52 protein-coding genes, 2 tRNA genes, 3 rRNA genes and 1 pseudogene (1 of these 58 cut by a window edge) are annotated in these 57671 nt (G+C 57.6%); 35 read left to right on the top strand and 23 right to left on the bottom strand.

The genetic code is table 11. The annotated features are described in order from the left end of the window. The 12 genes from kdsD to rnk form a co-directional block, all read left to right on the top strand. A protein-coding gene (gene kdsD, locus CPA59_RS01580) for an arabinose-5-phosphate isomerase KdsD (RefSeq protein WP_107758559.1) crosses the window boundary here: on the top strand, window positions 1-292 show its 3' portion. It extends 695 nt beyond the left edge of the window; the window shows 292 of its 987 coding nt (coding positions 696-987); its start codon lies off the left edge, out of view; the stop codon is at window positions 290-292. A gap of 49 nt (window positions 293-341) precedes the next feature. Further along, the gene (gene kdsC, locus CPA59_RS01575; protein WP_038663157.1) at window positions 342-908 is read left to right on the top strand and encodes a 3-deoxy-manno-octulosonate-8-phosphatase KdsC; all 567 of its coding nucleotides are present in this window, start codon (window positions 342-344) and stop codon (window positions 906-908) included. Then, window positions 905-1474, top strand: coding sequence for an LPS export ABC transporter periplasmic protein LptC (gene lptC, locus CPA59_RS01570; protein WP_038917560.1), 570 nt, complete (start codon window positions 905-907; stop codon window positions 1472-1474). The genes kdsC and lptC overlap by 4 nt, the downstream gene beginning before the upstream one ends. Beyond that, on the top strand, window positions 1452-2030 hold the full coding sequence (gene lptA / locus CPA59_RS01565; RefSeq protein ID WP_038663163.1) for a lipopolysaccharide ABC transporter substrate-binding protein LptA: 579 nt from the start codon (window positions 1452-1454) through the stop codon (window positions 2028-2030). Before lptC ends, lptA begins: the two co-directional genes overlap by 23 nt. Window positions 2031-2045: 15 nt before the next feature. Beyond that, on the top strand, window positions 2046-2771 hold the full coding sequence (gene lptB / locus CPA59_RS01560; RefSeq protein ID WP_022631820.1) for an LPS export ABC transporter ATP-binding protein: 726 nt from the start codon (window positions 2046-2048) through the stop codon (window positions 2769-2771). Window positions 2772-2820: 49 nt separating this feature from the next. Next, window positions 2821-4254 (top strand): RNA polymerase factor sigma-54, encoded by a 1434-nt coding sequence (gene rpoN, locus CPA59_RS01555; protein ID WP_038917559.1) that lies wholly within the window; start codon window positions 2821-2823, stop codon window positions 4252-4254. Window positions 4255-4278: 24 nt separating this feature from the next. Then, the gene (gene hpf / locus CPA59_RS01550) at window positions 4279-4566 is read left to right on the top strand and encodes a ribosome hibernation promoting factor (RefSeq protein WP_022631818.1); all 288 of its coding nucleotides are present in this window, start codon (window positions 4279-4281) and stop codon (window positions 4564-4566) included. Window positions 4567-4658: 92 nt separating this feature from the next. After that, on the top strand, window positions 4659-5147 hold the full coding sequence (gene ptsN / locus CPA59_RS01545; protein WP_024104239.1) for a PTS IIA-like nitrogen regulatory protein PtsN: 489 nt from the start codon (window positions 4659-4661) through the stop codon (window positions 5145-5147). A 148-nt stretch (window positions 5148-5295) separates the two neighbouring features. Continuing rightward, entirely contained in the window at window positions 5296-6150 is an 855-nt protein-coding gene (gene rapZ / locus CPA59_RS01540; protein ID WP_013316003.1) for an RNase adapter RapZ, read from the top strand. Continuing rightward, window positions 6147-6419 (top strand): PTS phosphocarrier protein NPr, encoded by a 273-nt coding sequence (npr, locus tag CPA59_RS01535; protein ID WP_038917558.1) that lies wholly within the window; start codon window positions 6147-6149, stop codon window positions 6417-6419. Before rapZ ends, npr begins: the two co-directional genes overlap by 4 nt. Window positions 6420-6586: 167 nt before the next feature. Further along, window positions 6587-7842 (top strand): IS3 family transposase gene (locus CPA59_RS01530; protein ID WP_107758483.1). Its coding sequence is split into 2 segments (ribosomal slippage): window positions 6587-6938 and window positions 6938-7842, totalling 1257 coding nucleotides; the frame shifts between segments, so codons are not numbered across the junction. A gap of 115 nt (window positions 7843-7957) precedes the next feature. Next, the gene (gene rnk, locus CPA59_RS01525) at window positions 7958-8368 is read left to right on the top strand and encodes a nucleoside diphosphate kinase regulator (protein WP_038917556.1); all 411 of its coding nucleotides are present in this window, start codon (window positions 7958-7960) and stop codon (window positions 8366-8368) included. A gap of 59 nt (window positions 8369-8427) precedes the next feature. Here rnk and pmbA read toward each other — a convergent pair whose 3' ends face one another. After that, on the bottom strand, window positions 8428-9768 hold the full coding sequence (pmbA, locus tag CPA59_RS01520; protein WP_038917555.1) for a metalloprotease PmbA: 1341 nt from the start codon (window positions 9766-9768) through the stop codon (window positions 8428-8430). 190 nt (window positions 9769-9958) lie between these two features. Between pmbA and yjgA the strand changes: the two genes are divergently transcribed. Next, the gene (gene yjgA, locus CPA59_RS01515) at window positions 9959-10507 is read left to right on the top strand and encodes a ribosome biogenesis factor YjgA (protein WP_038663181.1); all 549 of its coding nucleotides are present in this window, start codon (window positions 9959-9961) and stop codon (window positions 10505-10507) included. Window positions 10508-10538: 31 nt separating this feature from the next. Here the strand turns inward: yjgA and CPA59_RS01510 are convergent, their stop codons facing one another. After that, complete coding sequence (locus CPA59_RS01510) at window positions 10539-11165, bottom strand: LysE family translocator (RefSeq protein ID WP_038917553.1); 627 nt, start codon at window positions 11163-11165, stop codon at window positions 10539-10541. A gap of 115 nt (window positions 11166-11280) precedes the next feature. Between CPA59_RS01510 and CPA59_RS01505 the strand changes: the two genes are divergently transcribed. Further along, window positions 11281-11781, top strand: a complete 501-nt coding sequence (locus CPA59_RS01505; RefSeq protein ID WP_038917552.1) for a DUF1543 domain-containing protein — start codon at window positions 11281-11283, stop codon at window positions 11779-11781. A 12-nt stretch (window positions 11782-11793) separates the two neighbouring features. Here the strand turns inward: CPA59_RS01505 and aaeB are convergent, their stop codons facing one another. The 3 genes from aaeB to aaeX are packed head-to-tail and all read right to left on the bottom strand — an operon-like array spanning window position 11794 to window position 14915. Then, window positions 11794-13743, bottom strand: a complete 1950-nt coding sequence (aaeB, locus tag CPA59_RS01500; protein ID WP_107760754.1) for a p-hydroxybenzoic acid efflux pump subunit AaeB — start codon at window positions 13741-13743, stop codon at window positions 11794-11796. Between the two features lie 13 nt (window positions 13744-13756). After that, window positions 13757-14680, bottom strand: a complete 924-nt coding sequence (aaeA, locus tag CPA59_RS01495; RefSeq protein WP_080762624.1) for a p-hydroxybenzoic acid efflux pump subunit AaeA — start codon at window positions 14678-14680, stop codon at window positions 13757-13759. Between the two features lie 31 nt (window positions 14681-14711). Further along, entirely contained in the window at window positions 14712-14915 is a 204-nt protein-coding gene (aaeX, locus tag CPA59_RS01490) for a p-hydroxybenzoic acid efflux pump operon protein AaeX (RefSeq protein ID WP_022631808.1), read from the bottom strand. Window positions 14916-15252: 337 nt separating this feature from the next. On the opposite strand from aaeX, the gene aaeR reads away from it, so the two are divergent. Beyond that, window positions 15253-16197 carry an HTH-type transcriptional activator AaeR gene (gene aaeR, locus CPA59_RS01485; RefSeq protein ID WP_038663193.1) on the top strand — a complete coding sequence of 315 codons (945 nt, stop codon included), beginning with the start codon at window positions 15253-15255 and terminating at the stop codon, window positions 16195-16197. 46 nt (window positions 16198-16243) lie between these two features. Here the strand turns inward: aaeR and tldD are convergent, their stop codons facing one another. The 8 genes from tldD to csrD form a co-directional block, all read right to left on the bottom strand. After that, complete coding sequence (tldD, locus tag CPA59_RS01480) at window positions 16244-17689, bottom strand: metalloprotease TldD (protein WP_038917549.1); 1446 nt, start codon at window positions 17687-17689, stop codon at window positions 16244-16246. A gap of 46 nt (window positions 17690-17735) precedes the next feature. Continuing rightward, on the bottom strand, window positions 17736-21572 hold the full coding sequence (gene yhdP, locus CPA59_RS01475; protein ID WP_107760753.1) for an AsmA2 domain-containing protein YhdP: 3837 nt from the start codon (window positions 21570-21572) through the stop codon (window positions 17736-17738). Window positions 21573-21681: 109 nt separating this feature from the next. Beyond that, the gene (rng, locus tag CPA59_RS01470) at window positions 21682-23151 is read right to left on the bottom strand and encodes a ribonuclease G (RefSeq protein WP_038663199.1); all 1470 of its coding nucleotides are present in this window, start codon (window positions 23149-23151) and stop codon (window positions 21682-21684) included. Beyond that, window positions 23141-23734 (bottom strand): nucleoside triphosphate pyrophosphatase, encoded by a 594-nt coding sequence (locus CPA59_RS01465; RefSeq protein WP_107758558.1) that lies wholly within the window; start codon window positions 23732-23734, stop codon window positions 23141-23143. Before CPA59_RS01465 ends, rng begins: the two co-directional genes overlap by 11 nt. A 24-nt stretch (window positions 23735-23758) precedes the next feature. After that, on the bottom strand, window positions 23759-24247 hold the full coding sequence (mreD, locus tag CPA59_RS01460; protein WP_033570505.1) for a rod shape-determining protein MreD: 489 nt from the start codon (window positions 24245-24247) through the stop codon (window positions 23759-23761). A gap of 13 nt (window positions 24248-24260) precedes the next feature. Further along, entirely contained in the window at window positions 24261-25400 is a 1140-nt protein-coding gene (mreC, locus tag CPA59_RS01455) for a rod shape-determining protein MreC (RefSeq protein WP_049854032.1), read from the bottom strand. Between the two features lie 103 nt (window positions 25401-25503). Next, window positions 25504-26547: a rod shape-determining protein MreB gene (gene mreB / locus CPA59_RS01450; RefSeq protein ID WP_012883014.1), complete on the bottom strand. Its 1044-nt coding sequence runs from the start codon at window positions 26545-26547 to the stop codon at window positions 25504-25506. A gap of 314 nt (window positions 26548-26861) precedes the next feature. Continuing rightward, window positions 26862-28808: an RNase E specificity factor CsrD gene (csrD, locus tag CPA59_RS01445; RefSeq protein ID WP_038917545.1), complete on the bottom strand. Its 1947-nt coding sequence runs from the start codon at window positions 28806-28808 to the stop codon at window positions 26862-26864. 152 nt (window positions 28809-28960) lie between these two features. Here csrD and CPA59_RS01440 point away from each other — a divergent pair, with 152 nt between their 5' ends. The 11 genes from CPA59_RS01440 (at window position 28961) to fis (ending at window position 38795) form a co-directional block, all read left to right on the top strand. After that, window positions 28961-29947, top strand: a complete 987-nt coding sequence (locus CPA59_RS01440; protein ID WP_107758557.1) for an MDR family oxidoreductase — start codon at window positions 28961-28963, stop codon at window positions 29945-29947. 259 nt (window positions 29948-30206) lie between these two features. Next, on the top strand, window positions 30207-31208 hold the full coding sequence (gene msrP / locus CPA59_RS01435) for a protein-methionine-sulfoxide reductase catalytic subunit MsrP (protein WP_107758556.1): 1002 nt from the start codon (window positions 30207-30209) through the stop codon (window positions 31206-31208). A gap of 68 nt (window positions 31209-31276) precedes the next feature. After that, window positions 31277-31876 (top strand): protein-methionine-sulfoxide reductase heme-binding subunit MsrQ, encoded by a 600-nt coding sequence (gene msrQ, locus CPA59_RS01430; protein ID WP_107758555.1) that lies wholly within the window; start codon window positions 31277-31279, stop codon window positions 31874-31876. 238 nt (window positions 31877-32114) lie between these two features. Beyond that, window positions 32115-32567 carry a type II 3-dehydroquinate dehydratase gene (gene aroQ, locus CPA59_RS01425; protein WP_029456545.1) on the top strand — a complete coding sequence of 151 codons (453 nt, stop codon included), beginning with the start codon at window positions 32115-32117 and terminating at the stop codon, window positions 32565-32567. A gap of 35 nt (window positions 32568-32602) precedes the next feature. Continuing rightward, window positions 32603-33064 carry an acetyl-CoA carboxylase biotin carboxyl carrier protein gene (accB, locus tag CPA59_RS01420; RefSeq protein WP_038917541.1) on the top strand — a complete coding sequence of 154 codons (462 nt, stop codon included), beginning with the start codon at window positions 32603-32605 and terminating at the stop codon, window positions 33062-33064. A gap of 11 nt (window positions 33065-33075) precedes the next feature. Further along, entirely contained in the window at window positions 33076-34419 is a 1344-nt protein-coding gene (gene accC / locus CPA59_RS01415; RefSeq protein WP_038917540.1) for an acetyl-CoA carboxylase biotin carboxylase subunit, read from the top strand. A 172-nt stretch (window positions 34420-34591) separates the two neighbouring features. After that, window positions 34592-34834, top strand: coding sequence for a YhdT family protein (locus CPA59_RS01410; protein WP_049854036.1), 243 nt, complete (start codon window positions 34592-34594; stop codon window positions 34832-34834). Next, window positions 34824-36275 carry a sodium/pantothenate symporter gene (gene panF / locus CPA59_RS01405; protein ID WP_038917539.1) on the top strand — a complete coding sequence of 484 codons (1452 nt, stop codon included), beginning with the start codon at window positions 34824-34826 and terminating at the stop codon, window positions 36273-36275. Before CPA59_RS01410 ends, panF begins: the two co-directional genes overlap by 11 nt. Before the next feature lie 14 nt (window positions 36276-36289). Then, window positions 36290-37177 (top strand): 50S ribosomal protein L11 methyltransferase, encoded by an 888-nt coding sequence (gene prmA / locus CPA59_RS01400; RefSeq protein WP_038917538.1) that lies wholly within the window; start codon window positions 36290-36292, stop codon window positions 37175-37177. A 332-nt stretch (window positions 37178-37509) separates the two neighbouring features. Then, complete coding sequence (dusB, locus tag CPA59_RS01395; protein ID WP_038663237.1) at window positions 37510-38475, top strand: tRNA dihydrouridine synthase DusB; 966 nt, start codon at window positions 37510-37512, stop codon at window positions 38473-38475. Between the two features lie 23 nt (window positions 38476-38498). Next, window positions 38499-38795, top strand: a complete 297-nt coding sequence (gene fis / locus CPA59_RS01390; protein WP_012883002.1) for a DNA-binding transcriptional regulator Fis — start codon at window positions 38499-38501, stop codon at window positions 38793-38795. A 144-nt stretch (window positions 38796-38939) separates the two neighbouring features. Here fis and CPA59_RS01385 read toward each other — a convergent pair whose 3' ends face one another. From CPA59_RS01385 to CPA59_RS01375, 3 genes and pseudogenes are all read right to left on the bottom strand, one after another. After that, a complete protein-coding gene (locus tag CPA59_RS01385; RefSeq protein ID WP_107758554.1) occupies window positions 38940-39992 on the bottom strand; it encodes an NAD(P)-dependent alcohol dehydrogenase in 1053 nt (350 codons plus the stop codon). A gap of 30 nt (window positions 39993-40022) precedes the next feature. After that, a pseudogene (locus CPA59_RS01380) lies at window positions 40023-40798 on the bottom strand (SDR family oxidoreductase). After that, the gene (locus CPA59_RS01375; protein ID WP_049854039.1) at window positions 40779-41174 is read right to left on the bottom strand and encodes a cupin domain-containing protein; all 396 of its coding nucleotides are present in this window, start codon (window positions 41172-41174) and stop codon (window positions 40779-40781) included. The pseudogene CPA59_RS01380 and the gene CPA59_RS01375 overlap by 20 nt, the downstream one beginning before the upstream one ends. A 349-nt stretch (window positions 41175-41523) precedes the next feature. Between CPA59_RS01375 and CPA59_RS01370 the strand changes: the two genes are divergently transcribed. Further along, window positions 41524-42417: a LysR family transcriptional regulator gene (locus CPA59_RS01370; protein WP_107758553.1), complete on the top strand. Its 894-nt coding sequence runs from the start codon at window positions 41524-41526 to the stop codon at window positions 42415-42417. Window positions 42418-42470: 53 nt separating this feature from the next. Here the strand turns inward: CPA59_RS01370 and CPA59_RS01365 are convergent, their stop codons facing one another. Together CPA59_RS01365 and CPA59_RS01360 are read right to left on the bottom strand one after the other, a co-directional pair. Continuing rightward, window positions 42471-43316, bottom strand: a complete 846-nt coding sequence (locus CPA59_RS01365) for an SDR family oxidoreductase (RefSeq protein WP_082170943.1) — start codon at window positions 43314-43316, stop codon at window positions 42471-42473. 246 nt (window positions 43317-43562) lie between these two features. Next, a complete protein-coding gene (locus CPA59_RS01360; RefSeq protein WP_107758552.1) occupies window positions 43563-44705 on the bottom strand; it encodes an endonuclease/exonuclease/phosphatase family protein in 1143 nt (380 codons plus the stop codon). Window positions 44706-44950: 245 nt separating this feature from the next. On the opposite strand from CPA59_RS01360, the gene CPA59_RS01355 reads away from it, so the two are divergent. The 8 genes from CPA59_RS01355 (at window position 44951) to CPA59_RS01320 (ending at window position 51957) form a co-directional block, all read left to right on the top strand. After that, window positions 44951-45721, top strand: coding sequence for an amino acid ABC transporter substrate-binding protein (locus CPA59_RS01355; RefSeq protein ID WP_038663259.1), 771 nt, complete (start codon window positions 44951-44953; stop codon window positions 45719-45721). A gap of 25 nt (window positions 45722-45746) precedes the next feature. Next, window positions 45747-46412 carry an amino acid ABC transporter permease gene (locus CPA59_RS01350; RefSeq protein ID WP_038917530.1) on the top strand — a complete coding sequence of 222 codons (666 nt, stop codon included), beginning with the start codon at window positions 45747-45749 and terminating at the stop codon, window positions 46410-46412. A 114-nt stretch (window positions 46413-46526) separates the two neighbouring features. Further along, window positions 46527-47222: a CTP synthase gene (locus CPA59_RS01345; protein ID WP_107758551.1), complete on the top strand. Its 696-nt coding sequence runs from the start codon at window positions 46527-46529 to the stop codon at window positions 47220-47222. A 297-nt stretch (window positions 47223-47519) separates the two neighbouring features. Continuing rightward, window positions 47520-48545 (top strand): amino acid ABC transporter substrate-binding protein, encoded by a 1026-nt coding sequence (locus tag CPA59_RS01340; protein ID WP_038669033.1) that lies wholly within the window; start codon window positions 47520-47522, stop codon window positions 48543-48545. 72 nt (window positions 48546-48617) lie between these two features. Further along, the gene (locus tag CPA59_RS01335; protein WP_049854043.1) at window positions 48618-49796 is read left to right on the top strand and encodes an amino acid ABC transporter permease; all 1179 of its coding nucleotides are present in this window, start codon (window positions 48618-48620) and stop codon (window positions 49794-49796) included. A 9-nt stretch (window positions 49797-49805) separates the two neighbouring features. Beyond that, the gene (locus CPA59_RS01330) at window positions 49806-50900 is read left to right on the top strand and encodes an amino acid ABC transporter permease (RefSeq protein WP_038917525.1); all 1095 of its coding nucleotides are present in this window, start codon (window positions 49806-49808) and stop codon (window positions 50898-50900) included. An 8-nt stretch (window positions 50901-50908) separates the two neighbouring features. Continuing rightward, window positions 50909-51670 carry an amino acid ABC transporter ATP-binding protein gene (locus CPA59_RS01325; protein ID WP_038663273.1) on the top strand — a complete coding sequence of 254 codons (762 nt, stop codon included), beginning with the start codon at window positions 50909-50911 and terminating at the stop codon, window positions 51668-51670. 65 nt (window positions 51671-51735) lie between these two features. Then, window positions 51736-51957, top strand: a complete 222-nt coding sequence (locus CPA59_RS01320) for a hypothetical protein (RefSeq protein ID WP_231348832.1) — start codon at window positions 51736-51738, stop codon at window positions 51955-51957. Between the two features lie 180 nt (window positions 51958-52137). Here CPA59_RS01320 and rrf read toward each other — a convergent pair. The 5 genes from rrf to CPA59_RS01295 all read right to left on the bottom strand — a co-directional run bounded on the left by rrf (window position 52138) and on the right by CPA59_RS01295 (window position 57322). Beyond that, window positions 52138-52253: ribosomal RNA gene (rrf, locus tag CPA59_RS01315) — 5S ribosomal RNA — on the bottom strand. 120 nt (window positions 52254-52373) lie between these two features. Next, a 23S ribosomal RNA gene (locus tag CPA59_RS01310) occupies window positions 52374-55279 on the bottom strand. 167 nt (window positions 55280-55446) lie between these two features. Continuing rightward, window positions 55447-55522 (bottom strand) — tRNA-Ala (locus CPA59_RS01305). Window positions 55523-55634: 112 nt separating this feature from the next. Further along, window positions 55635-55711: transfer RNA gene (locus tag CPA59_RS01300), tRNA-Ile, on the bottom strand. A 69-nt stretch (window positions 55712-55780) separates the two neighbouring features. Further along, window positions 55781-57322: ribosomal RNA gene (locus CPA59_RS01295) — 16S ribosomal RNA — on the bottom strand. The 16S, 23S and 5S rRNA genes sit together here with 2 tRNA genes alongside, the layout of an rRNA operon. Window positions 57323-57671 lie beyond the last annotated feature (349 nt).

The following is a 57671-nucleotide window of genomic DNA, read 5'->3' as shown; positions in this document are numbered from 1 at the left end:
AACCCGCAAGAATCTGGGGATGACGGTGATTTGCGGCCCCGACGATCGTATCGAAGGCATCTTTACCGACGGTGACCTGCGCCGGGTGTTCGACATGAATATCGACCTGAACAGCGCCGGTATCGCCGATGTGATGACCCGCGGCGGTATCCGGGTTACACCGCAAACGCTGGCGGTGGATGCGCTGAACCTGATGCAATCCCGCCATATCACCTCGCTGCTGGTGGCGGAGGACGACCGCCTGCTGGGGATCGTCCACATGCACGATATGCTGCGCGCCGGCGTGGTGTGAACCGGCGGCGTGCGTACAACGCAGAATGAAAAACCAAGGATATGTGTGAATGAGTGAAATCCGGCCGCAAACCGATACCTGTTACGGGCCTGTCGATACCCAGGTGATGCAACGCGCTCGTGATATACGTCTGTTAATCTGCGATGTCGACGGGGTACTTTCCGACGGCCTGATCTACATGGGGAATCAGGGCGAAGAACTCAAAGCCTTCAACGTACGCGACGGCTACGGTATTCGCTGCCTGCTGACGTCCGACATCGACGTGGCGATTATCACCGGCCGTTCGTCGCAGCTGCTGGTCGACCGCTGCCAGACGCTGGGTATCCGCCATCTTTATCAGGGACAATCGGATAAGCTTTTGGCCTTCCGCGAGCTGTTGGATACACTGTCGCTCACCGCCAGCCAGGTTGCCTACATCGGCGATGATCTGATCGACTGGCCGGTGATGGCCGAGACAGGGCTGAGCGTCGCGGTAGCCGACGCCCATCCGTTGCTGCTGCCCAACGCGCACTATGTGACGCGCATTGCCGGCGGCCGCGGCGCGGTCAGAGAGATTTGCGATCTTATTTTGCTGGCGCAGGGTAAACTGGATTTCGCCAAAGGGCTGTCGATATGAGTAAAACAAAACGCTGGCTAACGCTGTTGCTGGCATTGATTGCGTTGGTGCTGATCGGGTTAAATCTGACAAACCAGCGTGCGGGAAACGGGCCGACGGAAGTGCAGAATAACGATCCGGCCTATACCATGCAGAAAAACATTACCGTGGTGTATGACCCGACCGGAAAGCTGAGCTACAAGCTGGTGGCCGAAAAAGCGGAGCACTACAACGCCGACCAGGTAAGCTGGTTTACCCAGCCGGTGGCGACCATGTTCAATGAACAAGCCGTCGCCACCTGGTCGGTACGGGCCGATCGCGCCAAACTGACGAAAGATCGCATGCTGTATCTGTACGGTCATGTCGAAGTCAACAGCCTGACCAACGACTCGCAACTGGAGCGGATTAAAACGGATAATGCGCAGATAAATCTGGTTACGCAGGACGTGACGTCGGATGACGAAGTCACCCTGTACGGTGTCAACTTTACTTCTAACGGATTGAAAATGCGCGGAAATCTGCGCAGCAAAACCGCTGAGCTGATCGATAAGGTAAAATCCTATTATGAAATCCAACCAAAAAATTAATGTCTTACACAGCATCCTGATCGCCAGCTCGCTTTTTGCCGTCAGTATTCCGGCACTGGCGCTGACCGGCGACACCGATCAACCCATCCACATCACCTCCGATCAGCAGGCGTTGGACATGCAGGGCAACGTGGTGACGTTCACCGGCAACGTTATCGTCACGCAGGGATCGATAAAAGCGCAGGCCGACAAGGTCGTGGTCACCCGTCCTAACGGCCAACAGGGCCATGAAGTGATCGAAGGCTACGGCAACCCGGCCACCTTTTATCAGATGCAGGACAACGGCAAGCCGGTCAAAGGCCATTCTCAGAAGATGCGTTACGAAATGGACAAGCAGCTGGTTATTCTGACCGGCGACGCCTATCTGGAACAGCTGGACAGCAACGTTAAGGGCGACCGCATCACCTATCTGGTGCAACAGCAGCAGATGGAAGCGTTCAGCGACAAAGGCAAACGAGTCACCACCGTGCTGGTCCCGACGCAGTTGCAGGACAAAGGCACCCAGAACGGCGCCAAGCCCAGCGGCAACACCGGCAAGCCCACCAAACAACAGTGAGTAACGCGCTAACCCATGGCAACACTAATCGCCGAAAATCTGGCCAAGGCGTATAAAGGCCGCAAAGTGGTGGAAAACGTCAGCCTGAATGTGAATTCAGGCGAAATCGTCGGGCTGCTCGGGCCCAACGGGGCCGGCAAGACCACCACCTTTTATATGGTTGTCGGTATCGTCCCGCGCGACGAAGGCCGCATCGTGATCGACGATGAGGACATCAGCCTGCTGCCGCTGCACGATCGCGCCCGCCGCGGCATCGGTTACCTGCCGCAGGAAGCCTCGATTTTCCGGCGTCTGAGCGTCTACGACAACCTGATGGCGGTGCTGGAAATCAGAAAAGATCTGACCCGTGAACAGCAGCAGGATCGCGCCAACGAACTGATGGAAGAGTTTCATATTGTTCACCTGCGCGATAGTTTGGGACAATCGCTGTCCGGTGGTGAGCGCCGCCGGGTGGAAATCGCCCGGGCGCTGGCCGCCAACCCCAAATTCATCCTGCTGGACGAACCCTTTGCAGGGGTAGACCCGATTTCGGTCATCGATATCAAGAAAATCATTGAGCATCTGCGCGATAGCGGGCTGGGCGTGTTGATTACCGACCATAACGTTCGCGAAACGCTCGATGTCTGTGAACGCGCTTATATCGTTAGTCAGGGCCAGCTTATTGCCCACGGCTCACCGATGGATATACTGGCGAATGAGCAGGTAAAACGAGTCTATCTGGGCGAAGGCTTCCGACTCTGATAACGTCATGTTTTAGGTTGATCATTCAAAAAGGAAGTTAGCGCGCGTTATGAAGCAAGGTTTGCAACTCAGGCTCAGCCAGCAACTGGCTATGACACCGCAGTTACAGCAGGCCATCCGCCTGCTGCAGTTGTCCACGCTTGAACTCCAGCAGGAAATCCAACAGGCGCTGGAAAGCAACCCGTTGCTGGAGCAAGCCGATATTCATGACGAAGTGGAAACCCAGGAAAGCAGCGACAGCGAAACGCTGGATACCCGCGAGGCGCTGGAACAGAAGGAGATGCCCGACGAGTTGCCGCTCGACGCCGCCTGGGATGAAATCTACACCGCCGGCACGCCGTCCGGCACCAGTACTGACTACCGCGACGAAGAGCTGCCTGTCTATCAGGGCGAAACCACCCAGACGCTACAGGATTACCTGATGTGGCAGGTGGAACTGACGCCGTTTTCCGACACCGATTCCGCCATCGCCACGTCTATCGTGGACGCGGTGGACAATACCGGCTATCTGACGGTGTCGCTGGACGACATCCGCGACAGCATCGGTAATGACGATGTGACGATGGAAGAAGTGGAAGCGGTGCTCAAGCGCGTACAGCGTTTTGACCCTGTCGGCGTAGCCGCCCGCGATTTGCGCGAATGCCTGCTAGTGCAGCTATCGCAGTTCGACAATGACATTCCCCGTCTGGCCGAAGCCAGGCTCATCGTCAGCGAATACCTCGACCTGCTCGCCAACCATGACTTCCGCACCCTGATCCGTACCAGCCGTCTCAAGGAAGAAGTGCTGAAAGAAGCGCTGGCGTTGATCCAGTCGCTGGATCCGCGCCCAGGGCAGTCGATCAACACCGGCGAATCCGAGTATGTCATTCCGGATGTGCTGGTGCGCAAGATGCAAGGCCACTGGACGGTGGAACTCAACACCGACAGCGTGCCGCGGCTGCAGATCAACCAGCAGTACGCCGCGCTCGGCAGCAGCGCGCGCAACGACAGCGACGGCCAGTTCATCCGCAGTCATCTGCAGGAAGCCCGCTGGCTCATCAAGAGCCTGGAAAGCCGTAACGATACCCTGTTGAAGGTGACCCGCTGTATTGTGGAACAGCAGCAGGCGTTCTTCGAACACGGCGAAGAATTCATGAAACCCATGGTGCTGGCGGATATCGCCCAGGCCGTGGACATGCACGAGTCCACCATTTCCCGCGTAACGACCCAGAAATTTCTGCACAGTCCGCGCGGTATTTTTGAGCTGAAGTATTTCTTTTCCAGCCACGTCAACACCGACAGCGGAGGCGAGGCGTCATCCACCGCTATCCGTGCGCTGGTCAGGAAACTCATTGCAGCGGAAAACCCCGCTAAACCGCTGAGCGACAGCAAGCTGACCACACTGCTTTCCGAACAGGGAATCATTGTGGCCCGCCGTACTGTCGCCAAGTATCGAGAGTCTTTATCTATCCCGCCGTCAAACCAGCGTAAACAGCTGGTTTGACCCCTACATGAGAAGGAAGACGATATGCAGCTTAACATTACCGGACACCACGTCGAAATTACGGATGCTCTGCGCGAATTCGTGACCTTAAAATTCGCCAAACTTGAGCAATACTTTGATCGTATCAATCAGGTGTACGTGGTATTGAAAGTGGAAAAGATCCTGCACATTGCGGATGCCACCATCCACGTCAACGGAGGTGAGCTGCATGCCACATCGGAAGCGGATGATATGTATGCCGCCATCGATCTGTTGATCGACAAGCTGGCAAGACAGTTAAACAAACATAAGGATAAACTGAAACAGCACTGATTTTGCCGTTTCAGGTGCAGGGACAGCAACCGGCCTGCTGTATGATGGCGGGCCGGTAACCGAAGGCAACAGTGTCGTTAAGTGAACGTATCATGAACAACGAGCCCGTTATGCAACTTAGCGCCGTTCTCCGTAAGGAGTGCACGCGTAGCGCCGTCCACTGTCAGAGCAAAAAGCGCGCACTGGAAATCATCAGTGAACTGGCCGCCAGACAGCTCAACCTGCCGCCGCAGATGGTGTTTGAAGCGATTCTGACCCGGGAACGCATGGGCAGCACCGGTATCGGCAATGGCATCGCCATTCCGCACGGCAAGCTGGAAGACGAGAATACGCTGGGCGCGGTCGGCGTCTTTATCCAGTTGGAGCAGCCGATCGCTTTTGACGCCATCGACAACCAGCCGGTCGATCTGCTTTTTGCCTTGCTGGTTCCCACTGAACAATGTAAAACCCATTTACATACTTTGTCGCTCGTCGCCAAACGGCTGGCGGATAAAACCGTGTGTAAGCGGCTGCGCGCCGCTCAAAGCGATGAAGAGCTGTATCAGATCATGACGGAAGCGGATCTGTCCGACCAGCCCTGACGGCTGGCGGCGCCGGTTTCGGTTGCTATCCACAACGCACGTAACAGCAGGCGCGAGCCTGACAGGATGCCGGCCCGGCCGGGAAAACGAAGTTAGCTAACTGTGGCGGTGGACATTCACCATCCCGCTGCCAGGGGGGAGTCGTCAGATGGTGCTGATGATTGTCAGTGGTCGTTCAGGTTCGGGGAAATCCGTAGCCCTGCGCGCGCTGGAAGACATGGGTTTCTATTGTGTGGATAACCTGCCGGTGGTGTTGTTGCCCGAGCTGGCGCACACGCTGGCCGAACGGAATATCTCCGCGGCGGTCAGCATTGACGTGCGCAACCTGCCGGAAACGCCGGAAGTGCTGGAACATGCCCTGACCCGCCTGCCCCAGAGCTTCTCTCCCCAACTGCTGTTTTTGGACGCCGATCGCAATACGCTGATTCGGCGTTACAGCGATACCCGCCGCCTGCATCCGCTATCCAGCAAAAACCTGTCGCTGGAAAGCGCTATCGATGAAGAAAACGATCTGCTGGAACCGCTGCGCTCGCGCGCCGATCTGATCATCGATACCTCGGAGATGTCGGTGCACGAGCTGGCGGAAATGCTGCGTACCCGTTTACTGGGTAAACGCGAGCGCGAGCTGACTATGGTATTCGAGTCATTCGGCTACAAACACGGCATCCCGATTGATGCGGATTACGTGTTTGACGTGCGTTTCCTGCCTAACCCGCACTGGGACCCGAAACTGCGCCCGATGACGGGTCTGGATAAACCGGTGGCCGCGTTTCTCGACAGGCACACCGAAGTCCACAACTTCATCTACCAGACCCGCAGCTACCTGGAACTGTGGCTGCCGATGCTGGAAACCAACAACCGCAGCTATCTTACCGTCGCGATCGGTTGTACCGGCGGGAAACACCGCTCGGTCTACATCGCCGAGCAACTGGCGGATTACTTTCGCTCCCGTGGCAAAAACGTGCAGTCACGCCACCGTACGCTGGAAAAACGCAAATCATGACCGTCAGGCAAACCGTTGAAGTGACAAACCGTCTGGGGATGCACGCCCGCCCGGCCATGAAACTGTTCGAGCTGGTGCAAAGCTTTGACGCCGCGGTGTTGCTACGCAACGAAAGCGGCACCGAAGCCGACGCCAGCAGCGTCATCGCCATGCTGATGCTGGATTCGGCCAAAGGGCGCCATATCGAAGTGGAAGTCACCGGCCCGGATGAAGAACAGGCGCTGGCGGCGGTCATTCAGCTGTTTGAAGCCGGGTTTGACGAGGATTAATCTGCCGGGGCGGCTCCTGCTGACGCAAGTCGCCTCGTGATCCCGCGCTCTTCCTTTTTCTGCGTTCAGTTTTTCTGTAGTAGGTTTTTCTGTAGTAGGCTTTTATGCGGCGAGTGATCCGTCCTGAATAGCGTTGACACGTTCCTGACTTAAATCTGGAGAACGTGATGATGACTGAGTTCAAACGTACCCAACGTGATTATCCTCTATCCTTTAAAATAGCCGTCGTTGAGCAAGTCGAAAAAGGCGAAATGACCTACAAACAGGCTCAGCAACGATACGGTATTCAGGGGCGCTCCACTGTCCTTGTCTGGCTGCGTAAATACGGCCGGCTTGACTGGAGCCCCGGACTTCCGAATTTGGTGAAGAGGAAATTGCTTGTGGCTCAGACAAATACCCCACTCACCCCCGAGCAAAGAATCAAAGAGCTTGAAGAACAGCTTGAGCTGGCGAACCAGAAGGCTGAGTTTTTTGAGTCGGTTATCAATGTCCTGAAAAATGATTACGGGGTGAGTGTCGTAAAAAAGCGGCCCGGCAAGTCCTTGCTCAAGGTCAGACCTCAAAAATAACCGTTACGCGCGCCTGCCAATTTCTGGGTCACAGCAGACAGGCATGGTATCAGTACAATGCCCGCTGCAATCAACGACATGCACACCATAGTAAGGTCCTTGATGTTATTGCCCGGATCCGGTGCCGCCAGCCGAGGATCGGCACACGTAAACTGCACCATCTATTGAACAGTCACCCGGACAAGACACTGAATATCGGTCGGGATAGCCTGTTCAGCCTGCTGGGTGAGCACCGGCTTCTGGTGCCCGTAAAACGGGGATACCACAAAACCACCAACAGCCACCATCGTTTTTACCGGCACCCGAACCTGCTGAAACCGGGTCCTGGACAGGTTACCGCTCTTGAGCCGGAACAGGTATGGGTGGCAGATATTACTTACCTGCCGATACGCAACGGCACGGTTTATCTGAGTCTGGTCACTGATGCCTGCTCAAGAAAAATCATGGGTTATCATGTGGATGAAAACCTGCACACTGAAAATGTAGTAAAAGCGTTCAAACAGGCACTGCGGCAAAGGCAAACAGAAGGCCCTCTGATACATCACTCAGACAGGGGGATACAATACTGTTCAGCACTTTATCAGTCAGTGCATAAAGAATACGGAATAACCTGTTCGATGACAGATGGTTACGACTGCTACCAGAATGCACTGGCGGAACGAATAAACGGGATCCTGAAGAGTGAATTTTTACTCTCACGTCCGGCCGATCTGGCACAGGCAAGGAAAATGGTGAAAGAGTCTGTAGCAATTTATAACCATGAACGGCCACATCTGGCCCTGAAATACAAAACGCCTGATGAAATTCATCAGGCGTTTTGCGGGCAAACAACTGTCAACCTATATCAGGACTAGTCAGAGTTTTTATGCGGTAAGTTCCCGACATCCCTGCTACCATCAGATTAACTTATGCCCCTGCCCTTCGCGGCGGGGGTGTTGTTATCTGCTATTGCAAAAACTGGAGAGACATATGGATAAACCGCACCTGACGATTAGCGAGCTGGATGCCGAACGCCTGGATGCGCTGCTGGAGCAACCCGCTTTTGCCGATACAGAGGTGGCTCAGGCCCTGAGCGAAGAACTGGATCGGGCGGATATCGTCCAGCCGGTCGAGATTCCGGCCGATGTAGTCACCATGAACAGCCGGGTTCGGTTCCGCGACCTGCTCACGACGGAAGAACATATCCGCACGCTGGTCTATCCGGCCAGCCTTAAAGACAGCCGGGAGCAGATTTCGGTCATGGCGCCGCTGGGCGCCGCGCTGCTCGGCATGCACGTCGGCAACAGCATTGCCTGGCCGTTGCCGAATGGCGAAGAAACGCGGATTGAAGTGATGGAACTGCTCTACCAGCCGGAAGCGGCGGGTGAATACCACCGCTGATAACGGCGACATGCGACTGCCCTGAAGATCCGGGCAGTCAATGTCATTGAAAATAAACCTTATACCCCGGCAATCTTCATCGACGGCAACAAGACCGAGCCGCACTGGATGTTGCTGCGCGTTTCGATATCATCACCGATGGTCACCATGTTGCGCAGCATATCTTTCAGGTTGCCGGCGATGGTGATTTCGCTCACCGGATACTGAATTTCGCCGTTCTCCACCCAGAATCCGGCCGCGCCGCGGGAATAATCCCCGGTTACCGCGCTCACGCCTTGCCCCATCAGGCTGGTGACCAGCAAGCCGGTGCCCATTTCCTTCAGCATGCCGTCAAAATCCAGCCCGCGCCCGGCAATACGCCAGTTATGAATCCCGCCGGCATGGCCGGTGCTCTTCATGCCCAGTTTACGACCGGCATACGTGGTCAACAGCCAGGTTTGCAATACGCCGTCTTTGACGATATCGCGCTGCTCGGTGCGAACGCCTTCGCTGTCGAACGGGGTGGACGCCAGCCCTTTGCGCAAATGCGGCAGTTCCTGAATGGTCAGCCATTCCGGCAGAATCTGTTTGCCGAGGCTATCCAGCAGGAAGGTGGATTTACGGTAGACGCTGCTGCCGCTGATGGCACCGACCAGATGACCGAACAACCCGGTCGCCACTTCGGCGGAGAACATCACCGGCGCTTCCATGGTGGCCAGTTTACGCGGCGACAGGCGCGCCAGCGTACGGCGGGCGCACTCTTCCCCAACCCACGCCGGCGAGCTCAGATCGCCCAGCGCGCGGCCGATGGTGTAGGCGTAATCGCGCTCCATCTCGCCGTTGTGCTCGGCAATCACGCTGACCGACATGGAGTGGCGGCTGGAGCAGTAGCTTTGCAGCATACCGTGGCTGTTGCCGAACACCTTGATGCCATAGTGGCTGTTGAAACTGCCGCCTTCGGTATTGGTAATGCGTTTGTCGGCTTTCAGCGCCGCCTGCTCAGCGGCGGCGGCCAGTTCGATGCCGCGATCGGCGTCCAGCTCCGCCGGGTGGAACAAGTCCAGATCCGGCGCCTCAAACGCCAGCAGATCCTTGTCCGCCGGGCCAGAGCATGGGTCAACCGAGGTGTAACGGGCAATATCCAGCGCCGCCTGCACCGTGCGGGCAATGGCGTCCGGGCTCATATCGGTGGACGACGCGCTGCCCTTGCGCTGTTGATAGTAGACGGTAATACCGAGCGCACCGTCACTATTGAATTCGACGTTTTCAACTTCACCATACCGGGAGCTGACGCTGATCCCCGTTGTTTTCGTGACGGCAACTTCCGCCGCATCAGAACCGGCACGGGCCAATTCCAGCGCCTGCGATACCGCCTGTTCCAGCACTTTACGCTGTTCTGCAACCTGAGTGATTATTGTCATCGATTTGCCATAATGAGTGAGAAAACATTCAGATAATCCATGATGCAACGAATGCTGTCCGCCTGCTATTCGTCACCTTACCTCAGACGTAAAATGAGGTAGCCTGTGATTGAGTCTAACAGGATCGGCGGACAATTTCGCACAAAGCCCATAACCTGATAGGATCAGCCTCTTTTATTGGGGAGCCACGATGAACAAACATCCCGAAGACTGGCAGGATGACGTCCCGGACGCCAGCCAGGACGATGAAGACGAAGAGATAATTTGGGTCAGCAAAAGCGAAATCAAACGCGATGCTGAAGCCCTGAAAGCGCTGGGCACCGAGCTGGTTGAGCTGGGTAAGAACGCGCTGGAGCGCATCCCGCTGGATGAAGACCTGCGCGCCGCGATTGAACTGGCGCAGCGCATCACCAAGGAAGGCCGCCGCCGTCAGTTGCAGCTGATTGGCAAGATGCTGCGCGCCCGCGACCCGGAGCCAATCCAGACCGCGCTGGACAAGCTGCGCAACCGCCACAACCAGCAGGTATCGCTGTTCCACAAACTGGAGCAGTTGCGCGACCGGTTGGTGACCGAAGGCGACGGCGCGATTCCAGACATCCTCGCACTTTATCCGCAGGCCGATCGCCAGCAGCTGCGCTCGCTGGTGCGTAACGCCCAGAAAGAAAAAGCCGCCAACAAGCCGTCCAAGTCGGCCCGGCAGATTTTCCAGTATCTGCGCGAACTGGCGGAAGCCGAGTAATGTCAGGCAGGCACCTTACGGTGCCTATTTTTTATTTGGTTGACGCCACCAGCGCGGAGCCGGCGAAAATGAACAGGGTGCCGGTGGCGCGGTTGAACAACCGCAGGCGGCGCGGATGGGCAAACAGCGCCGATACCCGGTGGCCCATGCAGGCGTAAGTAAACATGATGCTGAAATCCAGCACTACCCAGGTGAGCGCCAGCAGCGCGAACTGCATGGCTTGCGGCGCGCTGGTATCGATAAAATTGGGAAACAGGGCGGCAAAGAACAGGATGTCTTTGGGATTGCTGACCCCCACCATAAAGCCGTGACGATAGAGACCCAGCGCGCCCGGCGCCGCTTCATCCACCTCAGTTGACGGCGTCAGGGTGCTTTCCCGTGTCCGCCAGGCGGAAATGCCGAGCCAGATCAGGTAGAGCGCGCCCACCACTTTCAGCGCCAGAAACGCCGTCGCCGACGCGGCCAGAATCGCGCCCAGCCCCAGCGCGGACGCCGTCATCAGCACCAGCGAGCCGGTCGCGCCGCCCAGAATGGTCGCCAGCGCGCGCCGTTGCCCGTACCGCAGGCCATGCGCCATACTGAGCAAAGCCGACGGACCCGGTACGGCAATCAGCACGGCGATCACACCGAGGTAAACCAGCCAAAGATGCAAAGTCATTATTCTGTCTTCCGTTGATGTCAATTTATCTAACAAGCGGTTAAGGTAACGCTTTCGTTATGTAATTTAAAACACAACGAAATGGCAGACCACAACCCTAAGAGACTGATCCCACATGACAACGCTATTTCTGTATTACGTGGGCGGACGCGCCCAGGGCGCCAACATCGAACTGCATGACGTCCAGTTCGCCGCAGTGGAACGCCCCGAAGACGGATTTCCTCTGCTGAAGGCCAGCTGGTTCGGCGATAAAAGCCAGGTCCACGTCGATAGCTACACCCCCTGTCAGTGGGCGGACGGCTATGATATCACGCTCAGCCGTCAGCCGTTTCATGGGCGGGAAAAACTCTGGTTCATCAATATGGGCGGATATCTGCCGCACGACCCGGCGGAAGTGCATCAGTTCGGGCTGTTCGTGGCGCCGGATGCGGAACAGGCCAAACAACGCGCCAAAGCGGTGTTGCTGACCGAGGTGTTCCAGCAGCACAAGGACGATCTGCGCGATGTGGACGACTGCCTGCCGCTAACCCTGCTGGACCGCTGGCATATCCACCTGACCGCCAACCTGACCGGTCGCGTATCGCCGCCGCAGTGGCAGGGGTATCACCCGCTGTAATCGCTTCCCGGCTTAATCGCCGAGCGCGTGTTTATGACGGTGCAGCAGCGCCGTCAGGCGGCCGACCGCATTAATTGCGTCATCCGATACCTGATGGTCGCGCAACAGGTGCTGATATTCATCCATCTGCGCCAACAGCCGGGAAAAATGGTGACTGCGGTCGCGGGTAGCGGCAATCACTTGTTCCGCCGTCGCCCGCATCTGGCGGTGAAAAGCGGACAGGCTGGGGCTGACCGGCAACTCCAGCGTCCGCAGGCGCTGATGCATCATGATCAGCGACAGCGCCAGCCGGTATTTGCCGATTTCCCCCGGAAACAGGTTCAGCAGCAAAAACAGGTGCTGATACAACGCGGGCAGGTGGTTCTCCTGCCGCCGTGCCGGACGGGTCGACAGCGCCGACACCGCGCCGAACACAAACCGGTTAAGTAGCGTGCGCTCGGTGCGGTCGCGGGTATTATCCCGAATCAGCAGAATAACGATCAACGCCAGAAAACAACCGATAATCTGCCCGATAGCGTTATCAAGGAACTGGGACAGGTTGAACTTCATCGGATTGCTGAGTACCAGAATGTTGATGGTGCTGGCCAGCGCACCCAACGATCCCAGCCGCCGCTTCTGCACCTCAATGCCGATCACAAACGCCATGCCGCCCAGACTCAGGCACAACAGCAGCAGGCTTTGCTGGGTGGACGGCAGCACCAGCATGAACATCAACGCCCCCAGCGGCAGCGCCACCAGAGAACCAATCAGAAAGTCCTTGGCCGCCATCAATGGATTAGGCAGCCGCATCGCCAGCGAGGTCACCACCGCGATGATCACCATACATGAACTGCCCGATGTCCAGCCGGTCCACAACCAGAACAAACACCCCAGGCCGGTGGCGACAGCGGTGCGTATGCCGTTGATCATGGCGTGATGCGTTTCCGCCGAGCTGGCCTTCACCGGCACGTCGGCATCCAGCAACGCCGCTTCGCTCTGACTGATGCGCACATTGGTTTTTACGCCTTTCGACAGCAGTTGGTAGCGGGCCGCCGCCGACAGCCAGCTCACCAGCGTCGGCGGCAGGCTGCGGCTATGCGCGGCAGCCAGATGACGAAACTGTCGTAAACGCCGCTGCACGTCCGCCGGCGTATCCGCCGGTTGTTCCAGCATCATGGCGATCGCCCCTTTAACTGCATCGGGGTGATCCTGCAGCGTCAATCGGGTTTCGCACGCCTGGGTAATCATGACCCAGGATTGGGTCAACAGCGTTTTTATCCGGCGACTAGCCCCCTGCCAGCGGGATGACTCCATCATCAGCACGCTGCGCATACCGTTGATGGCGTGTGTTTTACGCACCAGCCCGTTCCACGCGGCGTCCAGCTCCTCTTTCGACATGCCATTCACGCAGCGTTGCAGCAATTGATATTGCCCCACCAGCAGTTCATCCACCGCCCGGTCGATATCCTGTTTGATAGAACGGGGTGAAAACAACAGGTCGGCCAAAATGGCGCAGACAATCCCCAGCACGATTTCACTGCAACGTTCAACGGCGAATTGCGGAATACGCAGCGGCGCGCTCTGGCTGGTAACGATGATGATCAACGTCGTGTAGCCCGCCAGCGCAAACACATAGGCGTTCTCTACTTTCACCAGCGACGAAATCCAGACGCAGACGCCCGCCCACAGGCAGCACAGCATCAGCATCACCACCGGCGCCCGCACCGTGGCGATGATAATAACCAGCGCGCCGATACAACCGATAAAGGTGCCGATCACCCTGAGCATACCGCGGTGACGAATGGCGCCGGAGAACGGATCGCCGCCGGCGGCGAAAGCCGGACCTGCCGCTACAATCGCGGCAGTCAGCGCCGCCCAGCGCGGAGTTTCCAGTTGCAGATGAAACCCCAGCACCAGCGACAGCACGATAGCCGTGCTGAGTTTGAAGGCAAACCGCAGGCGCAAAAACGCGGGACTGTTCATCATAGGCGCTCGCTTAGCCAAACTCGCGCAGACGATGCAGCAGTTGCAATAACGGCGACATCGACTTGGTGTTGCGGGTATGCTCGCCGGTCACTACCACCGTGGCGGTGGTCCCGGCCGGGTACAGGTCGCCCCATTGCTGATCGAGACGAATCCTGACCGGCACCCGCTGTGCCAGCCGTACCCATTCCAGATTGGAATCCACCGTCGCCAGCCCTTTGGTGTCGGCGGAACTGCTGCTGTTGGTTACTCCGGCGGCGATGCTATCCACCGCGCCGAACAGAATCTGATTGCTGCCCAGCGGGGTGATTTCCACCCGATAGCCGGGGCGCACGCCCGCCAGTTTGGTTTCTTCCATGTAGGCCAGCAGATAGAACGAATCCTTTTTCACCAGCGCCACCGCGGTGGAGCCGCGGGTAATGTATTCGCCGGCGTGCACGTGCAGGTTGGTTATCCAGCCATCGGCCGGGGCTCGCACCACCGTACGCGCCAGATCGAGCTTCGCCAGTTCCAGCTCCGCCTGCGCCTTCGCCAGCTGATGCAGCGTGGTTTGCAGCGCATTGCCGGACTGTTCAATCTCTTCACGCGACATCGCCTGCACGCCGAGACGCTGGCGGCGCGCCGACTCCCGCTTTTTCTCATCAGCCAGCGCCTGATAGTAGGCCACGTCCGCCTGCGCCTGTTCCAGCGCCTGCTGGTAACGCGGCTGATCAATCACGAACAGCACATCGCCCTGCTTCACCGGCTGGTTATCCTGCACTTTCACATCGGTCAGCAGGCCGCTGACATCGGGGGCGATCGCCACCACATCGGCGCTGAAACGAGCGTCGCGGGTCCAGGGAGATTCGGTGTAAAACGACCACACGCGCACCAGCGCCACCGCGGCCAGCAACACCAGCACTAGCGTGATGGCCATGCGGCTGAATTTTTTGATCATCACTTTCACAACAGATGCTTTCACAACAACCTCAAAGACCGAAACGAAACAGCAGATAGAACAGGCAGACAAACAACGCGGTATTAAACAGAGCCGGGTGCCAGACCCGGTCGTAAATGCCCGTGGGATGCAGCAGTCGGATACAGATAAAAAACAGCGCCAGCGTCACCAGCAGCACAAAAAACACCGGCGGGAACGACAGGCCGAACAGCACCATGACCGGGAGTGAATTCATCCTCTTTTCCTTTTTTTCACCATCACGCCGCCCGTCGCTCGCATCAGCAACCGTATGTGTCGGGGTCGGGGAAGATGAGGTAAACACCCATTCCCGTCGGCATCGCTGCCAGCGGGTGAAAGACACAGCTTTAACTGAATAATCACGATGGCGGGCGCTGATTTAATGCAGATCGCTTGCGGCGTTAAATCAGCGTTTTAAACCCTTCAGAACGACCACGGCAGCAAAGACGAGTAATCAGGACCGCTATTCGTGGTCAAACAGGCTATATTATGAAACGTTATTATTATGTTATCTACGCAGTGTGATCTAAATCACTTTTAAGCCAGGATTAACAATGGAACGATTAAAGAGCATGTCGGTCTTCGCCAGAGTAGTGGAGTTCGGCTCGTTCACCGCCGCCGCCCGTCAGCTGGAAATGAGCGTATCCGCCGTCAGCCAGACGGTTACCCGGCTGGAAGATGAACTGCAGGTGAAACTGCTCAACCGCAGCACCCGCAGCATCGGGCTGACGGAAGCCGGCAGGATCTACTACCACGGCTGCCGCCGCATGTTGCACGAAGCGCAGGAAGTGCATGAGCAGTTATATGCGTTCAACAACACCCCGATCGGTACGCTGCGCATCGGCAGCTCCTCCACCATGGCGCAAAACGTGCTGGCGAATATGACCACCGACATGCTGAAGGAGTACCCGGGGCTGTCGGTCAATCTGGTGTGCGGCATTCCGGCGCCGGACCTGATTGCCGACGGATTGGACATCGTCATCCGGGTCGGCGCGCTGCAGGACTCCAGCCTGTACAGCACCCGTCTCGGCTCCATGCCGATGGTGGTCTGCGCCGCCAGAAGCTATCTGGCGCAGCACGGCACGCCGGAAAAACCCGCCGACGTGAGCAACGTATCCTGGCTGGAGTACAGCGTCCGCCCGGACAGCGAATTTGAGCTGATAGCGCCGGAAGGCATCACCACCCGGCTGACGCCGCAAGGACGCTTCGTCACCAACGACCCGGTCACGCTGATTCGCTGGCTGAAAAACGGCGCCGGCATCGCCTATATGCCGCTAATGTGGGTATTTGAAGAGATCAAACGCGGCGAAATAGAGATCCTATTCCCGCGTTATCATTCGGACCCGCGCCCGGTGTACGCGCTCTACACCCGCCGCGACAATCTGCCGCTGAAGGTGCAGGTGTGCATTAATTACCTGACCGAGTATTTCAACAAGGTGGCGCTGATTTATCAGGGATACCGGCAGGAACACCCGCAGAGCGAGCCGCCGCAGAAATAAATCAGGCCGCATCGGCGGCCTGATTTAACAACCAACGTATCAACGCTTAGGCGGTGCCGCCCACCGTAATGTTGTCGAGCTTCAGGGTCGGCTGACCGACGCCGACCGGCAAGCTTTGCCCTTCCTTGCCGCACACCCCGACGCCTCTATCCAGCGTCAGATCGTTGCCGACCATCGAAATCTGCTGCATGGCTTCAATGCCGGAGCCAATCAGCGTCGCGCCTTTCACCGGTTTGGTGACGCGGCCGTTCTCGATCAGGTACGCCTCGGACGTGGAGAACACGAACTTGCCGGAGGTGATATCCACCTGACCGCCGCCAAAGTTCGGCGCGTACAGACCGTAATCCACGCTGGCGATGATCTCTTCCGGAGTGGATTTGCCCGCCAGCATGTAGGTGTTGGTCATACGCGGCATCGGCAGATGGGCGTATGACTCGCGGCGGCCGTTGCCGGTCGGCGCGACGCCCATCAGACGGGCGTTCAGTTTGTCCTGCATGTAACCTTTGAGAATGCCGTTCTCAATCAGCACGTTGTACTGGCCGGGCACGCCTTCGTCATCCATCGCCAGCGAACCGCGGCGCCCTTCCAGTGTACCGTCATCCACCACCGTACACAGCTCGGATGCTACCAGCTTGCCGACCTGACCGCTGAACACCGAAGTGCCGCGACGGTTGAAGTCGCCTTCCAGACCGTGCCCGACCGCCTCGTGCAACAGCACGCCCGGCCAGCCTGAGCCCAGCACCACCGGCATCGACCCAGCCGGCGCCGCCACGGCGGACAAATTGACCAGCGCCATGCGCACCGCCTCTTTGGCCCAGGCTTCCGCCCGCACTTCGCCATCCGCCTGCTGCCAGAAATAGTCGTAGCCGGTACGCGCGCCGCCGCCGCTGGAGCCGCGTTCACGACGGCCGTTTTCTTCCACCAGCACGCTGACGGACAACCGCACCAGCGGGCGCACGTCCGCCGCCAGAGTGCCGTCGGTGGCGGCCACCAGAATCAGCTCATACACGCCGGTCAGGCTGGCGGTGACTTCCTGCACGCGCGCATCCGCCGCGCGGGCGGTGGCGTCAACCCGTTGCAACAGCGCGATCTTCTCTTCACGAGTCAGGCTGTCCAGCGGATTGGCCTGCGGGTACAGGCCGCGATGCGGCACTTCGCCCAGCGTTTTAACCGCGCCGTTGCCCTGCTCACGCACAATGCTGCGCGCGGCCTGCGCGCTTTGCTGCAGCGCGTTGAGCGTAATCTGGTCGGCGTAGGCAAAACCGGTCTTCTCGCCGTTAATGGCCCGGATCCCCACGCCCTGATCGATATGATAAGAACCGTCCTTGATAATGCGATCTTCCAGCACCCAGGACTCATGGTAGCTTGACTGAAAATACAGGTCGGCGTAGTCGATACGCCGTTCACTCAACGTGCCTAAAATAGACTGTAAATCCTGATGGCTCAGTTTATTGGCCGTGAGTAATTGCTCACTGACAAATGTCAGACTCATAGAATGTCACTCTTATTGTCAATGTCATCAGATAACCAGACCGCAGTTACTGGCCCGCCGCCTCGGCGGCTTTGGCTTTTTGCGGTTCACGCACTACTTCCTGAATCTTTGGTTGATCCACACTACCGGAAATGTGGTAACGAATCAGGGAAATTTTACTCCACAACGGCGCCAGCACCTTGCTGGCGGCAAACACCGCCGCCCCGATTACCGGGTTGACCGCAAAGGCGGTCGCCACGCCGACGGTGGCGGAAATCTCCGGCGCCACCACCGCTTCCATCGACAGTTCGCGCTTCACCAGGTCGATGTCGCCTTTCATGGCGATATCCGCCTCAAGGCCGTCCACCAGCAGATTATCGGTGTGCAGCACCCCGTCTTTTATCCACGCCGTGCTGCGAACCGAGTCAAAGTAAAAGCCTTTGCCGAAGGTGTCGCTGAAATCAAACTGTAGCTTACGCAGCAGCGCATCGAAACTCACCAGCCGTAATAATTGCCCGGCCTGACCGGTGCCGACGTTGACGATTTCGCCTTTGCCGATATCGGTTTTCAGGATCCCGCTCAGGCTCGGAATATGCGGCGCCCACGGCGAACCGTGCCAGTATAGGTCGTAGTCGATCTTGAACGCGCCGGCGCGCAACGGCGTCGCCAGCCCCAGCCAGTCGGCGTTGTCGCTCAGGCTGCCGCCGGACAATTGCCCTTTGATCGCGGTGCGGGTGCCTTCGCCGCTTTCCTGCCAGCTGCCGTCCAGCGTCAGCCTGGCCTTACCGTTGTCGACCAGCCCGTTAGCCAGCACCAGCTTGTTGGGTTCCGGTTGCAGCGTGCCTTTCATCTGCCCGACGTTTTGCCCCATCAGCCAGCATTCACGGCATTCAAACTGCAGCGCCGGCCAGTCTTCAAAGCGAATGCTGGGATCGTTGAGCGGCGATTTTTTCTCCGCCAGCGCCGCCGGGTTGGTCGCATCGTCCCCTTGCCACTGCGGATTATAATAAAGATAGCGCACATCGCCGCGCCACAGCCCGGAAGCTGGGATCAGCAGGCGACCGTCGATTTCTCTGCCGGCGGCGGTAATTTCGCTGCCGCCGTTCTGGCTGCGGCTGGTAAACATCAGGTCATGCCATTGCTGACCGAGTATTTTCAGTTCCGGCGTGGTCAGCGTCACCCGCTCCGGCCACTGAAAGCGGCTGGCTCCGGCCTGCGCCGTAACGGCGTTGCGCACGCCGGGCAGCAGCGCCAGCCAGCGCTCGCCATCCAGCGGCGGCAGCGCCAGCGTCAGCGACGAATCATCCGGCAGCGGCGGGGGTTTCACCCCTTCCTGCCAGGCGGCTCGCGTCAGCATGACTTTGTTATCTTTAAGCAGCCACTGACTGTTGAAAGACTGGTTTTTTCCCAATGAACCGGTGAGCGAGAAACCGCGAACGTCCCCTTTGGCGCTGACCTGCAGCCCCAGCGCCGTTCCTCCGGCTTTATTCAGCGGAGAAGGTAAGCGACTGCTCACTTCCTTAAGATCGCCCTGAACCGTCACTTCATAACTGGATGGCCCCTGATGCGGCAGCGTTACCTGTACCGCGCTCTGCCAGCCGGCATTGCCATTAAGCGCCATCGTTACCGGTTTGGGCAGCCCCGGCAAACGGGACACCGCCCAGCTTCCCTGCAATCCGACATTGACCAGAAACGCTTTTTCCTGTTCCTGAGTCGAAAAGTTGAAGGTCAGCGGTTGTTCGAGCCAGCGCGCCTGTAGCGTCTGGCTGGAGAGGTTGCCGTTATCGTAATGGAACGTCCCGCTGACCGACTGGAGCGGCACGTCCAGCGGCTTGATAAACAGATGGTTATTGTTGAGCGCTACGTCGCCGCTGGCCTTCACCAGCCCGCCATTGAGCGGGATGTCGAGATGCAGGTTGCCCTGCACGTCTCCGCCAATCTGGAGCTGCGTCAGCGCGCTGCCCAGCGTGGGTTTCATCGGCGTCTGCGCGAAGTAATCGCTCACTTTCTTACCGCTTCCGCTGATGTCGCCGTCAATCAGCAGCTTTTCCTTGCTGTAGTCCGGGATCACCGCATTGATGTTGCGCCCTTCGGCCTCGCCCAGCATCACATGCGGCGCCGACATCCACAGGCCGTTGTTAAGGAAATTCAGGGTAATATTCAGATTGTCCAGCGCGGGCCAGCCGGGCTGGAACTCGAAACGCGATTTTTCCAGCGGCACCCAGACCTGGAATTGCCCTTCCTGATGCTCGAACGGGAACTGCGCCGGATTGCCGGCGAACACCAGCGTGGCGTTATCCACCTGACCCGATTTGATGGCGCCGGTCAGGTAATTCACCAGATCCTTGCCCATAAACGGCTCGGGATAATAGCGCCAGGCATCGGCGGCATCGCCGAGCCGAATCCCGGCCAGAATATCCAGCCGTGGTTCTCCCTGCGCGGGATGGCGATAGCGGAAATCACCGTTGGCCCACAACGAACGGGAGCGAACGTCCAGCCCTTGTCCCCACAACTCCCAGCCCTGAGGATCGTTGCGCCAGTCCAGCGTGGCGTCCGCCTGCCGGATATCCAGCGGCGCGCGGAACATGTCCTGATACGGCAAGGTACTCTGCGCCAGATTCACCCGCACCCGCCCGCGCGCCAGACTGCCTGCCGCCTCGCCGGAAACATGATTGGCACCCGGCAGCAGTCGCCAGTTTTTCCAGCCGACATCCTGCCAGCTCGCCTGAAAGCGGGTCTGTTCGGGTTGCTGCAAGGGGATATCCAGCGCCAGCGTGGTCAGTTGCCCTTCCGGCTGCAATGCCTGCCAGCGGGTTTTCAATTCCGGCGTAGTGGTGCTTAGCAGCGGCAGCAACGGCCCCAGACGATCCAGCGCCAGATGACGACCGCGGATGCGTAACTCGGCCGGGCGGTCCGGCCCCAGCAACTGCGTATCCGACGGCAGCCACAGGGCGGACAGTTGCCCTTTCGGCCAGTCGACGCCATCGGTGGACAGGTTCAGCGCCGGCACATCCAACTGCCAGCCGTTCTGGTAGCGGCTGGCGTGCAGCGTCATGCCGTTAATGCCCAGTTGGTGCAGCGTGGTACCGTCGCGCCAGCTGGCATCGCCCTGACTGAGCAACAGATCGCCGCCGTACATGTCGCCTTCCCGCACCTGCAACCAGGCGGCGAGGCTGAAATTGGCGCTCTCCAGCCCGGTGTTGTTGCGAATCCAGCGGCCCAGCCACGGTTTCATGTCGATGTTGTCGGCCTGCAGATAGACCACGCCGTTATTCAGCCAGCCCTGCTCGTCGCGCAAATCCATGCGCAGCTGCACCATGCCGTGCGGGCCGTTAAGGCTGGACAGGCTAATTTGCCCTTCCGCCCGGTGCCGGTTTTTACCGTTCAGCCAGGTCAGTTGGGGAATTTGCAGTTCGGCCTGGGTACCCGCCGGGGTCAGGAAACGAATGCGGCTATTGCGCAGATCGAAATGATCGAACTGTCGCAGGAACAGCGAGCCAAGTTGATCCGGTTCCCAGGTGCGGGCACGCTGTCGATCGGGATCGATCGGCGTTTTGATGTCTACTTGCAGGTGATAAAACGTGAGATCGCGGAATTTCCACTTCAGATGCAGCAGCGACTGCCAGACATCCAGCGCCACCGAAATGCGTTCCGATTGCCACTCGGCATCCGGATGATGAATACGTAGATTGGTGATATCCAGCGTGGGGCCGAAGGTTTCCCAACTGCCGCTAAGGCTCTCCACCTCCATCGGCAAACCGGTGACGGACTGCGCCCAGGCCACGACCTGTGGCCGGAAAGTATCCAGCGTCGGCAGCACCATTCTCAGGCCGCTGACCAGCAGCGCGACCAGTACAATCAGAATGGCCCCCGTGGCTGCTGCTATTCCGGGCAATCGTTTTATGCCGGCCAGTCGCCTCACACATGTCTCCTCGTTGTTCGTCACCGGCGACGAGCGAAAACCTTAACAGAGAAAAACCCGCCAGCCGGCCTTGGCGGCGGGCGGCATGACCTTACATCATGACCACATCAAACTGTTCCTGGCTGTACAGGGGTTCGATCTGAACCTTGACCTGTTTGCCGACGAAAATCTCCACTTCCGCCAGTGCATGCGACTCGTCGCTTTTCAATGCTTCGCCCACCGCCGGCGAGGCGTAAACCAGGAAGCGGTCGGAATCATAAGCATGGTGTACACGCACGATTTCGCGCATGATTTCATAGCACACGGTTTCCACGGTTTTTACCGACCCGCGGCCGTGACAGGTAGGACACTCGCTGCACAACACATGTTCTATGCTCTCACGGGTGCGCTTGCGCGTCATCTCCACCAGTCCCAATTGAGAGAAGCCGCTGATGCCGGTTTTGACCCGATCCTTGCTTAGCGCCTGTTCCAGCGAATGCAGCACGCGACGGCGGTGATCCTCATTCCCCATGTCGATGAAATCGATGATGATGATCCCGCCCAGATTACGCAGCCGCAGCTGACGGGCAATCGCCTGCGTCGCTTCGATATTGGTATTGAAAATGGTTTCGTCCAGATTGCGGTGACCGACAAACGCGCCGGTGTTGATGTCGATGGTGGTCATCGCTTCCGTCTGGTCGATAATCAGGTAGCCGCCGGATTTCAGTTCTACCTTGCGATCCAGCGCCCGCTGAATCTCGTTTTCCACGTCGTACAGGTCGAAAATCGGCTGTTTGCCGCTGTAATGCTCCAGCTTGCTGGTCATTTCCGGGATGTATTCGGCGGTGAATTCCAGCAGCGAGTCGTAGGTCAGCTTTGAATCAACACGGATGCGATCCAGCGACGCGCCGGCGAAATCACGCAGGATGCGATGGGCCAGCGCCAGCTCGCCATACAGTTTGCATTTGGTCTGGTTGCGCTTTTTGCGTTCCATCACCTTGGTCCACAAGCGCTTGAGAAAGGCGGCATCTTGCGCCAGCTCTTCTTCGCCCACGCCCTCGGCGGCGGTACGGATGATAAAGCCGCCCTGCTCGTCGCAGTAATCAGCCACCGTCTTTTTCAGGCGCTCGCGCTCGGCTTCGCTTTCAATACGCTGAGATACCCCGACGTGCGACGCGCCCGGCATGAACACCAGATAACGCGACGGCAGCGTAATATCGGTAGTCAGGCGCGCGCCCTTGGTGCCGAGCGGGTCTTTCACCACCTGGACCATCAGGTCCTGCCCCTGACGCACCAGTTCGGCGATGTCGCGCACATGAAAATTTTTCTGCTCGTCGCCAGCCACGCACTCGGTATGCGGCATGATATCGGACGCGTGCAGAAACGCCGCTTTATCCAGCCCGATATCGACGAACGCCGCCTGCATGCCCGGCAGCACACGGCTGACCCGGCCTTTGTAGATATTGCCGACAATTCCACGCCGGGCTTCCCGCTCGATATGGATTTCCTGCAAAATACCGCCGTCGATATAAGCGACACGCGTCTCTGAAGGGGTAATGTTTACCAGCAACTCAGCGGTCATGGGTTCCTCGTTCTTTACGCCGTGCAGAAAAATGTGTGAACAATTCAAGAGTTTCCACCAATGGCAACCCTACCACGGCGTGATAGCTCCCGAAAATCGATTTAACGAAACATCCGCCCTTTCCCTGAATGCCGTAAGCGCCGGCTTTATCCATCGGCTCGCCGCTGGCGATATATTGCGTAATTTCGTCGTCGGACAGCGTGCGGAATTGCACCTCGGTCACGACCCGCGCCGACACGCTCTCACGACGGTCCGCCAGCGCCAGCGCGGTCATCACCTGATGACGCTGGCCGGACAACGCGCGCAGGATGCGGGCGGCATCTTCTTCATCGCGGGGTTTTTCCAGCACCTGACCGTTCAGCACCACAATGGTATCGGCGCCCAGCACCGGCAAATCCACCGGCGCCGTCGCCACGCCGGCGCCGGCTTTGTCGCACGCCAGACGGCTGACATACTGTTCCGGCGTTTCATCCGGCTGGCGTTGCTCGGCGACATCGATCTTCAAAATATCGAACGAGAGGTCCAGCAACGTCAGCAGTTCGCGGCGACGAGGCGACGCGGACGCCAGATACAGATCGGTCATCTCTTTCCTCTTATCATTTGCTTGTTATTGAACGGCAAACTGGCGGCGAATCTTGCGCATCAGCAGGAACAGCCACGGCCACAATATGCCGTCGACGACACTATTCCAGAAAATTTCCGGCCGTAAAGAGACATTGATCACCAGGAACTCCGCCCAGAACACCAGTAAATCCAGCACCAGCGACAGCAGCATGACGATCAGCGCCTGCTGCCACAGCGCCATGTTGCGGAACAACTGGAATTTGAACGCCACCAGATAAGCGATGATGCTCAGCCCCAGCGCCCGTACTCCCAACGTGGAGCCGAGGATCAGGTCGGTGATCATCCCCAGCACAAACCCGGTGCCGACATTGACCCGGTGCGGCAACGCCATCACCCAATAAATCAGGATCAACGTCAACCAGGAAGGGCGATACATGTAGAGGTCATCCGGCCAGGGCATGATCTGCAGCACCATTGCCACCAGAAAAGAGAGCCAGATGATCCAGTGCCCGTGCCGGCGGTAACTATTCATGGGTTACCTCCCGTCATTGGTTACCTCCCGACGCGCCGGGCGCGGGCGTGGTCCTTTGCTGCGACGGCGCAGCCGGATTGGCGGCTGGCGTCGTGGTATGCCGGGTCGATGTGGCGTTCGCCGGTTTGGACGGCGCCGCATTATTGGTTTTGGCCGGCGCCGTTTTAGCAGGCGGCGCGGGCGGGCCGACAAAGTCAGCCGCCGGCGTGTTTGACGACGGCGCAGGCGGCCCCATTTCCTCTGGCGACGGCAGCACGTGCGGCATCATCTGCATCAGGCGCTCGTTCGCTACCCGGTGCACGTCGTCCGGCGGCAGCGCGGTGCGGGAATTGCTGTCGACGCCCCACATCAGCAACAGATAACGCAGACGTTGCAGCTCAGCGGTAGGACGCGCCTGAATAACGGTGTAAGCGCGCTGAGTGTCCACTTTCACGGACGACACCACCGCCACCGGATACCCTTCCGGGAAACGCCCACCCAGACCGGAGGTGACCAGCACATCGCCGACCCGAATATCGGTATTGTTGGGCAGATGTTCCAGTTGTAAATCTTCGGTGCAGCCGTTGCCGGCGGCGATAACGCGGATGTCGTTACGCAGCACCTGAATCGGCAGCGCATGAGACGCATCGCAAATCAACAGCACGCGGCTGGTAAACTGCCCCACCGCGACAACCTGGCCGACCACGCCTTTATCGCTGATGACCGGTTGCCCTTCATACACGCCATTGACGTTGCCTTTGTCGATCACCACCTGATCGCTATAGGGATCGGAACCGGAGGACAGCACCTGCGTGACCATCTTCTGCTCTTCCTGACGCAGCGGCGACCCCAGCAGTTCGCGCAGACGGGCGTTCTCCTGACGAAATTGCCCCAGCAGCAGCAGATCGCTGTTTTTCAGCAGCAGTTCCTGACGCAGGGCGGTATTTTCCCGCTCCAGCTGTTCACGGGAGGTCAGATTGGCGGACAGGTTATCCAGCATGGCGCGCGGGCCATTCGCCAGAAAATAGAACGGGCTGACGGCGGTATCCATGTACGTTCTGATTTTGACAAACGTACCGAGCCGACTGTCAGCAAAAATAATGACAATTGCGGTAATAACTGCAAGAAAAAGGCGCAGTTGCAGGGAAGGGCCCCGGCTAAAAATCGGCTTCATAAAATTGCGTATTCCTCGACAATAAAAAAGGGGGCTACCACGCGGGATGAATACGGCAGGCTTTCATCCATGCGATCGGTCCCCCTTCTTTGTTCTGGCCGGATTATTCTTCGCTGAACAAATCGCCGCCATGCATGTCGATCATTTCCAACGCCTTACCACCGCCACGCGCTACGCAGGTCAGCGGATCCTCCGCCACCACGACCGGAATGCCGGTTTCTTCCATCAGCAGGCGATCGAGGTTGCGCAACAGCGCGCCGCCGCCGGTCAATACCATGCCGCGTTCAGAAATATCGGACGCCAGTTCCGGCGGGCACTGCTCCAGTGCGACCATCACGGCGCTGACGATACCGGTCAGCGGTTCCTGCAGCGCTTCCAGGATTTCATTGGAGTTGAGGTTGAAACCGCGCGGCACGCCCTCAGCCAGGTTACGACCGCGCACTTCGATTTCGCGCACTTCGTCGCCCGGATAGGCGGAACCGATTTCGTGTTTGATACGCTCAGCGGTCGCTTCACCAATCAGGGAGCCGTAGTTACGACGAACATAGTTGATGATGGCTTCGTCGAAACGGTCGCCGCCGATACGTACCGAGGAGGAGTACACCACGCCGTTCAGGGAGATCACCGCCACTTCCGTGGTACCGCCGCCGATATCCACTACCATGGAGCCGGTCGCTTCGGATACCGGCAAACCGGCGCCGATCGCAGCCGCCATCGGCTCTTCGATCAGGAACACTTCACGGGCGCCTGCGCCCTGAGCGGATTCGCGGATCGCACGGCGTTCAACCTGGGTAGCGCCGACCGGCACACACACCAGCACGCGCGGACTCGGACGCATGAAGCTGTTGCTGTGCACCTGCTTGATGAAGTGCTGCAGCATTTTTTCGGTGACGAAGAAGTCGGCGATCACGCCGTCCTTCATCGGACGAATGGCGGCGATATTACCCGGCGTACGGCCCAACATCTGTTTGGCCTCGTGACCGACGGCGGCCACGCTTTTCGGGGAACCGGCACGATCCTGGCGAATAGCCACCACGGAAGGCTCATTCAGTACAATGCCTTGTCCTTTTACGTAAATCAGGGTATTGGCGGTACCCAGGTCGATGGACAAGTCGTTGGAAAACATGCCACGAAATTTCTTAAACATAACTAAAGGATAATCCTGCAAGCTGGGGGCGGAAATGAAATCCGCTTACTGTACCAACCACACGCAACAGCGACAAGGCGCTAACCGGCTCTGCTACGGTGAAAAAATGATGTTTGCGCAAATTGCCATGATAATAAATGCCTGCAGAACAGCGATCCTTCTGGCAGCGGCTGGGATTGTCGCGAGCTGTCCCCGAAAATTGCGCGAACCACCGACATAAAATCTAACATTTTCGTGCGCGCCGCCCCGTTCAGCAAACCGGTCAGCTACGCTATGGCGCCGATATTCTACGCTAATTTGTTCGGATTTTGACATCAAACATACGTGCGCGGTGAATATTTTTTCAGCGTGTTGCCGACGGGCTCGGAAGCGGCGAACAGATCGCCCTGACCGCCGCAAACGCCTTTATCCAGCAACGTCTGCCACTCTTCGCGCGTACGCACGCCGGCGGCGAACACCTGGGCGTGCGTCCCCTTACAGGCCTCGGTCAGACTACTGACGAACAGCTGGTTCTCCGGTCGCTTATCCAGGCTGCGCACCAGCCCCGGGTGCAGCTTGATCACCTCCACCCTCAGCGACTTGATATAGGCGGTGCTGACCAGCGTCAGCCCGGCCTGCGTCACCGCCAGCCGGCAGCCCAGACCGGTGATCATGGCAAGTATCGGTCGCAAACGGCCGATATATTGACACACATCCGCTTCAGCAAGTTCAAACAATAATCGCTCGCGCTGCCTTTTCGGACACTGGAGCAACGTTTCGCGCAGCCAGCGCAGGAACGGCCGCTGCAACAGCGAATCCACCGTAATCGGTAAAGCCAGCACCGAATCCTGCCAACTGACCGTCAGGGCAATCACCCGGTTGATCAACTGACGGTCATAACCGGAAGTCAGGCCAAGCTGACGCACCAGCGGCATGTACTCCGCCTCCAGCAATTCCTGGGTGCCATCATAAATTCGGCTAAACATTTCCCGGTGATGCAACTCGCCGTCGCGGGTAATCGCCGGTTTCTGATACAAACGCGGCCCGCCGCGCAACAGGGTATGTTCCAGCAGCGTGCGCCACTTCACGCTGCCGCGGCCTTTTTCCGGCACCCGCCGGTCATAAACGCACCAGCCGTTGCCGCCCTGCAATACGGCGTTGCGGGTGGCATCTTCCACGCTTTCCATCACCTGTTCGGTGGTCTGCCCGCCGTGATAGGCGCTGATGCCGATGTGCAAAATGTCTTCCCGATCGATCAGCGGCGTAACCGGCAGAATATCGATCGCTTTCACCAGTTGGCTGGCGATGCTGTCCGCTTCTTTCAGGGTGCGGTGCGGCAACAGCACCGTAAAATCACTGTGGTAGTAACGCGCCAGCAGCGCGGAGGGGTAGCGTAAGACAAACGTGGACAGCAGGTTGATCAGGGTATTGCGATACTCTTCGAGCACGCCGCCGTAGCCATGCGTTTCCTGCAGGGTGTCAAAATCCGGCAGGCGGATCATCATCACCACGCCGTGCGTGCCGACGTCTTCCGGGTCTTCCAGTTGCGTGGCGAGCTGATTTTCAAAAAACAGCCGGTTATTCAGGCCGGTTTGCGCATCCTGCGCCGCGAACGAGCGGATCAGCGTATCCACCCGACTGCGCGCTTCGCGCGCCTCCGCCAGATCCAGCAGCAACTGGTCCAGCGCGCCGCTGGCCGTCGCCGGCCATTCGTGTACCGAACCGTGCATCACGGTGTCGCGCTCGCCCGCCAGAATGCGTCGGGCGCGCTTCTCCAACTGTTCCTGTCCGGCCATTTGACGTCGTAGCCAGCGCACGCCATGAAACACGGTCACCGCGATCAGCAAAATCACCAGCACGATGGACAAGGCGGATTTGAGATAACGCGGTATGCCGAACAGCGGGTCGACGTAGGTTACGTTTACCCGCACGTCAGTATGGTGCAGCAGCGATAAACGGGTGTGACGATAGAGCAGCGCCCGATCCTCGCCGTCAGACAACATTTCCGGCAAACGTAATAAATAGAGGCTTTCGTGACCGTCGCGAATCTCCAGTTCCACGATTCCGGCCGCTTTCATCACCGCCGGCAACCAGAACTGGATACTGCCGGGCGGCTGCACCAGCAGCGCCTGATCAATACTCGCCGCCACCGCCCTGAGCTGGTGCTCCATCCGTTGCTGGCTATAACACACAAAACTGAAAATGCTGCTGGCCAACATTAGCACTACGGCCAATGTCGTTAGCATCGTCATCAATATCGATATTCTGGCAGTCAACCCCATCCCTGCGCCTAACTCCGTATCAAAGAATTGAAAAGTGCTTTCATGAGATACTTTGTGTGTTCTTTGCGATTTATCAGTTCGCATACTACCCGTTACAAATATAGTCCTTAAATGATTTACCTCTATTTTTGTCCCCGATAAGGAGGATTTTTATGCGCGCTTTAGTGCTCAGGCAACAAGACGGTCTGACTTTGGCCGATGTCAGCACCATCGAACCGTCACAATTACCTGATGGCGATGTCACCGTCGACGTCGACTGGTCCGGCATCAACTATAAGGATGCGCTGGCTATCACCGGTAAAGGGAAGATCATTCGTCAATTCCCGATGGTGCCGGGTATCGATTTTGCCGGAACCGTTCACCACAGCGACCATCCCGACTTCCAGGCCGGGCAGCCCGTAGTACTGACCGGATGGGGCGTGGGAGAAAATCACTGGGGCGGGCTGGCGGAACAGGCGCGGGTGCGGGCCGACTGGCTGGTGCCGTTGCCGCAGGGACTCACGCCGCGTCAGGCGATGATCCTCGGCACCGCCGGTTTCACCGCCATGCTGTGCGTCATGGCGCTGGAAGAAGGCGGGGTAACCCCGGCGAGCGGCGAGGTGGTGGTCAGCGGCGCCAGCGGCGGCGTCGGCAGTACCGCCGTCGCGCTGTTGCACGCGCTGGGTTATCAGGTTACGGCGATCAGCGGCCGGGCGGACAACAGCGCCTATCTGCAGCAACTTGGCGCTCATCAGGTGTTGGATCGCAAGGCGTTCGCCACTGCCGGTCGTCCGCTGGAAAAACAACGCTGGGCAGGCGCCATCGACACGGTGGGCGATCAGGTGCTGGCGACGCTGCTGACCCAAATGCATTACGGCGCGACCGTCGCGGCATGCGGGCTGGCGGGCGGCGTATCGCTGCCCGCCACGGTGATGCCGTTTATTCTGCGCAATGTGCGCCTGCAAGGGGTCGACTCGGTGATGACGCCACGCGCGCGGCGTCAGGAAGCCTGGCGTCGTCTGGCCACGCTGCTGCCGGCGTCCTTCTATGAACAGGTTACGCAGGAAATTACGCTGGAGCAGGTTCCCGCCACCGCCGCTGCACTGCTGGAAAACCGGGTTACCGGCCGTACGCTGGTGCGCGTCGGCGCTGCGGATTAGCCCTGTTTCAGGACGGGCCGGCAACGGCCTGTCCTCTTCTCCTTTTGCAACAACTGCCAGAATGAACAACTGGAACACCCAGCAGAATGTAACATCCGGTATAATGTAACATCCGGTATAATGTAACACTCGGTAAAAAAAGAACGTTTCCCCGGCACATTATTTCACCGCATACTGACCACATCGCCATCACGTTCAGGGCGAGCATTTAACCCGAATCCCCCAGCCAGACATCAATAATCAAAAGCGGGAGTTCACCATGCCCAGACATCGCAAACTGACCGACGCCGATGTGACGCCGGAATCCCTGTTCCACCAACGCCGAACCGTCCTCAAGGCGCTGGGTCTTACCGCCGCCACGCTGAGCCTGTCGTCCGGCGCGCGCGCCGACCTGCTCAACTGGTTCCAGGGCAAGCAGGCGCCTGTCGCCCCGCCCGGTAAGCCGCTAACGTTCAGTCAGCCGCCGCAGTGGCACCCGGACCTGGCGTTAACGCCGGAAGACAAAGTAACCGGCTACAACAACTTCTACGAATTCGGTCTGGACAAGGCCGACCCTGCCGCCAACGCGGGCGGTCTCAAGACCGAGGGCTGGAAAGTCCGGATTGACGGCGAAGTCGCCAAACCCATGACGCTGGATATCGACGACATTCGTCGCCGTTTCGCGCAGGAAGAACGCATCTACCGTTTTCGCTGCGTCGAAGCCTGGTCGATGGTGATCCCGTGGGTCGGCGTTGAACTGTCGCAATTGATAAAACTGGCCGAACCCACCAGCGACGCCCGTTATGTCGCCTTTCAGACGCTCTATGACCCGGCGCAGATGCCCGGTCAGAAAGACAGTTTCGTGGGCGGCGGCCTGGACTATCCCTACGTCGAAGGGTTACGTATGGACGAAGCCATGCACCCGCTGACGTTGCTGGCGGTCGGCGTATACGGCAAAACGCTACCGCCGCAAAACGGCGCGCCGATCCGGCTGGTTACGCCGTGGAAATACGGCTTCAAGAACATCAAATCCATCGTGCATATCCGGCTGACCCGACAGCAACCGCCGTCCACCTGGAATCTGTCCGCGCCCAACGAGTACGGGTTTTACGCCAACGTCAATCCGAACGTCGACCATCCGCGCTGGTCACAGGCCAGCGAACGGGTGATCGGCTCCGGCGGATTGTTGAACGTTCAGCGCCAGCCGACGCTGATGTTCAACGGTTATGCCGACCAGGTCGCCTCGCTGTATCAGGGGCTGGATTTACGGGCGAATTACTGATCGCCGCAGGGTTTACTCCATATGGCCCGGGACTCACAGGAATGCTCAATACACAGGAAAACGTCCGCATGCGTTTAACCGCCCGACACATCACAGCCCTGAAAGTGGTGCTGCATCTGGCGGCGTTCCTGCCGCTGGCATGGCTGGTATTCGCCGTCAATCAGGGCGCGTTCAGCGCCGATCCGGCAAAAGATATCCAGCATTTTACCGGCCGAATGGCGCTTAAACTGCTGCTGGCGACGCTGATGGTGACGCCGCTGGCGCGCTACGGCAAACAGCCATTGCTGATCCGTTGTCGCCGCCTGCTGGGGCTGTGGTGTTTTGCCTGGGCCAGCCTGCACCTGCTCAGCTACACCTTGCTGGAGTTGGGGGCCAATCATCTCGATCTGTTGGGAAAAGAGATTTTCCTGCGACCTTACCTGACGCTCGGTATGGCGAGCTGGCTAATCCTGCTGGCGCTGACGGCGACCTCCACCCAATCGGCGCAGCGAAAACTGGGAGCTCGCTGGCAAAAGCTGCATAATCTCATTTATCTGGTCGCGATCCTCGCCCCGGTTCATTATCTTTGGTCGGTCAAATCGCTGTCGCCATTGCCAGTCATTTACGCGTCAGTTGCCGTCATCTTGCTGCTTTTTCGCTACAAGAAATTGCGTCAGTGGCGTCGTTAATCGCGAATATCGGCGTAAATCAGGCGACGTTCTCCGTGAAATTTCGTAAAAATTTGTCAATGACGACGTGGCAACTCCGGAGATAAGACCAGTATTTCGCTGCCAACTGCTACGATATGGCTATAATGTTCAAACCTTGCGGGTGAAAACGGATATTTTCGCCCGGCAAAGGGTGACAAACGGATAGCTTCGCGTTATGTTGTGCGCCACTGAGCCAATCGAGGGAGATAGCAGCACAATGGCAGACAAGTTTCACATTTTGCTCCTTAACGGTCCAAACCTGAATCTGCTGGGCACCCGTGAGCCGGACAAATACGGCCATACGACGCTGGCGGAGATTGTGAGCCGACTGGAGCAGGATGCGGCAGCGCTGAACGTGCAGCTTTCCCACCTGCAGTCGAATGCGGAACATGAGCTGATTGACCGTATCCATCAGGCCAGAGGAAACACCGATTTCATTCTGATTAACCCGGCAGCCTTTACCCACACTAGTGTGGCGCTGCGGGATGCCCTGTTGGCGGTCGCCATCCCGTTTATCGAGATCCATCTGACCAACGTGTACGCGCGTGAACCCTTCCGCCATCACTCCTACCTGTCCGACGTGTCGGCCGGGGTGATCTGCGGTCTGGGGGCAGACGGATACCATTATGGTTTACAGACGGCGGTCAAACGCCTGTCAACGTCCAATTAACCGTTTCCAATAAACAAGAGTACGGAACCACATTCATGGATATTCGTAAAATCAAGAAGCTGATCGAACTGGTTGAAGAATCCGGCATCGCCGAACTGGAAATCTCCGAAGGCGAAGAGTCAGTACGCATCAGTCGCGCTCCGGCGCCGGGTAGCTACCCCATTATGCAACAGGCCTACGCACCGATGCCGCAGGTCGCTCCGGCCGCCGCCCCGGTTGCTGCGCCCGCCGCCGCTGCAGAAGCCGCGCCGGCCGCCATCAGCGGTCACGTCGTGCGCTCACCGATGGTCGGCACCTTCTACCGTACGCCGAGCCCGGACGCCAAAGCCTTCGTGGAAGTCGGTCAGCAGGTAAAAGTGGGCGATACCCTGTGCATCGTTGAAGCAATGAAAATGATGAACCAGATCGAAGCGGACAAAGCAGGCGTGGTGAAAGCCATTCTGGTTGAAAGCGGCCAGCCGGTTGAATTTGACGAGCCACTGGTTGTCATCGAATAACGAGGCTTACCATGCTAGATAAAATTGTCATCGCCAACCGCGGTGAGATTGCTCTGCGCATTTTGCGTGCCTGTAAAGAACTGGGCATCAAAACCGTCGCCGTGCACTCCACAGCGGACCGCGACCTGAAACACGTATTGCTGGCGGACGAAACCGTGTGCATCGGCCCGGCGCAGTCTGCGAAAAGCTACCTGAATATTCCGGCGATCATTTCTGCGGCGGAAATCACCGGCGCGGTGGCGATCCACCCCGGTTACGGTTTCCTGTCCGAAAACGCCGACTTCGCCGAGCAGGTTGAGCGCTCCGGCTTCATTTTCATCGGTCCGCGCGCCGACACCATTCGCCTGATGGGCGACAAAGTGTCCGCCATCAGCGCCATGAAAAAAGCCGGTGTTCCCTGTGTGCCGGGCTCTGACGGCCCGTTGGGCGACGACATGGATAAGAACCGCGCTATCGGTAAGCGCATCGGTTATCCGGTCATTATCAAAGCCTCCGGCGGCGGCGGCGGTCGCGGTATGCGTGTGGTACGCAGCGAGAAAGAGCTGGAGCAATCCATCGCCATGACCCGCGCGGAAGCAAAAGCGGCGTTCAACAACGACATGGTCTACATGGAAAAATACCTGGAAAATCCGCGTCACGTGGAGATCCAGGTATTGGCAGACGGCCAGGGCAACGCCATCTATCTGGCTGAGCGCGACTGCTCCATGCAGCGCCGCCACCAGAAAGTGGTCGAAGAAGCGCCGGCGCCGGGCATCACCGCCGATCTGCGCCGTTATATCGGCGATCGCTGCGCCAAAGCCTGTGTGGACATCGGCTACCGTGGCGCCGGTACGTTTGAGTTCCTGTTCGAAAACGGCGAGTTCTACTTTATCGAGATGAACACCCGTATTCAGGTAGAACACCCGGTGACGGAAATGATTACCGGCGTCGACCTGATCAAAGAACAGCTGCGCATCGCCGCTGGTCAGCCGTTGTCCATCAAGCAGAGCGAAGTGCAGGTGCGCGGCCATGCGGTGGAATGCCGTATCAACGCGGAAGACCCGAACACCTTCCTGCCGAGCCCTGGCAAGATCACCCGCTTCCACGCGCCGGGCGGTTTTGGCGTGCGCTGGGAATCGCACATTTACGCGGGCTACACCGTGCCGCCGCACTACGATTCCATGATCGGCAAGCTGATCACCTACGGTGAAAGCCGCGACATCGCTATTTCCCGTATGAAGAACGCACTGGCGGAACTGATCATTGATGGCATCAAGACCAATGTGGAATTGCAGATGCGCATCATGTCCGACGAAAACTTCCAGCATGGTGGCACCAACATCCACTATCTGGAAAAGAAACTCGGCCTGCAGTAATCTCCCGCACCGATGAAACGGGCCGGCCATGCCGGCCCGTTTTTATTTCCGCGCCGCCCGCCTCTTTCTGGCTCGATGCATCGATTTTTCGCTGGGCAATTGGCTGGCATGCCGTAAAATCCCCTGTTTTGTGTCACCTATACACTGATTCCTGCCGGATTAAGGGGAAATCATGGATAAACGCTTTCTCCAGGCTCACCGCGAAGCCCGCTGGTCACTGATACTGACGCTGGCTTATCTGATAGCCTGGGTGCTCTTTGCTTATCTGCCCGACAACCGTCCCGGCCTGACGGGTCTGCCGCACTGGTTCGAACTGGCTTGTCTGGCGTTGCCGTTGCTGTTCATCGGCCTGTGTTGGCTGATGGTGCGCGTGGTGTTCCGCGATGTTTCACTGGAGGATCACGATGCAAAGTGATGTCATCCTGCCGCTGATTGCTTATCTGCTGCTGGTGTTCGGCCTGTCGATATATGCCTGGCGGCGTCGCCAGCAGGGCAACTTTCTCACCGAATACTTTATCGGCAACCGCTCGATGGGCGGCTTCGTACTGGCGATGACGCTGATCGGTACCTATGTCAGCGCCAGTTCGTTCATCGGCGGCCCTGGCGCGGCTTACAAATACGGGCTGGGCTGGGTACTGCTGTCGATGATTCAGGTGCCGACCATGCTGTTGTCGCTAAGCATTCTCGGCAAGAAGTTCGCGATTCTGGCGCGCCGTTACAACGCCATCACCCTCAATGACATGCTATACGCCCGCTACGGCAGCCGTTTGCTGGTCTGGTTCGCCAGTCTGAGCCTGCTGGTGGCGTTTATCGGCGCGATGGCGGTACAGTTTATCGGCGGCGCCCGGCTGCTGGAAACGGTAGCGCACGTGCCTTATAACGTCGGGCTGCTGATTTTCGGCATTACCATCGCGCTCTACACCGCGTTCGGCGGCTTTCGCGCCAGCGTGCTGAACGACGCGTTGCAGGGGATTGTGATGCTGATCGGCACCCTGCTGTTGCTGGCAGGCGTGATCTACGCAGCGGGCGGTTTGCCGGCCGCCGTCGGCAAACTGGCGCAGATCAACCCGGCGCTGGTCGATCCGCACGGCAGCAACCAGATCCTGTCCGCGCCGTTCATGGCGTCGTTCTGGGTGCTGGTGTGTTTCGGCGTCATCGGCCTGCCCAACACCGCCGTGCGCTGCATTTCCTACCGCGACAGCAAGGCGCTGCACCGCGGCATCCTGATCGGCACCCTCGTCATCAGCGTACTGATGCTGGGTATGCATCTGGCCGGCGCGCTGGGACGCGCTATCCTGCCCAACCTGACGATTCCCGATCAGGTGCTGCCGGAGCTCATGCTGACCGTGCTGCCGCCGCTGGCCGCCGGGATCTTTCTGGCTGCGCCGACCGCCGCCATCATGTCGAACATTAACGCCCATTTGCTGCAGGCTTCCGCGACGATCGTGAAAGATCTTTACCTGAGCGTCTATCCTCAGAAGATAAGCAACGAGCGTTATATCCGCCATCTGTCCAGTTTCACCACCTTGCTGCTCGGCCTGCTGGTATTGCTGGCGTCATGGCGGCCGCCGGAAATGATCATCTGGCTGAACCTGCTGGCGTTCGGCGGACTGGAAGCGGTGTTCCTGTGGCCGCTGGTGCTGGGCCTGTACTGGGAACGCGCCAACGCCTCCGGCGCGCTGTGTTCAATGTTCAGCGGCGCAGCCAGCTACACCCTGCTCGCCAGCTTCAACATCCAGCTGGCCGGTTTTCATCCGATCGTGCCATCGCTGCTGTTAAGCCTGGTGGCGTTTATTCTGGGCAACCGCTTTGGGCGCCAGCCCGCGCCTGCGGTTGCCGCATCTTCATCACTTTGAGGTCAGAGGCTGCTATGCCGTGGATTCAACTGAAAATCAATACGTCCGGCGCACACGCGGAACAACTGGGCGACGCGCTGTCTGAAAGCGGCGCCGTCTCGGTCACGTTTCAGGACACCCATGACACGCCGGTGTTCGAACCGCTGCCGGGTGAAACCCGTTTATGGGGCGATACCGACGTCATCGGTCTGTACGACGCCGAAACCGACATGGCCGAGGTCGTCGCCATGCTGGAGCAGGAACCGCTGCTTGGCGCCGGTTTTCGGCACAAAATCGAACAGTTGGAAGACAAGGACTGGGAGCGGGAATGGATGGAAAACTTCCACCCGATGCAGTTCGGCAAGCGGCTGTGGATTTGCCCGAGCTGGCGCGACGTGCCGGACCCGAACGCGGTCAACGTGATGCTGGACCCCGGCCTGGCGTTTGGCACCGGCACCCATCCCACCACCTCGCTATGTCTGCAATGGCTCGACGGGTTGGATCTGGACGGCAAGACCATCATCGATTTCGGCTGCGGTTCCGGCATTCTGGCGATTGCCGCGCTGAAACTCGGCGCCGCCCACGCCATCGGTATCGATATCGATCCGCAGGCGATTCAGGCCAGCCGCGACAACGCACAGCGTAACGGCGTGTCCGAGCGTCTGGAGCTGTATCTGCCGAAGGATCAGCCAAAAGACCTGTCCGCCGACGTGGTGGTCGCCAACATTCTGGCCGGCCCGCTGCGTGAACTGGCGCCGCTGATCGGCGTGCTGCCCAAGAGCGGTGGCCACCTCGGCCTGTCCGGAATTCTGGCTTCGCAAGCGCAAAGCGTGGCGGAAGCCTATGAAGACCGATTCCAGCTCGACCCGGTGGCGGAAAAAGAAGAGTGGTGCCGCATTACCGGCGTTCGTAAACCGGTCTGACCTGTTGCGATTGCCTGCCGGAACATCGCGGTTCCGGCAGGCGTCTCCTGTGGACATTTCGCTGGACAAATGTACTGCCGCTGCCATCAATCACTGTTTCTATGCGGTGAAACAGCATATTCAGGCAGATGTTTTATTTCCCCAGCCTGTTTACAAAATCAGCGACATGAAAATAACATTCTGTAAATAAAGGAAAAATAAAAACAGCGTGGAAGCAATGCGGCATTTCCTTGATCTGTTCCGCTCAATTGCTCAAAGTTTGGCCTTTCCTATCGCGTAAAAAATGCGTAATATACGCGCCCTTGCAGGCACAGTATGGTCACTCTTTGTCTATGCGCATTGGACAATTTCAGCTTCCCAATCGTTTGATTGCCGCCCCGATGGCGGGCGTAAGCGATCGCCCGTTCCGGGCACTCTGTCACGCGATGGGCGCTGGAATGACGGTCTCCGAAATGCTTTCTTCCAATCCGGAAGTGTGGCGTTCGGACAAGTCGCGACTGCGCATGGTACACAGCGATGAGCCCGGTATCCGGGCGGTGCAGATCGCCGGCGGCGATCCGGACGAGATGGCGGCGGCCGCCAGAATCAATGCGGAGAACGGCGCGCAGGTAATCGACATCAACATGGGATGCCCGGCCAAGAAGGTCAACCGCAAGATGGCCGGATCGGCGTTGTTGCAGTATCCGGAACTGGTCAAACAGATCCTGACTGCGGTAGTGAAAGCGGTAGACGTACCGGTAACACTGAAAATCCGCACCGGCTGGGCGCCAGAGCACCGTAACTGTGCAGAGATTGCCAAATTGGCTGAAGACTGTGGTATTCAGGCGCTAACCGTTCATGGACGCACGCGCGCGTGTCTGTTCAATGGCGAAGCGGAATACGACAGTATTCGGACAGTTAAGCAGAGCGTTTCCATTCCCATCATTGCGAATGGCGACATTACTGACCCGCGCAAAGCCAGAGCGGTTCTTGATTACACCGGGGCAGACGCCCTGATGATAGGACGAGCCGCTCAGGGAAGACCCTGGATCTTTCGGGAAATCCAGCATTATCTGGACACAGGGGAGCTGCTGCCCCCGCTGCCACTGGCAGAGGTCAAGCGCTTGTTGATCGGGCATATACGGGAATTGCACGACTTTTATGGTCCAGGCAAGGGATTTCGTATAGCGCGTAAGCACGTGTCCTGGTATCTCCAGGAGCACGCCCCAAACGACCAGTTTAGGCGCACATTCAACGCCATAGAGGACGCCAGCGAACAGCTGGAGGCGTTGAAGGCATATTTTGAAAATCTTGCGTAAACAGAAAAAGAGCTGACAGAACTATGTTCGAACAACGCGTGAATTCTGACGTACTGACCGTTTCCACTGTAAACTCTCAGGCTCAGGTAACCCAAAAACCCCTGCGCGACTCGGTTAAACAGGCACTGAAGAACTATTTCGCTCAACTGAATGGTCAGGACGTGAATGACCTGTATGAGCTGGTACTGGCTGAAGTAGAACAGCCGCTGTTGGACATGGTGATGCAATACACCCGCGGCAACCAGACCCGCGCTGCTCTGATGATGGGTATCAACCGCGGCACGCTGCGTAAGAAACTGAAAAAATACGGCATGAACTGATAACCATCAGTCATCCACTGAATACAAAAGGCGCGATACCGGATAGGAATCGCGCCTTTTTACTTATTACCGTGTCACAGTTTCACTATCTCACCTTCGCGTTTTCCGCTTAATCAGACTGTCCTGAACCAGCATGCCGGAAGTTTATGCCAGCGATGCCATATCGATGACAAACCGGTATTTCACGTCGCTTTTCAACATACGTTCATAGGCCGCGTTGATGTTCTGAATATCGATCATTTCCACGTCGGACGTGATGCCATGCTCGCCGCAGAAGTCGAGCATTTCCTGCGTCTCGGCAATCCCGCCGATGCAGGAGCCCGCCACCGAGCGCCGCCCCAGAATCATCGAAACGGTACTGAGCATCGGGTTGATATCGCCCAGCAGGCCCACAAACACCAGGGTGCCGTCTACCGTCAACGTCGGCATGTAAGGGTTGATATCATGTTCGTAGGGTACGGTATCGATAATCAGCTCAAACTGCCCTTTGACGGTTTCCATCTGCGATGCCGAAGTAGAAAGCACAACACGATCGGCGCCTAAACGCCGGGCGTCGGCCTCTTTGCCGGGAGAACGAGTGAATAGCGTCACTTCCGCGCCGAGAGCGTGAGCCAGTTTGATCGCCATATGACCCAGACCGCCCAATCCAACCACCGCCACTTTGCTGCCTTTACCTACGTTCCAGTGACGCAGCGGCGACCAGGTGGTAATCCCGGCGCACAGCAGCGGCGCCGCCGATTTCAGGTCCATCGATGCGGGAATCCGCAGCACAAAATCCTGCGAGGCGACGATTTGCTGAGAATAGCCGCCATAGGTCGGCTGGTGATCATGACGGTCGACCCCGTTATAGGTCTGCACGTTTCCTTCATCGCAGTATTGTTCCAGGCCCTGCTTACAGGGCTGACATTCACGACACGAATCCACCATGCAGCCGATGCCCACCAGATCGTCAGGTTTGAATTTGGTGACGCCGGCGCCAACGGCGGTCACACGCCCGATGATTTCATGGCCGGGAACCAGCGGGTAATGGCTAAAGCCCCAGTCATTGCGCGCCTGATGCAGATCGGAGTGGCAAACGCCGCAATAGAGCACCTCCACCGCCACATCATCAGGGCGCGGCGTACGGCGGGTGAAGTGAAACGGCGCTAACGGCGCGGTTGACGACTGCGCAGCATAACCCAGTACTTTCATGGTCATAGTTGACTCCTTGCCTTATTCAAAGCGTGATTACAATTCCTGCCGGGTCGGACGGAACAGAATTTCGTTAATATCCACGTCTTCAGGCTGGCGGATGGCGAAGGCCACGACCCGGGCGAACGACTCTGCAGAAATAGCATAGTCGTCATAGAACGACTTGACGCCCGCTGCCATGTCAGGATCGGTAACACTTTGCACCAGTTCGCTTTCCACCGCGCCGGGCGAGATAACGGTGGTGCGAATATTGTAGGGTTTGACCTCCTGACGCAGCCCTTCCGAAATCACCCGGACCGCGGTCTTGGTGGCCGCATAAACCGCGCTGCCGGGGCGGACTTTGTGTCCGGCCACCGAATGTGCCCGCGCTGTTGCTGCTTCATATAAGGAAGCGCAGCAGCGATGCCGTACAGCACGCCTTTCAGATTGACATCGATCATGGCGTCCCAGTCCTCAATCCGGCGCCGTTCCAGCAGGGAATGCGGCATTAACCCGGCGTTGTTGACCATCACGTCAATGCGGCCGTACAGCGCAACGGCACGGTCGACCAGCGCCTGAACCTGTTCCGGACGGGTCACATCGGTGCCGACTACCGCAGCCTCCGGCAGCCCCAGCGAGCGGGCAAGCGCCTGTAACCGCTCTAACCGGCGTGCGCCCAATACCAACCGGGCGCCCTGCGCGGCCAGATGGCGAGCCAGCGCTTCGCCAAGCCCGCTGCTGGCTCCGGCAATCACCACCACCTTATTACCTTGGTTCTCAGTCAAAATATCTGCCTTCTCGTGATCCCCCAGGTTATTTCGGGTATTGCTCATCACTGACGTGCTCCATCCATTCCACCACGCTGCCGTCAAGCGACTCGGCAATCGCAATGTGCGTCATCGCCGTTTCCGCCGCCGCGCCGTGCCAGTGCTTGACCCCTTCGGGGATCCATACGATATCTCCCGGATTGATTGCCTGAACCGCCTGTCCCCATTCCTGAACCCAGCCCTGCCCGTGAGTGACAATCAACGTTTGCCCCAGCGGATGGGTGTGCCAGGCGGTGCGTGCGCCGGGCTCAAACGTCACGGTCGCACCGCCCACGCGGGCGGGTTCAGTCGCCTGAAACGGCGCGTCAATGCGCACCTGACCGGTAAACCATGCTTCCGGGCCTTGCCGGGAAGGCTGTGAGCCATTACGAATAATCTTCATTTTTTCCTCTACTCCCGGCCAGATTGCCGGCGTTAACATCAACAGGGCGACGGGGCATGACATCAAGGCTGTGCGCCATACGTCGCTATCAGTATGGTTGGCGCCAGCCAATATCGACGTCGCGCCCGACAAGGCGTTGCCGTCGTCAACCACGTCGTTCTCGTCTGAAACGCCGCTTTCGCCTTAAACGCCACGTCCGCCCAAGCTCAATCGCTGATGAAAACGTATCGCGCCTGATAACCGGCGACTAGACGGGGAAATCCGCATGGAGCTATGAGTTAAATTCATATATTTATTCAGTATAGTGTCAGGCGACGACACGCGCGCTGCGCCACAGGAGGCAAATCAATTGCTTAAAGAAAACTTCAGCGATCTCATTTCGTTTCGCATGGTCGCGCAGGAAAAGAGCTTCACCCGCGCCGCGGCGAAGCTGGGCATATCCCAGTCGGCGCTAAGCCATGCCATGCGCAGCCTGGAAGAACGGTTAGGCATCCGCCTGCTGACGCGTACCACGCGCAGCGTGTCATTGACCGAAGCCGGCGAGCGCCTGCTCGGGAATATTTCGCCATCGCTCAGTGAACTCGAATACGCGCTGGAAGATCTGGGAGAAATGCGCGACAAACCGGCGGGCAATATCCGTTTGACGGCCGGCGAACATGCGGTGAATTTTGTCCTCTGGCCGGTATTGAAACCGTTCCTCAGCCAGTACCCGGATATCCATCTGGAAATTACCGTCGACAACGCGCTGACGGACATCGTTAACGAGCGTTTTGACGCCGGAGTCCGGCTGGGCGAGCAGGTCGCCAAAGACATGGTGGCTGTTCGCATCGGCCCGGATATGCGCATGGCGGTAGTCGGTTCGCCGGCGTATTTCGCCCGTCACACCATGCCCGAAACCCCACAGTCGCTACAGCAACACAGTTGCATCAACATGCGTCTTCCAACATTAGGGGGATTGTTCGCCTGGGAGTTTTCCAGAGACGGGCGCGAAATCCGCGTCCGGGTCGACGGCCAGCTGACATTCAACAACCTGCAGCACCGCATCGACGCCGCGCTGTCCGGTCTGGGGCTGGCTTACGTTCCGGAAGACACCATTCGGCAAGCGGTCGCAGAAGGGCGTCTTATTCAGGTACTGGAGTCATGGTGCGAACCGTTTCCCGGCTATTACCTGTACTATCCCAGCCGTAAGCAGCACACAGCCGCCTTTTCACTGTTTATCGACGCGCTGCGCTATCGCGGCTGATTACGGATGCGCGCGGCGCACGCGCCCTGCGGTAAAAGGCAATCGATAATGCATTACGCTCCCGGCGGGAAGTCGGTGGACGCGGCCAAATCGACCTGCTGTTCAAAATCCTGCAGCCGTTTGCGCAGTACGTCGATCGTGCCTTGCAACGCCTGAGAACCCAGCACCATGCGCAACGGCGCCGGTTGTTGATCAACGCTTTCGATAATGCGCGCCGCCATTCTGACCGGATCGCCCGGCGCCAGCCCATTCGCAGGATCAAGCATACGCAAAAAAGCATGAGCGGGCGTCGCGTCATAAACCGGCGTCAATGTGGCGACCTGCGCGCTGCCGTAGCGGAATTCGGTGCGGGCGCCGCCGGGTTCAACCAGTGTCATGCCAATGCCAAAGGGCGCGACTTCCTGCGCGACCGATTCGACAAAGCCTTCAATCCCCCATTTGGTGGCGTGATAGAGAGAATTGCCGGGGAAAGCCACCTGCCCGCCATAAGACGAGATCTGGATAATGCGCCCTCCGCCCTGCTGGCGCATGATGGGAATTACGCTGCGGATAAATTGAATGGACCCCAGCAGATTGGTGGCGATCATCTGCTCGATCTGACGATCGGAAAGTTCCTCCGCCGCGCCAAACAGCCCATAACCGGCGTTGCTGATCGCCACGTCGATACGGCCGAACTGTTTGAATGTCCGCTCGACCACACCGGTTATCGCTGCGGTATCCGTGACATCCAGTATTTCCGGGCGGAACGTCTGCGGCCATTGATCTATAAGGGGCTGCGCGCTGGCCAGATGTCTTACCGTGCCCACCACGCGGTCGCCCTTTGCCAACAGTTGCTGCGTCAGTTCACGACCAAAGCCGGTGCTGACCCCGGTAATCAGCCAGATTCGCTGTGACATCATCTCTTCTCCATCATTGTCTTGATGGTCGATAATTTAAGCAGCCGCCGGGATGAATACTATAGATAGAAAATGCTTGTACTTATGAATAGGAATCATGAGTTCACAGGCAGACTCCGCTGCCGCGCCTTTCTTCCTGCGCCGAGAGGCACATTAAGACGAGGCGGATGACCCGAAAACGAGGCGGATAACCCGCCCCGTTCACAACGGTGCAATCTCCTCACTGTCGCCGCCCCATGCCGGACGAATTCAGGAGATATTCAGCTCGACCCACACGGCGGCGTGATCCGACGCCGCGGTATCCCAGGAGGTGACGGTCGGGAACGGCTTCACCGGTTCCGCGCCTTCTTTGGCGGTGATCTTGTCAATGTTATAGATACCGCGCCGTTCAATGCCGCAGGTGACCTTCGCCTGATGCAACGGCGTGGAAATGAAAATATAGTCCAGTTGGTTCAGCCGTTCCCCGGCCTTACCGCCAGAAAAGTAATAGGTATAACGCGCCGTTTCCGGCAGGGAAGGATCGATCGCCGGGTGCAAATCCGGCACGGAAAACAGCGGCGCCAGGCTATGCCAGGGATTGGCGACATCCTCGTTCAGGTCGCCCATCACCACCACATACTCCTGCTGCAGATTGTACCCGCGGACAATGTCGGCAACCCGCTCCGCCTGCGCGCGCCGCCGTTTGGCCGCGCGTTCGCGTTCGTCATCGTTACGGCCGTTCTGGCTTTTGAAGTGATTACACAGCACATGTACCGGCTTCGACAGGCCGACATCTATCGTCACCTCCAGACAATCGCGGCTGAACAGCGGGGTAAACGACTCGCCGGCGTCAAAAATATGGGTACGCAACTGGATAATACGATGACGCGTCAGGCAGGCGACATCGATGCCGCGCGGATCGTTCGGGCTGTCGATCAAGACATACTGAGCGAACGCCTGATCCGCCAGAATTTGCCGGTTGAAATCGCGCAACACCGCCATGTTTTCCACTTCCGCCGCACACAGGATATCGGCATTCAGCGCCTTGATGACCAGCCCGGTATTTTTCCGCTGTTGATCGCCGAACGCTTCGGCGCGAAAAATCAGCTCGCCCAGCCAGTCGCCTCGCCCCTGGCAACTCTTGTTAATCCGGAATCCGGTCTTGCCCGCCTCGCTTTTCCAACTGCCGAGCGAGCCGCCGTCGACGCGAAGGTCAATGTAGGGTTGGAGATTGCTGGTCAGGGTAAAAATTCGGTCTTTCAAGGCATCGTCATACTTATCGGCATCCAGCAGCGTTTGCAACTGGCGTACTTTCTCCAGTAACTCACTGCTTTGCTGCGGGTCGGGCAGGTTGAGAATAGCGGTGCGGTGAAACAGGTTTTCAACGTTATAGCTGGCAAGTCTGAGCTTCATAACTCCTCCTCAGGCAACAGACTACGGCGGGAAAGTACAAGTCTGGCAACCGATTGTTACCACCGTATATCACGCCTTCCCGCGATGCTAACCCGCGGCCCTCAGTGGTAAAAAACACCGGCGCTCACTATATTCATAGCAGATATAAGCCATGTCTTTATGTACTTGGCAAACATCATGACATCACGTAAATTCGCAGCATTTCTGACTTACAACGGCAATAGCCATACCTGGCAGGAACTATGATGAAAAAATCTCGCTTAGCATTACTTACCGGCGCTTTACTGGTTACCAGCGCGCTGGCACAGGCTCAGGACGATCTCAGCGCCATCAAGGCCGCGGGTGTGATTAAATTCGGTACCGAAGGCACGTACGCGCCTTACACCTACCATGATGCCTCCGGCAAACTGGTCGGTTTCGATGTGGATGTCGGCCGTGCCGTGGCGGAAAAACTGGGCGTAAAAGCGGAGTTCGTCGAAGGCCGCTGGGACGGGCTGATTGCCGGCGTGGACGCCAAACGCTACGACGCCGTTATTAACCAGGTGGGCGTAACCAAAGAGCGTCAGGCGAAGTATGACTTTACCAAGCCATATATCGACGCCAAATCGGTGCTGATCGTACGTGGCGATAACACCAGCATCAAATCGTTCAACGATCTGAAAGGCCACAAATCCGCCCAGAGCCTGACCAGCAACTACTCCAAGCTGGCGACCAGCTACGGTGCGGAAATCGTGCCGACCGACGGCTTCAACCAGTCGCTGGAACTGGTGCTGAGCGGTCGCGCCGAAGCCACCCTGAACGATAACCTGTCGTTCCTGGACTTCAAAAAACACAAGCCGGACGCCAATGTGAAAGTGGTTGCCACCGCTGAAAGCGGCGACCCGTCCGCCATTCTGGTACGTAAAAACCAGCCGCAACTGGTGGATGCGCTGAACAACGCGCTGGATCAAATCAAAGCGGACGGCACCTATAAGACGATTTCTGTGCGATACTTTGGACAAGACGTTTCCAAATAATGCATTGATATCGGAGTTATTTTAGATGCCATCATGGCTACAACTCATGGCAGACTCCTTCTGGAGTCTGCTTTCCGCTGGGCTGACATTTACCGTTCCTCTCGCGATTCTTTCCTTTATCCTCGGTTTGATGATCGGTGTGCTGGTCGCCTTGCTGCGCCTGTACGGCCCGAAATCGCTCAAGCGAATTTGCGACTTTTATGTGTGGGTGATTCGCGGTACGCCGCTGCTGGTCCAGCTGTTCCTGATTTTTTATGGCTTGCCCAACGCCGGCATCACGCTGGACGCATTCCCGGCGGCCCTGATCGGCTTCAGCCTTAACGTCGGCGCTTACAGCTCGGAAATCGTGCGCGGCGCCATTCTGTCCGTACCGCGGGGGCAGTGGAACGCCGCCTATTCGCTCGGCATGAGCGGCGCACAGGCCATCCGCTGGGTGATCGTGCCGCAGTCGGTATTCGTATCGCTGCCGCCGCTGGCGAATACCTTTATTTCGCTGGTCAAGGACACGTCGCTGGCCGCCGTAATCACGGTGCCGGAAATGTTTCTGGCGGCGCAGCGTATCGTGTCGGTGACCTACGAGCCGCTGATTCTCTATGTCGAAGCCGCATTAATCTACCTGCTGTTCAGCACCGTGCTGAGCAAACTGCAGACCTGGCTGGAAAAATACTACCAGCGCCACATCGTGCATTGATAACCGGCAGGCAGGCCGTCTGGCCTGCCTTTCCCCTCTCTCACAATCAGACTGACCACCTCGACATTACCTCCGATTTACCGTAGCCTTCTGTTTTACCAGCCGGAGAATGTCATGAAACAGACTGTCAGAATCGCGCTGATAGGTGACTACAACCCTGCCGTCACCGCCCATCAGGCTATCCCGCCCGCTCTCGACCTTGCCGCCCACCAGCTTAATCTCAACCTTCAGTACCAATGGATAGACAGCGAACAGTTGTCGCCCGCGGCTCAGCTCGACGCCTTCGACGCCGTCTGGTGCGTGCCCGCCAGCCCGTACCGCCACGACGACAATATCCTGCAGGCCATTCGGTTTGCCCGCGAAACACAGCTCCCTTTTCTGGGCACCTGCGGAGGCTGCCAGTACGCCCTGCTGGAATACGCCCGTCATGTGTTGGGCTGGCATGACGCCAACAATGCGGAAGTCACTCAGGAAGGCCGGGCGGTGATTGCTCCATTACAATGCGAGATGGTGGAAAAACAGGGCGATATTCGCCTGTCGCCCGACTCACGCATCGGCCGCGCTTACGGCCGCGACGCGATCACCGAAGGCTATCGCTGCCGCTACGGCATCAACGAAGCGTTTCGGGATGCGTTCACCGCCGCCGGCGTCCGGGTGTCTGGCGTGGATGACAACGGCGATATTCGCGCGGTCGAACTCACCGATCACCCGTTCTTTGTCGGCACCCTGTTTCAGCCGGAACGCGCTGCACTAAAACAGATAGCGCCGCCGCTGGCAGTTGCCCTCCTTGAGGCAGCCTCAACGCATTAATTCCCGGTTTTTACGTAAGTTGCACCAAAATGGATCGAGCACAGCCTGCTTCCTCCATTTTGGTGCATCCTATGCCTTTCCTTTATCCCCCCATACCTCTGATTTATCACGGCGTACCACTGATACGATTTAGTTTCTTGCCCGTAGCACGATGATTACAAGCTGGCATTGTTTTTGCTTTCTGATAACGACGGCTCCCGAATCCGGGGCACAACGCCGACAGACAGAGCAGGTGCAGCCATGACTGCGCCAAAACACAACAGCACATTACTATTACATTAGGCACATACGATGATTATGAAGAAAGTGATTATGTCCACGCTGGTCGCCAGCGCTTCACTGTTTGCCTTCATCAACCAGGCACACGCAGGCGCAACTCTGGATGCGATTCAAAAGAAAGGGTTCGTGCAGTGCGGTATCAGTGATGGACTTCCTGGTTTCTCGTATGCCGATGCCAACGGCAAATACTCCGGTATCGACGTTGACGTCTGCCGCGGTGTCGCTGCGGCCATTTTTGGCGATGCCAATAAAGTCAAATTCACCCCGCTGACCGCCAAAGAGCGCTTCACCGCCCTGCAGTCCGGCGAAGTGGATTTGCTGTCCCGCAATACCACCTGGACTTCCTCCCGTGACGGCGGCATGGGCCTGCTGTTCACCGGCGTAACCTACTACGACGGTATCGGCTTCCTGACCCATAACAAAGCCGGACTGAAAAGCGCTAAAGAGCTGGACGGCGCAACCGTTTGTATCCAGGCCGGCACCGACACCGAGCTGAACGTGGCCGACTACTTCAAAACCCACAACATGAAATACACCCCGGTGACCTTCGACCGCTCTGATGAAAGCGCCAAAGCGCTGGATTCCGGCCGCTGCGATACGCTGGCTTCCGACCAGTCTCAGCTGTACGCCCTGCGCATCAAACTGGGCAAACCGGCCGACTTCGTAGTACTGCCGGAAGTGATCTCCAAAGAACCGCTGGGACCGGTAGTACGCCGCGGCGACGAAGACTGGTACGCGATTGTCCGCTGGACGCTGTTCGCTATGCTGAATGCCGAAGAGATGGGCATTACCTCTCAGAACGTCGACCAGATGGCCGCCAAACCGACCACCCCGGACATGTCGCACCTGCTGGGCAAAGAAGGCAACTACGGCAAAGACCTGAAACTGCCGGCCGACTGGGCCTACAAAATCGTCAAACAAGTGGGTAACTACGGCGAAGTGTTTGAGCGCAACGTGGGTCAGGGCAGTGAGCTGAAAATCAAACGTGGCCTGAACGAACTGTGGAACAAAGGCGGCATCCAGTACGCCCCTGCCGTTCGCTGATTCCTGATGTAAAACCGGGCACGTGCTGCGAACCAGCCGTGCCCTTGCTTTATCTGTCACTGAGGCTCCAACATGCTGCAACGCCCAACCGTGAAAGGTGATTTATCACTGACTAATCCAGCGGTGCGCGCCTGGTTGTATCAAATCCTGGCGGTCGTCATCGTCGTGGTTACCGTCGGTTATCTGCTGCACAACACGGTAACCAATCTGGCGCAGCGCGGGATTACGTCAGGTTTTGCCTTTCTGAACAACAGCGCCGGCTTTGGTATTGTTCAGCACCTGATTGACTATGAACAAGGCGATACTTACGCCCGCGTCTTTGTCGTCGGTCTGCTGAATACGCTGCTGGTCTCGGCTATTTGTATTGTCTGCGCCTCGCTGCTGGGGTTTATCGTCGGTCTGGCTCGTCTGTCCGACAACTGGCTGTTACGTAAACTGTCCACTATCTATATCGAGACATTCCGCAATATTCCGCCACTGCTGCAGATTTTCTTCTGGTATTTCGCGGTACTGCGCAACCTGCCGGGCCCACGTCAGGCGGTCAACGCGCTCGATACCTTTTTCCTGAGCAACCGCGGATTGTATATTCCGGCCGCCGAATTTGGCCCGGGGGCGCTTCCTTCGATACTGGCGCTGATCATTACGCTGGTCGTCGCCGCCATGATTTTCCGCCGCAATAAGCGCTACCATGCCCTTACCGGTCAGCAACGCAGGTCCTGGCCGATTCCGCTGGTGATGCTCGTGGTGTTGCTGGGCTTATCGCACCTGATTTTCGGCCGGGCGCTGCATTGGGATTTCCCGGTACTGAAAGGATTCAACTTCAGCGGCGGGCTGGTGCTGATTCCTGAACTGGCGGCGCTGGCGCTGGCATTGTCGGTGTATACCTCCTCCTTTATCGCCGAGATCATCCGCTCCGGGATCCAGTCCGTCTCTTATGGGCAACACGAAGCGGCGTTGTCGCTGGGCCTTCCCAAACCGGTCACCCTGCGTAAGGTTATTCTGCCGCAGGCGCTGCGCGTGATTATTCCGCCATTGACCAGCCAATATCTGAACGTGGTGAAAAACTCGTCGTTGGCTGCCGCCATCGGTTATCCGGATATGGTGTCGCTGTTCGCCGGCACCGTGCTGAACCAGACCGGCCAGGCCATCGAAACCATCGCCATCACCATGTCGGTCTACCTGATTATCAGCCTGCTGATCTCGTTACTGATGAACATCTATAACCGGAAAATCGCCTTAATTGAGCGTTAAAGGAATAGGATGACCATGATTACACACACACCATCCAACCCGACGCCCATTAACCGCGCCATCGTCTGGGCGCGACGGAACCTGTTCTCCAGCATCACCAATAGTGTGCTGACGCTGGCCTGTCTGTGGCTGCTCTGGACTCTGATCCCGCCGCTGCTGAACTGGGCCATTCTCAAGGCCAACTGGATCGGATCCACCCGCGCGGATTGCACCAGTGACGGCGCCTGTTGGGTGTTTATCCATGCCCGTTTCGAGCAGTTCATGTACGGGCTTTACCCACGGGAAGAGCTCTGGCGCATCAATTTCGCACTGGTACTGGCGCTGATCAGCATCCTGCCGATGTTCTGGCGCAACCTGCCGCGCCGTGGTCGTTACATCGCCATCTGGTGCGTGGTCTATCCGCTAATCGCCTGGTGGTTGCTGTTCGGTGGTTTTGGCGGCCTGACTCGGGTGGAAACCCGCCAGTGGGGCGGCCTGACGTTGACCATCATCATCGCGGCTATCGGCATTGCCGGCGCCTTGCCGCTGGGAATCCTGCTGGCATTGGGACGTCGCTCCAACATGCCGGTACTGCGGGCGCTCTGCGTCATCTTTATCGAGTTCTGGCGCGGCGTACCGCTGATTACCGTACTGTTCATGTCCTCCGTTATGCTGCCGCTGTTTCTGACGGAAGGCACCAACATCGACAAACTGCTGCGCGCGCTGGTCGGGGTGATTCTGTTTCAGTCCGCCTATGTGGCGGAAGTGGTCCGCGGCGGTCTGCAGGCGCTGCCCAAAGGGCAATATGAAGCGGCCCAATCTCTGGCGCTCGGCTACTGGCGTATGCAGGGGTTGGTGATTCTGCCTCAGGCGCTGAAGATGGTGATACCCGGTCTGGTCAACACCATCATCGCGCTGTTCAAAGACACCAGCCTGGTGATCATCATCGGCCTGTTCGACCTGTTCAGCAGCATTCAGCAAGCGACCGTTGATCCGGCCTGGCTGGGAATGTCCACGGAAGGCTACGTATTTGCCGCCATCCTCTATTGGATCTTCTGTTTCAGCATGTCGCGTTATAGCCAGCACTTAGAAAAACGTTTTGATACCGGACGCAAGTCTCATTGAGGTTACCCATGAACCAGGACACGTTAACACCATCTTCCGACTACATGATCACGCTGGAAAACGTGAATAAGTGGTATGGGCAGTTCCACGTACTGAAAAATATCAACCTGCAGGTCAAACAAGGGGAACGTATTGTTCTGTGCGGACCGTCAGGCTCCGGTAAATCAACGACCATCCGCTGTATCAACCATCTGGAAGAACATCAGCAGGGACGTATCGTGGTAGACGGCATCGAACTTAACCACGATAGCCGCAACATTGAGAAAATCAGAACAGAAGTGGGCATGGTGTTCCAGCATTTCAACCTGTTCCCGCATCTGACGGTTCTGCAAAACTGTACGCTGGCGCCGAGCTGGGTTCGCAATATGCCGAAAAAAGAAGCGGAAGAGCTGGCGATGCACTATCTGGAACGAGTGCGCATCGCCGCGCATGCCCATAAATACCCCGGTCAGCTTTCCGGCGGCCAGCAACAGCGTGTCGCGATTGCCCGCTCACTGTGCATGAAGCCGAAAATCATGCTGTTTGACGAACCGACATCGGCACTGGATCCGGAGATGGTGAAAGAAGTACTGGATACCATGCTGGGTCTGGCGGAAGACGGCATGACCATGTTGTGCGTGACCCATGAAATGGGCTTCGCCCGTACTGTAGCCAACCGGGTGATCTTTATGGATCAGGGTGAGATCGTCGAACAGGCGCCGCCGGATATCTTCTTCAGCAGCCCGCGCTCAGAACGTACACAAACGTTCCTGGCTCAGATACTGCATTAATCACACCCAACATCTCTCAGGCCCGCTCACCGTAGCGGGCTTTTTCATGCCCTGAATACCACACATTGGAATCAACAGGCAGAAGCGAACCGATCGATAAGATCCTGCTTTACCGTCACGAGTCTGGGCGTGATATCGCCACGCTGATCGATGCCGACACGCTGGCCGTGGCCAGCGACTCCGCCTTAACGCTCGCCCTGCCCTGTCTGGATCTCAACCAGCCGGTACAGATCGCCGCGTTTATCCGTGACTGGCTGCGAAGGCGAACCGGGACAACCGGAGACTGAGCGCGTATTGAGGGATGTTTTATCTGCCGGCAGGCACAAAAAGGGACAGGGTACACCGAGGAAGCATCGCGTAACGCCGGGAGACCGGGCCGCCGGCCATCTCCGCCCTGGCACTCGGTTCTGCCACCGCACCCCCCAAAGCAAAAAACCCCCGGCATAACCGGGGGTTCCTTATGTGATGCCTGGCAGTTCCCTACTCTCGCATGGGGAGACCCCACACTACCATCGGCGCTACGGCGTTTCACTTCTGAGTTCGGCATGGGGTCAGGTGGGACCACCGCGCTCTCGCCGCCAGGCAAATTCTTTTCATTCCAACCGTCATGCCCACGCTACCGCGCCGCACAACCATCAGAATCCATCCGTCGAACAAGCCAAATTCTTTCTCGTCTCTCTCACCAAAACACCTTCGGTGTTGTAAGGTTAAGCCTCCCGGGTCATTAGTACTGGTTAGCTCAACGTATCGCTACGCTTACACACCCAGCCTATCAACGTCCTCGTCTCGAACGTCCCTTCAGGGGAATCAAGTTCCCAGGGAAGACTCATCTCGGGGCAAGTTTCCCGCTTAGATGCTTTCAGCGGTTATCTCTTCCGCACTTAGCTACCGGGCAATGCAATTGGCATCACAACCCGAACACCAGTGGTGCGTTCACTCCGGTCCTCTCGTACTAGGAGCAACCCCCCTCAATCTTCCAGCGCCCACGGCAGATAGGGACCGAACTGTCTCACGACGTTCTAAACCCAGCTCGCGTACCACTTTAAATGGCGAACAGCCATACCCTTGGGACCTACTTCAGCCCCAGGATGTGATGAGCCGACATCGAGGTGCCAAACACCGCCGTCGATATGAACTCTTGGGCGGTATCAGCCTGTTATCCCCGGAGTACCTTTTATCCGTTGAGCGATGGCCCTTCCATTCAGAACCACCGGATCACTAAGACCTGCTTTCGCACCTGCTCGAGCCGTCACTCTCGCAGTCAAGCTAGCTTATGCCTTTGCACTAACCTCCTGATGTCCGACCAGGATTAGCTAACCTTCGTGCTCCTCCGTTACTCTTTGGGAGGAGACCGCCCCAGTCAAACTACCCACCAGACACTGTCCGCAACCCGGTTCACGGGTCCACGTTAGAACATCAAACATTAAAGGGTGGTATTTCAAGGTTGGCTCCATGCAGACTGGCGTCCACACTTCAAAGCCTCCCACCTATCCTACACATCAAGGCTCAAGGTTCAGTGTCAAGCTATAGTAAAGGTTCACGGGGTCTTTCCGTCTTGCCGCGGGTACACTGCATCTTCACAGCGAGTTCAATTTCACTGAGTCTCGGGTGGAGACAGCCTGGCCATCATTACGCCATTCGTGCAGGTCGGAACTTACCCGACAAGGAATTTCGCTACCTTAGGACCGTTATAGTTACGGCCGCCGTTTACCGGGGCTTCGATCAAGAGCTTCTCCTTACGGATAACCCCATCAATTAACCTTCCGGCACCGGGCAGGCGTCACACCGTATACGTCCACTTTCGTGTTTGCACAGTGCTGTGTTTTTATTAAACAGTTGCAGCCAGCTGGTATCTGCGACTGGGCTCAGCTCCGTCCGCAAGGGACTTCACCATGCCCAGCGTGCCTTCTCCCGAAGTTACGGCACCATTTTGCCTAGTTCCTTCACCCGAGTTCTCTCAAGCGCCTGAGTATTCTCTACCTGACCACCTGTGTCGGTTTGGGGTACGATTCAATGTTACCTGATGCTTAGAGGCTTTTCCTGGAAGCAGGGCATCTGTCACTTCGGTACCGTAGTACCTCGTCATCACGCCTCAGTGTTGACAGCAGACCGGATTTACCTGGTCCACCCACCTGCACGCTTAAACCGGGACAACCGTCGCCCGGATGACATAGCCTTCTCCGTCCCCCCTCGCAGTAACACCAAGTACAGGAATATTAACCTGTTTCCCATCGACTACGCTTTTCAGCCTCGCCTTAGGGGTCGACTCACCCTGCCCCGATTAACGTTGGACAGGAACCCTTGGTCTTCCGGCGTGCGGGTTTTTCACCCGCATTATCGTTACTTATGTCAGCATTCGCACTTCTGATACCTCCAGCAGACCTCACAGTCCACCTTCAACGGCTTACAGAACGCTCCCCTACCCAACAACGCCTAAGCGTCGCTGCCGCAGCTTCGGTGCATGGTTTTAGCCCCGTTACATCTTCCGCGCAGGCCGACTCGACCAGTGAGCTATTACGCTTTCTTTAAATGATGGCTGCTTCTAAGCCAACATCCTGGCTGTCTGGGCCTTCCCACATCGTTTCCCACTTAACCATGACTTTGGGACCTTAGCTGGCGGTCTGGGTTGTTTCCCTCTTCACGACGGACGTTAGCACCCGCCGTGTGTCTCCCGTGATAACATTCTCCGGTATTCGCAGTTTGCATCGGGTTGGTAAGCCGGGATGGCCCCCTAGCCGAAACAGTGCTCTACCCCCGGAGATGAATTCACGAGGCGCTACCTAAATAGCTTTCGGGGAGAACCAGCTATCTCCCGGTTTGATTGGCCTTTCACCCCCAGCCACAAGTCATCCGCTAATTTTTCAACATTAGTCGGTTCGGTCCTCCAGTTAGTGTTACCCAACCTTCAACCTGCCCATGGCTAGATCACCGGGTTTCGGGTCTATACCCTGCAACTTAACGCCCAGTTAAGACTCGGTTTCCCTGCGGCTCCCCTATACGGTTAACCTTGCTACAGAATATAAGTCGCTGACCCATTATACAAAAGGTACGCAGTCACACCCAAAAGGTGCTCCCACTGCTTGTACGTACACGGTTTCAGGTTCTATTTCACTCCCCTCGCCGGGGTTCTTTTCGCCTTTCCCTCACGGTACTGGTTCACTATCGGTCAGTCAGGAGTATTTAGCCTTGGAGGATGGTCCCCCCATGTTCAGACAGGATACCACGTGTCCCGCCCTACTCATCGAACTCACGGCCTGTGCATCTTCGTGTACGGGACTTTCACCCTGTATCGTGCGACTTTCCAGACGCTTCCACTGACACACAAGCCGATTCAGGTTCTGGGCTGCTCCCCGTTCGCTCGCCGCTACTGGGGGAATCTCGGTTGATTTCTTTTCCTCGGGGTACTGAGATGTTTCAGTTCCCCCGGTTCGCCTCATTAACCTATGGATTCAGTTAATGATAGTGTGACGAGTCACACTGGGTTTCCCCATTCGGGTATCGTCGGGTATAACGGTTCATATCACCTTGCCGACGCTTTTCGCAGATTAGCACGCCCTTCATCGCCTCTGACTGCCTAGGCATCCACCGTGTACGCTTAGTCGCTTAACCTCACAACCCGAAAGTGTCTCGGGATGCGGGTATATTGAGAGACTCGAACAACACATGAATTCACATTCATATGCCGTCGTTTCAAATTTTCAGCTTGTTCCGGATTGTTAAAGAGCAGAATACTTCGCAGCATACTGTCGCCAGTATACTCTGAAGTCATTCGTAAATGGTGGAGCTATGCGGGATCGAACCGCAGACCTCCTGCGTGCAAAGCAGGCGCTCTCCCAGCTGAGCTATAGCCCCATAGAATGCAACACGTAAACCTTTACCCGTAATTTCTTCTGAGACAAGGCGTGGAATGACGGCGCATACATCAGTATGCGGGCTATTTCACAACGCAGTATCAGGAGAAATCTGGTAGGCCTGAGTGGACTTGAACCACCGACCTCACCCTTATCAGGGGTGCGCTCTAACCACCTGAGCTACAAGCCTATAAGGTTTTACCGCTCGTTTACTTCATCAGACAATCTGTGTGGACACCACGCAGGCGCTTCAGCTCGGTAAGGAGGTGATCCAACCGCAGGTTCCCCTACGGTTACCTTGTTACGACTTCACCCCAGTCATGAATCACAAAGTGGTAAGCGCCCTCCCGAAGGTTAAGCTACCTACTTCTTTTGCAACCCACTCCCATGGTGTGACGGGCGGTGTGTACAAGGCCCGGGAACGTATTCACCGTAGCATTCTGATCTACGATTACTAGCGATTCCGACTTCATGGAGTCGAGTTGCAGACTCCAATCCGGACTACGACGTACTTTATGAGGTCCGCTTGCTCTCACGAGGTCGCTTCTCTTTGTATACGCCATTGTAGCACGTGTGTAGCCCTACTCGTAAGGGCCATGATGACTTGACGTCATCCCCACCTTCCTCCGGTTTATCACCGGCAGTCTCCCCTGAGTTCCCACCCGTAGTGCTGGCAACAGAGGATAAGGGTTGCGCTCGTTGCGGGACTTAACCCAACATTTCACAACACGAGCTGACGACAGCCATGCAGCACCTGTCTCAGCGTTCCCGAAGGCACGACCGCATCTCTGCAGTCTTCGCTGGATGTCAAGAGTAGGTAAGGTTCTTCGCGTTGCATCGAATTAAACCACATGCTCCACCGCTTGTGCGGGCCCCCGTCAATTCATTTGAGTTTTAACCTTGCGGCCGTACTCCCCAGGCGGTCGATTTAACGCGTTAGCTCCGGAAGCCACGCCTCAAGGGCACAACCTCCAAATCGACATCGTTTACAGCGTGGACTACCAGGGTATCTAATCCTGTTTGCTCCCCACGCTTTCGCACCTGAGCGTCAGTCTTCGTCCAGGGGGCCGCCTTCGCCACCGGTATTCCTCCAGATCTCTACGCATTTCACCGCTACACCTGGAATTCTACCCCCCTCTACGAGACTCTAGCCTGTCAGTTTTGAATGCAGTTCCCAGGTTAAGCCCGGGGATTTCACATCCAACTTAACAGACCGCCTGCGTGCGCTTTACGCCCAGTCATTCCGATTAACGCTTGCACCCTCCGTATTACCGCGGCTGCTGGCACGGAGTTAGCCGGTGCTTCTTCTGCGGGTAACGTCAATCGGTAAGGTTATTAACCTTGCCGCCTTCCTCCCCGCTGAAAGTGCTTTACAACCCGAAGGCCTTCTTCACACACGCGGCATGGCTGCATCAGGGTTTCCCCCATTGTGCAATATTCCCCACTGCTGCCTCCCGTAGGAGTCTGGACCGTGTCTCAGTTCCAGTGTGGCTGGTCATCCTCTCAGACCAGCTAGGGATCGTCGCCTAGGTGAGCCGTTACCCCACCTACTAGCTAATCCCATCTGGGTTCATCCGATGGCGTGAGGCCCGAAGGTCCCCCACTTTGGTCTTGCGACGTCATGCGGTATTAGCTACCGTTTCCAGTAGTTATCCCCCTCCATCAGGCAGATCCCCAGACATTACTCACCCGTCCGCCGCTCGCCGGCGGGGAAGCAAGCTTCCCCCCGCTGCCGCTCGACTTGCATGTGTTAGGCCTGCCGCCAGCGTTCAATCTGAGCCATGATCAAACTCTTCAATTTAAAGTTTGATGTGTTTTCCGAAGAAAACGTGCTCAAAGAATTTACCGTTAGTTCGTATGAATTAACTGTTGTCACTCTTCAAGACTTTTCACAAATATTTTAGTGAAGCGTCCTGCGAGTGCCCACACAGATTGTCTGATTGATTGTTAAAGAGCAGTGCGACCGGCTTACAGCCTGCTGTCGCGAGGTGGCGTATACTACGCTTTCCTCATTCAGAGTCAACGACTTTTTTCCCGTTTTCTCCGCCTCACACCGCGCCGGCTCATCGCCGTTGCCGTGTCAGTGGATGCGCATTATAGGGAGTTCCTCGCAGGCCGCAACCGGTATTTTTGATTAAATCGCGCGTTCG

This window comes from Dickeya sp. Secpp 1600 (assembly GCF_003049805.1).
Classification (GTDB): Bacteria; Pseudomonadota; Gammaproteobacteria; order Enterobacterales; family Enterobacteriaceae; genus Dickeya; species Dickeya fangzhongdai.
Note: the sequence above shows the minus strand (reverse complement) of the source record. Positions and strands in the feature narration are given on the sequence as shown.

What these genes read in the sequence shown, in the direction of transcription:
- CPA59_RS01375 (WP_049854039.1), bottom strand. Translation starts at nt 41,174, where the DNA reads ATGAAGATTATTCGTAATGGCTCACAGCCTTCCCGGCAAGGCCCGGAA.
- CPA59_RS01360 (WP_107758552.1), bottom strand. Translation starts at nt 44,705, where the DNA reads ATGAAGCTCAGACTTGCCAGCTATAACGTTGAAAACCTGTTTCACCGC.
- rpoN (WP_038917559.1), top strand. Translation starts at nt 2,821, where the DNA reads ATGAAGCAAGGTTTGCAACTCAGGCTCAGCCAGCAACTGGCTATGACA.
- tldD (WP_038917549.1), bottom strand. Translation starts at nt 17,689, where the DNA reads ATGAGTCTGACATTTGTCAGTGAGCAATTACTCACGGCCAATAAACTG.
- CPA59_RS01325 (WP_038663273.1), top strand. Translation starts at nt 50,909, where the DNA reads ATGAACCAGGACACGTTAACACCATCTTCCGACTACATGATCACGCTG.
- CPA59_RS01440 (WP_107758557.1), top strand. Translation starts at nt 28,961, where the DNA reads ATGCGCGCTTTAGTGCTCAGGCAACAAGACGGTCTGACTTTGGCCGAT.
- aaeX (WP_022631808.1), bottom strand. Translation starts at nt 14,915, where the DNA reads ATGAATTCACTCCCGGTCATGGTGCTGTTCGGCCTGTCGTTCCCGCCG.
- rng (WP_038663199.1), bottom strand. Translation starts at nt 23,151, where the DNA reads ATGACCGCTGAGTTGCTGGTAAACATTACCCCTTCAGAGACGCGTGTC.
- CPA59_RS01410 (WP_049854036.1), top strand. Translation starts at nt 34,592, where the DNA reads ATGGATAAACGCTTTCTCCAGGCTCACCGCGAAGCCCGCTGGTCACTG.
- pmbA (WP_038917555.1), bottom strand. Translation starts at nt 9,768, where the DNA reads ATGACAATAATCACTCAGGTTGCAGAACAGCGTAAAGTGCTGGAACAG.
- mreD (WP_033570505.1), bottom strand. Translation starts at nt 24,247, where the DNA reads ATGAATAGTTACCGCCGGCACGGGCACTGGATCATCTGGCTCTCTTTT.
- CPA59_RS01345 (WP_107758551.1), top strand. Translation starts at nt 46,527, where the DNA reads ATGAAACAGACTGTCAGAATCGCGCTGATAGGTGACTACAACCCTGCC.
- aaeB (WP_107760754.1), bottom strand. Translation starts at nt 13,743, where the DNA reads ATGAACAGTCCCGCGTTTTTGCGCCTGCGGTTTGCCTTCAAACTCAGC.
- CPA59_RS01505 (WP_038917552.1), top strand. Translation starts at nt 11,281, where the DNA reads ATGACAACGCTATTTCTGTATTACGTGGGCGGACGCGCCCAGGGCGCC.
- csrD (WP_038917545.1), bottom strand. Translation starts at nt 28,808, where the DNA reads ATGGGGTTGACTGCCAGAATATCGATATTGATGACGATGCTAACGACA.
- panF (WP_038917539.1), top strand. Translation starts at nt 34,824, where the DNA reads ATGCAAAGTGATGTCATCCTGCCGCTGATTGCTTATCTGCTGCTGGTG.
- aaeA (WP_080762624.1), bottom strand. Translation starts at nt 14,680, where the DNA reads ATGATCAAAAAATTCAGCCGCATGGCCATCACGCTAGTGCTGGTGTTG.
- ptsN (WP_024104239.1), top strand. Translation starts at nt 4,659, where the DNA reads ATGAACAACGAGCCCGTTATGCAACTTAGCGCCGTTCTCCGTAAGGAG.
- accB (WP_038917541.1), top strand. Translation starts at nt 32,603, where the DNA reads ATGGATATTCGTAAAATCAAGAAGCTGATCGAACTGGTTGAAGAATCC.
- CPA59_RS01510 (WP_038917553.1), bottom strand. Translation starts at nt 11,165, where the DNA reads ATGACTTTGCATCTTTGGCTGGTTTACCTCGGTGTGATCGCCGTGCTG.
- npr (WP_038917558.1), top strand. Translation starts at nt 6,147, where the DNA reads ATGACCGTCAGGCAAACCGTTGAAGTGACAAACCGTCTGGGGATGCAC.
- msrQ (WP_107758555.1), top strand. Translation starts at nt 31,277, where the DNA reads ATGCGTTTAACCGCCCGACACATCACAGCCCTGAAAGTGGTGCTGCAT.
- fis (WP_012883002.1), top strand. Translation starts at nt 38,499, where the DNA reads ATGTTCGAACAACGCGTGAATTCTGACGTACTGACCGTTTCCACTGTA.
- accC (WP_038917540.1), top strand. Translation starts at nt 33,076, where the DNA reads ATGCTAGATAAAATTGTCATCGCCAACCGCGGTGAGATTGCTCTGCGC.
- CPA59_RS01385 (WP_107758554.1), bottom strand. Translation starts at nt 39,992, where the DNA reads ATGACCATGAAAGTACTGGGTTATGCTGCGCAGTCGTCAACCGCGCCG.
- dusB (WP_038663237.1), top strand. Translation starts at nt 37,510, where the DNA reads ATGCGCATTGGACAATTTCAGCTTCCCAATCGTTTGATTGCCGCCCCG.
- lptA (WP_038663163.1), top strand. Translation starts at nt 1,452, where the DNA reads ATGAAATCCAACCAAAAAATTAATGTCTTACACAGCATCCTGATCGCC.
- prmA (WP_038917538.1), top strand. Translation starts at nt 36,290, where the DNA reads ATGCCGTGGATTCAACTGAAAATCAATACGTCCGGCGCACACGCGGAA.
- kdsC (WP_038663157.1), top strand. Translation starts at nt 342, where the DNA reads ATGAGTGAAATCCGGCCGCAAACCGATACCTGTTACGGGCCTGTCGAT.
- CPA59_RS01330 (WP_038917525.1), top strand. Translation starts at nt 49,806, where the DNA reads ATGACCATGATTACACACACACCATCCAACCCGACGCCCATTAACCGC.
- mreC (WP_049854032.1), bottom strand. Translation starts at nt 25,400, where the DNA reads ATGAAGCCGATTTTTAGCCGGGGCCCTTCCCTGCAACTGCGCCTTTTT.
- CPA59_RS01355 (WP_038663259.1), top strand. Translation starts at nt 44,951, where the DNA reads ATGAAAAAATCTCGCTTAGCATTACTTACCGGCGCTTTACTGGTTACC.
- aroQ (WP_029456545.1), top strand. Translation starts at nt 32,115, where the DNA reads ATGGCAGACAAGTTTCACATTTTGCTCCTTAACGGTCCAAACCTGAAT.
- rnk (WP_038917556.1), top strand. Translation starts at nt 7,958, where the DNA reads ATGGATAAACCGCACCTGACGATTAGCGAGCTGGATGCCGAACGCCTG.
- lptB (WP_022631820.1), top strand. Translation starts at nt 2,046, where the DNA reads ATGGCAACACTAATCGCCGAAAATCTGGCCAAGGCGTATAAAGGCCGC.
- aaeR (WP_038663193.1), top strand. Translation starts at nt 15,253, where the DNA reads ATGGAACGATTAAAGAGCATGTCGGTCTTCGCCAGAGTAGTGGAGTTC.
- yjgA (WP_038663181.1), top strand. Translation starts at nt 9,959, where the DNA reads ATGAACAAACATCCCGAAGACTGGCAGGATGACGTCCCGGACGCCAGC.
- CPA59_RS01365 (WP_082170943.1), bottom strand. Translation starts at nt 43,316, where the DNA reads ATGATGTCACAGCGAATCTGGCTGATTACCGGGGTCAGCACCGGCTTT.
- mreB (WP_012883014.1), bottom strand. Translation starts at nt 26,547, where the DNA reads ATGTTTAAGAAATTTCGTGGCATGTTTTCCAACGACTTGTCCATCGAC.
- CPA59_RS01335 (WP_049854043.1), top strand. Translation starts at nt 48,618, where the DNA reads ATGCTGCAACGCCCAACCGTGAAAGGTGATTTATCACTGACTAATCCA.
- lptC (WP_038917560.1), top strand. Translation starts at nt 905, where the DNA reads ATGAGTAAAACAAAACGCTGGCTAACGCTGTTGCTGGCATTGATTGCG.
- msrP (WP_107758556.1), top strand. Translation starts at nt 30,207, where the DNA reads ATGCCCAGACATCGCAAACTGACCGACGCCGATGTGACGCCGGAATCC.
- CPA59_RS01340 (WP_038669033.1), top strand. Translation starts at nt 47,520, where the DNA reads ATGAAGAAAGTGATTATGTCCACGCTGGTCGCCAGCGCTTCACTGTTT.
- CPA59_RS01350 (WP_038917530.1), top strand. Translation starts at nt 45,747, where the DNA reads ATGCCATCATGGCTACAACTCATGGCAGACTCCTTCTGGAGTCTGCTT.
- CPA59_RS01465 (WP_107758558.1), bottom strand. Translation starts at nt 23,734, where the DNA reads ATGACCGATCTGTATCTGGCGTCCGCGTCGCCTCGTCGCCGCGAACTG.
- hpf (WP_022631818.1), top strand. Translation starts at nt 4,279, where the DNA reads ATGCAGCTTAACATTACCGGACACCACGTCGAAATTACGGATGCTCTG.
- rapZ (WP_013316003.1), top strand. Translation starts at nt 5,296, where the DNA reads ATGGTGCTGATGATTGTCAGTGGTCGTTCAGGTTCGGGGAAATCCGTA.